Origin of the sequence: Candidatus Methylobacter oryzae (assembly GCF_003994235.2) — a bacterium.
GTDB classification, from domain to species: domain Bacteria; phylum Pseudomonadota; class Gammaproteobacteria; order Methylococcales; family Methylomonadaceae; genus Methylobacter_A; species Methylobacter_A oryzae.
Map to the genome: position 1 here is coordinate 1 of NZ_RYFG02000098.1, position 57,671 is coordinate 57,671.

The 57,671-nt window shown below is 47.7% G+C and carries 56 protein-coding genes and 3 pseudogenes (1 of these 59 running past the window's edge); 14 read left to right on the forward strand and 45 right to left on the reverse strand.

The genetic code is table 11. From position 1 onward, the window contains the following. Nucleotides 1–224: 224 nt before the first annotated feature. Nucleotides 225–407, reverse strand: a pseudogene (locus EKO24_RS23205) (IS3 family transposase); the annotation flags it as partial. Nucleotides 408–512: 105 nt separating this feature from the next. On the opposite strand from EKO24_RS23205, the gene EKO24_RS11640 reads away from it, so the two are divergent. After that, complete coding sequence (locus tag EKO24_RS11640; protein ID WP_421743921.1) at nt 513–692, forward strand: transposase family protein; 180 nt, start codon at nt 513–515, stop codon at nt 690–692. A 4-nt stretch (nt 693–696) separates the two neighbouring features. Here the strand turns inward: EKO24_RS11640 and EKO24_RS23625 are convergent. After that, a pseudogene (locus tag EKO24_RS23625) lies at nt 697–849 on the reverse strand (hypothetical protein); the annotation flags it as partial. A gap of 2 nt (nt 850–851) precedes the next feature. Next, nucleotides 852–1,574 carry a Fic family protein gene (locus EKO24_RS11650; RefSeq protein ID WP_127029092.1) on the reverse strand — a complete coding sequence of 241 codons (723 nt, stop codon included), beginning with the start codon at nt 1,572–1,574 and terminating at the stop codon, nt 852–854. 51 nt (nt 1,575–1,625) lie between these two features. Between EKO24_RS11650 and EKO24_RS11655 the strand changes: the two are divergent. The 3 genes and pseudogenes from EKO24_RS11655 to EKO24_RS11670 all read left to right on the forward strand — a co-directional run. After that, nucleotides 1,626–1,757, forward strand: a pseudogene (locus EKO24_RS11655) (IS3 family transposase); the annotation flags it as partial. Between the two features lie 864 nt (nt 1,758–2,621). Continuing rightward, nucleotides 2,622–2,816, forward strand: coding sequence for a hypothetical protein (locus EKO24_RS11665; RefSeq protein WP_127029093.1), 195 nt, complete (start codon nt 2,622–2,624; stop codon nt 2,814–2,816). Nucleotides 2,817–2,827: 11 nt separating this feature from the next. Further along, on the forward strand, nt 2,828–3,706 hold the full coding sequence (locus tag EKO24_RS11670) for a hypothetical protein (RefSeq protein WP_143733217.1): 879 nt from the start codon (nt 2,828–2,830) through the stop codon (nt 3,704–3,706). A 35-nt stretch (nt 3,707–3,741) separates the two neighbouring features. Here EKO24_RS11670 and EKO24_RS11675 read toward each other — a convergent pair whose 3' ends face one another. The 4 genes from EKO24_RS11675 to EKO24_RS11695 all read right to left on the reverse strand — a co-directional run bounded on the left by EKO24_RS11675 (nt 3,742) and on the right by EKO24_RS11695 (nt 8,638). Then, nucleotides 3,742–4,188 (reverse strand): DUF4326 domain-containing protein, encoded by a 447-nt coding sequence (locus EKO24_RS11675; RefSeq protein ID WP_127029095.1) that lies wholly within the window; start codon nt 4,186–4,188, stop codon nt 3,742–3,744. Between the two features lie 133 nt (nt 4,189–4,321). After that, the gene (locus EKO24_RS11680) at nt 4,322–5,299 is read right to left on the reverse strand and encodes an AAA family ATPase (protein ID WP_206667266.1); all 978 of its coding nucleotides are present in this window, start codon (nt 5,297–5,299) and stop codon (nt 4,322–4,324) included. Further along, entirely contained in the window at nt 5,287–7,140 is a 1,854-nt protein-coding gene (locus EKO24_RS11685) for a DDE-type integrase/transposase/recombinase (protein ID WP_206667264.1), read from the reverse strand. Before EKO24_RS11685 ends, EKO24_RS11680 begins: the two co-directional genes overlap by 13 nt. A gap of 1,072 nt (nt 7,141–8,212) precedes the next feature. Then, on the reverse strand, nt 8,213–8,638 hold the full coding sequence (locus tag EKO24_RS11695; RefSeq protein ID WP_127029097.1) for a DEAD/DEAH box helicase family protein: 426 nt from the start codon (nt 8,636–8,638) through the stop codon (nt 8,213–8,215). Between the two features lie 122 nt (nt 8,639–8,760). On the opposite strand from EKO24_RS11695, the gene EKO24_RS11700 reads away from it, so the two are divergent. Beyond that, nucleotides 8,761–9,192: a hypothetical protein gene (locus EKO24_RS11700; RefSeq protein ID WP_127029098.1), complete on the forward strand. Its 432-nt coding sequence runs from the start codon at nt 8,761–8,763 to the stop codon at nt 9,190–9,192. Between the two features lie 82 nt (nt 9,193–9,274). Here the strand turns inward: EKO24_RS11700 and EKO24_RS11710 are convergent, their stop codons facing one another. From EKO24_RS11710 to mnmG, 18 genes are all read right to left on the reverse strand, one after another. After that, a complete protein-coding gene (locus tag EKO24_RS11710; protein ID WP_127029099.1) occupies nt 9,275–10,801 on the reverse strand; it encodes a DDE-type integrase/transposase/recombinase in 1,527 nt (508 codons plus the stop codon). After that, nucleotides 10,785–11,612, reverse strand: a complete 828-nt coding sequence (locus EKO24_RS11715; RefSeq protein ID WP_127029100.1) for a TnsA endonuclease N-terminal domain-containing protein — start codon at nt 11,610–11,612, stop codon at nt 10,785–10,787. Before EKO24_RS11715 ends, EKO24_RS11710 begins: the two co-directional genes overlap by 17 nt. 143 nt (nt 11,613–11,755) lie before the next feature. Further along, on the reverse strand, nt 11,756–13,585 hold the full coding sequence (gene glmS, locus EKO24_RS11720) for a glutamine--fructose-6-phosphate transaminase (isomerizing) (protein ID WP_127029101.1): 1,830 nt from the start codon (nt 13,583–13,585) through the stop codon (nt 11,756–11,758). A 1-nt stretch (nt 13,586) separates the two neighbouring features. Then, on the reverse strand, nt 13,587–14,957 hold the full coding sequence (gene glmU, locus EKO24_RS11725; protein ID WP_127029102.1) for a bifunctional UDP-N-acetylglucosamine diphosphorylase/glucosamine-1-phosphate N-acetyltransferase GlmU: 1,371 nt from the start codon (nt 14,955–14,957) through the stop codon (nt 13,587–13,589). 147 nt (nt 14,958–15,104) lie between these two features. Then, nucleotides 15,105–15,527: a F0F1 ATP synthase subunit epsilon gene (locus tag EKO24_RS11730; protein WP_127029103.1), complete on the reverse strand. Its 423-nt coding sequence runs from the start codon at nt 15,525–15,527 to the stop codon at nt 15,105–15,107. A gap of 25 nt (nt 15,528–15,552) precedes the next feature. After that, nucleotides 15,553–16,932, reverse strand: coding sequence for a F0F1 ATP synthase subunit beta (atpD, locus tag EKO24_RS11735; RefSeq protein ID WP_127029104.1), 1,380 nt, complete (start codon nt 16,930–16,932; stop codon nt 15,553–15,555). Between the two features lie 62 nt (nt 16,933–16,994). Continuing rightward, the gene (atpG, locus tag EKO24_RS11740) at nt 16,995–17,858 is read right to left on the reverse strand and encodes a F0F1 ATP synthase subunit gamma (RefSeq protein ID WP_127029105.1); all 864 of its coding nucleotides are present in this window, start codon (nt 17,856–17,858) and stop codon (nt 16,995–16,997) included. A gap of 12 nt (nt 17,859–17,870) precedes the next feature. Beyond that, a complete protein-coding gene (gene atpA, locus EKO24_RS11745; protein ID WP_127029106.1) occupies nt 17,871–19,412 on the reverse strand; it encodes a F0F1 ATP synthase subunit alpha in 1,542 nt (513 codons plus the stop codon). A gap of 20 nt (nt 19,413–19,432) precedes the next feature. Then, entirely contained in the window at nt 19,433–19,963 is a 531-nt protein-coding gene (locus EKO24_RS11750) for a F0F1 ATP synthase subunit delta (protein WP_127029107.1), read from the reverse strand. A 5-nt stretch (nt 19,964–19,968) separates the two neighbouring features. Then, nucleotides 19,969–20,442, reverse strand: coding sequence for a F0F1 ATP synthase subunit B (locus EKO24_RS11755; RefSeq protein ID WP_127029108.1), 474 nt, complete (start codon nt 20,440–20,442; stop codon nt 19,969–19,971). 39 nt (nt 20,443–20,481) lie between these two features. Next, nucleotides 20,482–20,769, reverse strand: coding sequence for a F0F1 ATP synthase subunit C (gene atpE, locus EKO24_RS11760; RefSeq protein ID WP_127029109.1), 288 nt, complete (start codon nt 20,767–20,769; stop codon nt 20,482–20,484). A 44-nt stretch (nt 20,770–20,813) separates the two neighbouring features. Continuing rightward, entirely contained in the window at nt 20,814–21,587 is a 774-nt protein-coding gene (gene atpB / locus EKO24_RS11765) for a F0F1 ATP synthase subunit A (protein ID WP_127029110.1), read from the reverse strand. A 26-nt stretch (nt 21,588–21,613) separates the two neighbouring features. Next, complete coding sequence (locus EKO24_RS11770) at nt 21,614–21,985, reverse strand: ATP synthase subunit I (RefSeq protein ID WP_127029111.1); 372 nt, start codon at nt 21,983–21,985, stop codon at nt 21,614–21,616. 109 nt (nt 21,986–22,094) lie between these two features. Further along, nucleotides 22,095–22,958, reverse strand: coding sequence for a ParB/RepB/Spo0J family partition protein (locus EKO24_RS11775; protein ID WP_127029112.1), 864 nt, complete (start codon nt 22,956–22,958; stop codon nt 22,095–22,097). A 64-nt stretch (nt 22,959–23,022) separates the two neighbouring features. Beyond that, complete coding sequence (locus tag EKO24_RS11780) at nt 23,023–23,304, reverse strand: hypothetical protein (protein ID WP_127029113.1); 282 nt, start codon at nt 23,302–23,304, stop codon at nt 23,023–23,025. Beyond that, a complete protein-coding gene (locus EKO24_RS11785) occupies nt 23,301–24,077 on the reverse strand; it encodes a ParA family protein (RefSeq protein ID WP_127029114.1) in 777 nt (258 codons plus the stop codon). The genes EKO24_RS11780 and EKO24_RS11785 overlap by 4 nt, the downstream gene beginning before the upstream one ends. Continuing rightward, nucleotides 24,077–24,712 carry a 16S rRNA (guanine(527)-N(7))-methyltransferase RsmG gene (gene rsmG, locus EKO24_RS11790; RefSeq protein ID WP_127029115.1) on the reverse strand — a complete coding sequence of 212 codons (636 nt, stop codon included), beginning with the start codon at nt 24,710–24,712 and terminating at the stop codon, nt 24,077–24,079. Before rsmG ends, EKO24_RS11785 begins: the two co-directional genes overlap by 1 nt. Further along, entirely contained in the window at nt 24,712–26,583 is a 1,872-nt protein-coding gene (mnmG, locus tag EKO24_RS11795) for a tRNA uridine-5-carboxymethylaminomethyl(34) synthesis enzyme MnmG (protein WP_127029116.1), read from the reverse strand. The genes rsmG and mnmG overlap by 1 nt, the downstream gene beginning before the upstream one ends. Nucleotides 26,584–26,663: 80 nt before the next feature. On the opposite strand from mnmG, the gene EKO24_RS11800 reads away from it, so the two are divergent. From EKO24_RS11800 to EKO24_RS11815, 4 genes are all read left to right on the forward strand, one after another. Continuing rightward, on the forward strand, nt 26,664–26,879 hold the full coding sequence (locus tag EKO24_RS11800; RefSeq protein WP_127029117.1) for a DUF7230 family protein: 216 nt from the start codon (nt 26,664–26,666) through the stop codon (nt 26,877–26,879). Further along, nucleotides 26,876–27,148: an addiction module protein gene (locus EKO24_RS22395; protein ID WP_154671594.1), complete on the forward strand. Its 273-nt coding sequence runs from the start codon at nt 26,876–26,878 to the stop codon at nt 27,146–27,148. The genes EKO24_RS11800 and EKO24_RS22395 overlap by 4 nt, the downstream gene beginning before the upstream one ends. Nucleotides 27,149–27,229: 81 nt before the next feature. Next, the gene (locus EKO24_RS11810) at nt 27,230–27,445 is read left to right on the forward strand and encodes a hypothetical protein (RefSeq protein ID WP_127029118.1); all 216 of its coding nucleotides are present in this window, start codon (nt 27,230–27,232) and stop codon (nt 27,443–27,445) included. Further along, the gene (locus tag EKO24_RS11815; protein WP_127029119.1) at nt 27,435–27,725 is read left to right on the forward strand and encodes a type II toxin-antitoxin system RelE/ParE family toxin; all 291 of its coding nucleotides are present in this window, start codon (nt 27,435–27,437) and stop codon (nt 27,723–27,725) included. The genes EKO24_RS11810 and EKO24_RS11815 overlap by 11 nt, the downstream gene beginning before the upstream one ends. Nucleotides 27,726–27,889: 164 nt before the next feature. Here EKO24_RS11815 and EKO24_RS11820 read toward each other — a convergent pair whose 3' ends face one another. Genes EKO24_RS11820 through EKO24_RS11830 form a run of 3 tightly spaced genes read right to left on the reverse strand, consistent with a single transcriptional unit; the run spans nt 27,890 to nt 32,738 of the window. Beyond that, on the reverse strand, nt 27,890–32,092 hold the full coding sequence (locus tag EKO24_RS11820) for an NACHT domain-containing protein (protein WP_127029120.1): 4,203 nt from the start codon (nt 32,090–32,092) through the stop codon (nt 27,890–27,892). Between the two features lie 17 nt (nt 32,093–32,109). After that, entirely contained in the window at nt 32,110–32,496 is a 387-nt protein-coding gene (locus tag EKO24_RS11825; protein ID WP_127029121.1) for a type II toxin-antitoxin system VapC family toxin, read from the reverse strand. Continuing rightward, nucleotides 32,493–32,738 (reverse strand): type II toxin-antitoxin system Phd/YefM family antitoxin, encoded by a 246-nt coding sequence (locus tag EKO24_RS11830; protein ID WP_127029122.1) that lies wholly within the window; start codon nt 32,736–32,738, stop codon nt 32,493–32,495. The genes EKO24_RS11825 and EKO24_RS11830 overlap by 4 nt, the downstream gene beginning before the upstream one ends. A 270-nt stretch (nt 32,739–33,008) precedes the next feature. Between EKO24_RS11830 and EKO24_RS11835 the strand changes: the two genes are divergently transcribed. Together EKO24_RS11835 and EKO24_RS11840 are read left to right on the forward strand one after the other, a co-directional pair. Beyond that, the gene (locus EKO24_RS11835; protein ID WP_127029123.1) at nt 33,009–35,672 is read left to right on the forward strand and encodes a cation-translocating P-type ATPase; all 2,664 of its coding nucleotides are present in this window, start codon (nt 33,009–33,011) and stop codon (nt 35,670–35,672) included. A 287-nt stretch (nt 35,673–35,959) separates the two neighbouring features. Beyond that, nucleotides 35,960–38,629, forward strand: coding sequence for a UPF0182 family protein (locus EKO24_RS11840; protein ID WP_127029124.1), 2,670 nt, complete (start codon nt 35,960–35,962; stop codon nt 38,627–38,629). Between the two features lie 49 nt (nt 38,630–38,678). On the opposite strand, the gene EKO24_RS11845 is transcribed toward EKO24_RS11840, so the two are convergent. Together EKO24_RS11845 and EKO24_RS11850 are read right to left on the reverse strand one after the other, a co-directional pair. Then, entirely contained in the window at nt 38,679–39,122 is a 444-nt protein-coding gene (locus EKO24_RS11845; RefSeq protein WP_127029125.1) for an Rsd/AlgQ family anti-sigma factor, read from the reverse strand. A gap of 177 nt (nt 39,123–39,299) precedes the next feature. Further along, entirely contained in the window at nt 39,300–39,926 is a 627-nt protein-coding gene (locus tag EKO24_RS11850; protein ID WP_127029126.1) for a helix-turn-helix transcriptional regulator, read from the reverse strand. 177 nt (nt 39,927–40,103) lie between these two features. Here EKO24_RS11850 and EKO24_RS11855 point away from each other — a divergent pair, with 177 nt between their 5' ends. Genes EKO24_RS11855 through EKO24_RS11865 form a run of 3 tightly spaced genes read left to right on the forward strand, consistent with a single transcriptional unit; the run spans nt 40,104 to nt 42,363 of the window. Continuing rightward, on the forward strand, nt 40,104–40,496 hold the full coding sequence (locus tag EKO24_RS11855) for a group I truncated hemoglobin (RefSeq protein WP_127029127.1): 393 nt from the start codon (nt 40,104–40,106) through the stop codon (nt 40,494–40,496). A gap of 21 nt (nt 40,497–40,517) precedes the next feature. Continuing rightward, nucleotides 40,518–41,495 carry a 2Fe-2S iron-sulfur cluster-binding protein gene (locus EKO24_RS11860; protein WP_127029128.1) on the forward strand — a complete coding sequence of 326 codons (978 nt, stop codon included), beginning with the start codon at nt 40,518–40,520 and terminating at the stop codon, nt 41,493–41,495. 40 nt (nt 41,496–41,535) lie between these two features. After that, on the forward strand, nt 41,536–42,363 hold the full coding sequence (locus EKO24_RS11865; protein WP_127029129.1) for a nucleoside phosphorylase-I family protein: 828 nt from the start codon (nt 41,536–41,538) through the stop codon (nt 42,361–42,363). Between the two features lie 4 nt (nt 42,364–42,367). On the opposite strand, the gene EKO24_RS11870 is transcribed toward EKO24_RS11865, so the two are convergent. The 15 genes from EKO24_RS11870 to EKO24_RS11940 all read right to left on the reverse strand — a co-directional run. Beyond that, complete coding sequence (locus tag EKO24_RS11870; RefSeq protein ID WP_127029130.1) at nt 42,368–42,730, reverse strand: SirB2 family protein; 363 nt, start codon at nt 42,728–42,730, stop codon at nt 42,368–42,370. Beyond that, on the reverse strand, nt 42,727–43,695 hold the full coding sequence (locus tag EKO24_RS11875) for a homoserine kinase (protein ID WP_127029131.1): 969 nt from the start codon (nt 43,693–43,695) through the stop codon (nt 42,727–42,729). Before EKO24_RS11875 ends, EKO24_RS11870 begins: the two co-directional genes overlap by 4 nt. Nucleotides 43,696–43,707: 12 nt before the next feature. After that, nucleotides 43,708–44,049 (reverse strand): DUF2782 domain-containing protein, encoded by a 342-nt coding sequence (locus EKO24_RS11880; RefSeq protein ID WP_127029132.1) that lies wholly within the window; start codon nt 44,047–44,049, stop codon nt 43,708–43,710. A gap of 150 nt (nt 44,050–44,199) precedes the next feature. Continuing rightward, nucleotides 44,200–44,952 (reverse strand): response regulator, encoded by a 753-nt coding sequence (locus EKO24_RS11885; protein ID WP_241674495.1) that lies wholly within the window; start codon nt 44,950–44,952, stop codon nt 44,200–44,202. Beyond that, entirely contained in the window at nt 44,945–47,692 is a 2,748-nt protein-coding gene (locus tag EKO24_RS11890) for a sensor histidine kinase (protein ID WP_127029133.1), read from the reverse strand. The genes EKO24_RS11885 and EKO24_RS11890 overlap by 8 nt, the downstream gene beginning before the upstream one ends. A 30-nt stretch (nt 47,693–47,722) precedes the next feature. After that, nucleotides 47,723–48,298, reverse strand: coding sequence for a potassium-transporting ATPase subunit KdpC (kdpC, locus tag EKO24_RS11895; RefSeq protein WP_127029134.1), 576 nt, complete (start codon nt 48,296–48,298; stop codon nt 47,723–47,725). A 162-nt stretch (nt 48,299–48,460) separates the two neighbouring features. Further along, on the reverse strand, nt 48,461–48,862 hold the full coding sequence (vapC, locus tag EKO24_RS11900) for a type II toxin-antitoxin system tRNA(fMet)-specific endonuclease VapC (RefSeq protein WP_127029135.1): 402 nt from the start codon (nt 48,860–48,862) through the stop codon (nt 48,461–48,463). Further along, entirely contained in the window at nt 48,859–49,083 is a 225-nt protein-coding gene (locus EKO24_RS11905) for a hypothetical protein (protein WP_127029136.1), read from the reverse strand. The genes vapC and EKO24_RS11905 overlap by 4 nt, the downstream gene beginning before the upstream one ends. Before the next feature lie 254 nt (nt 49,084–49,337). After that, nucleotides 49,338–51,407, reverse strand: coding sequence for a potassium-transporting ATPase subunit KdpB (gene kdpB, locus EKO24_RS11910; protein ID WP_127029137.1), 2,070 nt, complete (start codon nt 51,405–51,407; stop codon nt 49,338–49,340). A gap of 247 nt (nt 51,408–51,654) precedes the next feature. Next, complete coding sequence (gene kdpA, locus EKO24_RS11915; RefSeq protein WP_127029138.1) at nt 51,655–53,379, reverse strand: potassium-transporting ATPase subunit KdpA; 1,725 nt, start codon at nt 53,377–53,379, stop codon at nt 51,655–51,657. After that, nucleotides 53,379–53,468 (reverse strand): K(+)-transporting ATPase subunit F, encoded by a 90-nt coding sequence (gene kdpF / locus EKO24_RS11920; protein WP_127029139.1) that lies wholly within the window; start codon nt 53,466–53,468, stop codon nt 53,379–53,381. The genes kdpA and kdpF overlap by 1 nt, the downstream gene beginning before the upstream one ends. 458 nt (nt 53,469–53,926) lie before the next feature. Then, nucleotides 53,927–54,826 (reverse strand): NAD(P)-dependent methylenetetrahydromethanopterin dehydrogenase, encoded by a 900-nt coding sequence (locus tag EKO24_RS11925; protein ID WP_127029140.1) that lies wholly within the window; start codon nt 54,824–54,826, stop codon nt 53,927–53,929. Between the two features lie 155 nt (nt 54,827–54,981). Continuing rightward, the gene (locus tag EKO24_RS11930; protein WP_127029149.1) at nt 54,982–55,947 is read right to left on the reverse strand and encodes a magnesium and cobalt transport protein CorA; all 966 of its coding nucleotides are present in this window, start codon (nt 55,945–55,947) and stop codon (nt 54,982–54,984) included. 36 nt (nt 55,948–55,983) lie between these two features. Next, nucleotides 55,984–57,195 carry a hypothetical protein gene (locus EKO24_RS11935; RefSeq protein ID WP_127029141.1) on the reverse strand — a complete coding sequence of 404 codons (1,212 nt, stop codon included), beginning with the start codon at nt 57,193–57,195 and terminating at the stop codon, nt 55,984–55,986. 227 nt (nt 57,196–57,422) lie between these two features. Beyond that, nucleotides 57,423–57,671 carry the 3' portion of a hypothetical protein gene (locus EKO24_RS11940; protein ID WP_127029142.1) on the reverse strand. Its footprint extends 117 nt past the window's final position, so the window shows 249 of its 366 coding nt (coding positions 118–366); the start codon falls outside the window, past its right edge; the stop codon is at nt 57,423–57,425.

The following is a 57,671-nucleotide window of genomic DNA, read 5'->3' on the forward strand; positions in this document are numbered from 1 at the left end:
CGAAGAAGCCGACCATTATAACCGGCTTAACCTGCTTGTCAACCCCAGCGTTCATTATTGCGGAACCCCAAGGCTGTCTTTCGCAACATCGACCCCGAAAGAGCCGCGCATTCTACGCCTTTACTCTCTGCCGTCAAGCTTTTATTTGCACCACGAATTGCCTCAACTTAAAAAATAACCGAACACTCTCGGATTGATGTGCCAACACTTTTCCGAACACATAGTTAAGCGGCTTTGTGCTGCTGTTCAAAATCCACGGGCGACGGATAGTCATTGGCTGAATGGAGCCGCTCGCGGCTGTAAAACACTTCAATACATTCAAACACCGCCTGCCTAGCAGCGGCGCGGAATTGCTAAGTTTGATGATGTATCAGCTCAGTTTTCAAAGCATGAAAGAAGCTGTCCAATACTGGTCGAGTCAACCGAAAAGCCCCATAAGCAGGGCAATCGCGCTATCTCGGCTATTGACAGAGCATGGCGTATAAAATAGAAAATTTGCAGAGATAACAAGGATGCTACTCAATCCGCCGCCATATTTCCAAGCTATTAAAGACCCGCGCCGTGAAACGAAAAACAAGTTGCACAAGCTGAGCGATATTTTACTGATTGTCTTGTGTGCGGTGTTAAGCGGCATCGAAGACTGGGTGAGCATGGAAGCCAATCCAGGTCCAACAGACTTTTCAATCGCTTGAAAACCAGTTCGACTTGCCAACGGGTCCGATATAATTCGATCAGAGTCGAAGCCTGCAGAACGCCTTCGGAGAAGCTCTTGGTGTAACCATCGATAGTTTGCTCCAGGCTTTTACCCAGCAACGAGGACAAATCTTCCAGATACTCATGCGCGGCCATGCTTACCCCAGTAAAGACAATACGGTGTCAAAGGCTTTGATTTCCGCTGCTAGTGTCAGCTGTAGGAAATCTTGATAATCGTTTTGGGTATGGGCTTTATCTAGGGCTTCGTAATACGCCAGTCGGTCGGCAGCCAGGAAGATTACCGGTAAAAAGCCTGATTTCATCAAATCAAAATTCATCAGCAAGCGAGCAGTACGACCATTGCCATCGACAAACGGATGGATTTTGACAAAGTCCACATGCAACCGAGCGGCGCGTTCGATGGGGTGACCGGTAAAGGTATGGTAGTCCTGCACTAATTCGGCCATCTGCTCGGGTACATGCAGGAAATCCGGTGGCCTGTGTTCAGCACCGGCAATCAACACGTTCTCGTGGCGATAGACGCCCGCGTTGGGGCTGTCGATGTTTTTCAACACCAATTGATGGATGGCTTTAATCAACCGTTCGGAAAACACCTCGTCACCCGCAATCACCGCCTCGACATAGTCGATGGCTTCCTTGTGATTGACGACCTCGAAATGCTCGCGCATCGACTTGCCGCCAATGGTAATGCCTTCCAGCACCACCTTGGTTTCTTTCAGCGTTAGGGTGTTACCTTCGATGGCGTTGGAGTTATAAGTCCATTCCAATACCCAATGGTCATGCAGGGTTTTTAAGGTCTGCGACGGCAATGGGCGGCGGCTATCAAGTTCGGCTTTAAGGGTGTCGCAGTGGTCAAACATATTTAGTTAACTCCATTTGAAAAACTCTAAATACTTTTTTAAGCATTCGGGTACCAAACCAGAGCCGAGGCTAAGCAGGATATATTTGAATATATCGAAGTGTTTTATAACCGTGAACGGCTTCATTCCGCCAATCACTATGTGTCGCCAGTGGACTACGAAAGGCAGCTAAAGTCTGCTTAACTTTGTGTCCGGAAAAATGTTGACACATCAGTTTGCATCAATTGCTTGGGTAAAAAACACTGTAGCAGGATCATCACTAGCGCAGATTGTGTAATGACCATCATATGGTGGTAATTCAAAAGAAGTTCTTAGCATTTCAGAACTTCCGATCTGAATATCCCTAGGGCTTAAGATGTCGTCAAAATCATATTGTTCATCTACTGCTATCTCTATGAAATTAGAGGAGGTGACCATGTTGCGATTGGCATCCTAATTTACCCGCTGGGTAATTTGAAAAGAGATAGACATAAAAAAACCAGTCGCAAATTCATGCTAACTGGCTGATTTGTAGTAACTTTGATGGTGGGTCGTGCGCGATTCGAACGCGCGACCATCGCATTAAAAGTGCATCACCAACGAATTGAAGCAACCTGAAACTACACTTTACTCCTTATATACACTCAGTTTCAAGTTGTTTCGATATGGCTTGATTTTGCATCGCTATAGTTTGACTATTGCGCCTAAGTTTACGCCTAGATTTTTACTGATCCAGACACAAAAGTTGATGTTGCCCCCTATTAAATCATGTTGATATTTGAGAAGTGAGGATGTGAATTTTCGATTTCAACCCTTTGCTTGCCGGTCGTCATATCTGATTGAAGGGCGGAAATTTGATTTTAACCAGTCATAGCTAGCCGACGCAGTAACGTTATTGTGGTAAAACAGCTTTCATGGTAGATTTGCAAAACTATTTAATTCCTTGTTAGTCTCAACACGGACATTGTTCCGTGGTACTTACGAACGGCGGAGGTTGTTGCTAGACACATAACACCCTTTGCAAGATAATTAGCAAATACGGCAGCCATTGCTGCAAGAGGCCAATGTATGACAACTTTACTGAGGTTTTTCGGTCTTGTACCAACAGAGGAAGAGCGCGAACTTCTAAAACATCTTCGTAAGAAAGAGACCTCTTCTATGCGTGTCTTAGGTAGAGGTACGCTCACTATGAGTGCTAAAGAAGCTCGATCAACCAAAAAGTCCAAAGAATTTATTGCAAAAATGGATAAGCTTATTGGCTGACATGAACATAGATGTTTCTCTTACTTATCCTCCCTATTTTAGTTTCTGGTTATAGCACTTTTACACAAAACCCATACCACTACTACAGACTCCACAGGTACGAAGGACAACTTCTTTATTTAGAAAGTGTTAAAATTGGTTTAAATTGTACTTTAGTGAGTGCAGTAGTTACTGTCTTATTAAACTCGTTCGCCCCGCCTTCAATCAAGTTACTCACTTTCGAAATACCGCTTGATATATACAGTTTTGTAAATTCCTTATTAAAAAAAACTTATAATGACTCTGATTATTTGGCATGGGTATTCATTATTACAGTTGGTTCTCTAGCAGTTAGCTATCTATACGTTTGTATTGCAAAAATTGGATTGTTGATCAGGGCATTTGATGTAATTGATGCCTTATCTTGGAGGCGGATTAAAGTCTCCTTTAAGCGTCGTAAATGGCTGTCAAGACAGGACGAGTCACACCTAACCTATAAGGAAAGGACTAGAATAATACTAATGGCATCGGTTTTGAAAGACAGCCCCATAGATGCCTTGTTTTTAAAGTCCTATGTGGAAGACGGTTTCTTTGTCATGCTCACAATGGAAGATCGTAAAGTATATATCGGGCGTGTTATCAGCTTAGGTGAGCCAAACGAAACAGAAGGGATGGATCAAGAAATAGCAATAACACCATATGCAAGTGGCTACAGAGACAAAGACTCTTTGAATTTAGTGCTTACAACAAAATACAAAGACATATCAGAAGATGTGTCTCTTATCTTAAAACAAGATAAGATAATTAGCGCAACTCATTTTTCTGAATCTGTCTACGATGAGTTTCAACATAATCAAATACATAATCAAAGACTGATCTTGCCAAAATTTCACAGACACATAGCTAAGTGAATCACAAGCAAGATCAGACAAAAGCTTACAAAAGACTATCGATCTAAGGTAAATGCTGCCCCTTGTAGCAGAGCATCGAACCTAAATTCTGGATCGTTTGCCAAGCGGATTAAAATTTCTGCATCACATGGGGCCGGTGCGCACCAACACACTAACGACTTGTTTTTAAGATTAAGCTTTATATCTTCAACTAAAGACGGATTTTTGAGCAAATAATCGATATACAACTCTTTGACCTGTTCGATGTCGCCATTGATCCCCAGCCGATACGGATTCCCATAGATTGAGCTACGATCAACGAAGATTGCATCGGGCGGAATATCATCAATATTGGCGTTTAAGATTCTGGGGCTACCTGACCATCGTAAGCAGCTAACGATGTGGAACGGCTGGGCGGATACAAAACACCTTGCATTAAGGTCACAAAAAATTTTGGAGAGAGGCTGAAGCCCAACGCCATCAAAATGAATGTGTGGAGTCATGCTTATCACAACACTTGGGATTCATATTTTCGATACGCGACATCAACGGCTGCAAAGATGTCTCGGTATGCATCGCTTTCTGGATTAAACAATTCGCGGAAATAGAAGTGGAAATACAAACGTTGGGAATTACCTATCTTCTTTGAAGATACCATTCAAGGATGATGGGCATAAGTTCTCGAACTGACAAATTTGGGTAGGAATTGAAAGCTCGTTCGATTAGTGGCCCAATCAGGTCAGAGCTACAATCCATTCCAACCAACAGGTTATGCAGACGAACAGCTTGCTCATTACTTCCATATCTCCCCAACCCCGATTTAGAAACAGACTGTGCTGCATCAATTTTGGCACTGAGCTCCAGTATTCTTTTGTCGATATCCGGAACAATCAAATCCGAGTACTTGGCAATCAACTCAGGGTCACCAGACCTCAGTGCCGCTAACATCGGATGCACGGGCCTTAGCTCATCATCATAAACCTGCTTCAGCAGCTGTGGTGTTATTCGTTCTGTACGGGTAGCAATCGCCCGTAATTGGGCCAATACGAACAACTTTACGACAATGTCGAGCACCCCGTCATACCAACATTGCCGAACAGTCTCTGACAGTACCTCGTCGCGTTTCTGCAGCCACTGGTATTGCCAAAGTTTATCGGTAAACGCCATCCATTCGTTCGCCCTCGCTTGACCGCTCGCGGGGTCCGCCGTTGGTTCGGGAGCTTGCATGGGCTCCCACAATAAGGCTCCAAAACCAGCCCCACGTCGAGCGGATCTCAAATCCATCTCAAAGATGGGGCTAGCCTTTGGCGTACCAACCATAACCACCGGCAAACCGATCACGTTCACCAAGGTCACAAAAAAGTTCAACATCTTTTCCACCCCACCAGATCGGCTCATGCTCAGATGCTGAATTTCGTCGATGACCAGAACACCAATGGCATGAACATTCGCAATCTGGCTCATGAGAGCTATCAAGGCCTCTACACTATGGCGTTTTAATGCATATTTCCGTTCATAATCGGTCTGTAAAACCGCATCAATGGCCTTGAAGAAATGATTACACAAACTCTTGAGCGAACCGTCGTGCGGACAGTCTAATTTCAGGTAAGTGATCTGGGTAAAGTTGTACTTTTCGTGGTATAGCTGTAATCATCCGGCTGTTTGGTCAAGGGGATCACTTCGGCAGGCTCCATCTTGGTATTGGGTTTTGAAATATGGGTAGTCCGCTGCCGCTCTTGCTTCTTGGCTTCTTGACGGTTATTTCGTATTGCAGAAATACGCTCAGCATTCGATAATCCATCGGTTTCTGCAGACTGCGACTGCGCAAGCTTAATCTTCGATTCAATAAAGTTTTCGAGCTCTCTCCGTTTTTGATCAGAAACCAATCGGCTTTCTGCCATAGCCGTTTTTTGTTTGGCTGTTGTCTGCCAAACATCCCAGAAAGAACATCCCCTGAACTCCCGGGATCTTTCGGTTAATCCACACAGCCAATACTCAGCACTGTTCTTACGAGGAAAAAGGTAGATGACATCTGCAACCGCAGGATCATAAGCCACCTCAAAAGACTCGGGCCTTGAAACCTCCTTGCCGCGGTGCAACCATCCTTGCTTAACCATTTCTTGTGATGTGTAATAGATGCCAAAAGTACAAAGGCCCAGCTCAGAAAGCGTCCCTTTCGTACGGGGAAACAAACTCACTCTCAAGGCATCTTCCGACACCACCCGTAGCCGGCCAGTTCGGTGCTGCAATCCCCAGTTCCATAGCGATAGTGGAGTCATAGGCAAGTCAGCAGGCATATCGATACTGCGATCATATTTCTCCAGTGTACAAAAACGGTTGTGGTATAACACTGACGCCAAAATGATTTCAGTAAACTCATGAATTGTCAGTGCGGCATCCAACCGATAGTCTTTGCCGCCTCTTCTTTTTACCGTGTTTACCGTCACCACTCCTGGAGCAAAGGGTTTGAAATCAGCTTGGATAGTCCTGAAGCAGCGCTCCACAATCCCCTTTGCATCACCACGATAGGGAGGCGTATTCTCGATCCTGACGGAAAAGTTACGTTCCAATGATTCAATCTGGTGACCAAGTAACTCTCCTCTATCCGCGAGAATAACATCAGCTAAGCCAATCACCGGCCAATCCGACTCTTCAATGTCGATGCCGTATTGCTTGCAATACTTAACCTTATCGGTCATCGCCATAGCCAAGGCTTGCATGGCGGCTGCGTAAGAGGGATTCTCGAACCCAACATACAACCCGGCGATCATTCGACTGAAAACGTCAATGACGATATAAACGATGGGTCTACCGACAATATTTTTCCTATCGCTGTCTGAAACCAAGTAAATATCGGCAATCGTAGCGTCAATCTCAAACCTGGATCCCGGACCAAGTACATGCGAGTTAGCTGTTCCATTCAGAGGCTGGATATCTTTGTTGTATTCGATCTTGCTGCTGCGTTTCTGAATTTTCTCTATTTGGCTATACTCTCGTTTGAAGAAATGCAGCATTTGCCAATTCGTGGGAATCTCCGATTCAGGGGTTTCGGGGTAATAGGTTTCATATAGAGACTTAAACTTCCGATGCGCATAAGGAAAAGAGTTCTTTTCATCGGTCAGCAGATAACGGTCTATCGCGATCCGGAACAATTTCTCTATATGCGCATCTATTGCGACGCCAATCCCCGGCATATATTTTCTTGGCCTCCCCAACTTTTTGTCTTTTGCCGCGCGTTTTTTCCCCTTGCCACCTGAGTTCATATAGTCAGGAAGCAGCGCATTAGGCGTTTGTCCACGTTGCCAGTATCGACGAAGCAACCGGTAAAATGTCTGCTTCGTCGATCCTTGCTCAGCGATGAGGCGGTTCATGATGGAAGCTCTGATTTCCGGAACATAAAAATGCGGATCCAAGATAATTGGCTTAATCAGATCGTAATTTTTATCCCGTTTCACTTTGATTGAAGAGTCTTCCTCTAACAGAAGAAAATGCAGTTTCTCGTAGGGATCGTCCGCTCTAGTTATTCTCAAGTAACAGGAAAACAGCTAATTCGAGGTCGGAAAGAAAGTGATGGGTTCGCAGGGATTTATGACCGAAAATACGGTGTGATCGTCCTTCCGATGGAACATCCCTAACGGTCAGCCAAGGCTTATATGAACTACCGGATCCAGCTCCACGGCCTTCACGTATCCATTTTTGATTTTTTGTTTCTGAGTTCCCGTATTTCTTCAGTGCCATAAAAAAGCCGCCAAACCGTTGCTCATAAATTGAGTTTAGTCAGGGCGGCTTCAGTATGCAACTTTATTACTCAGTATGATACTTTAATACTTAGTATGATACTTTATTACTCTCCCACACTTGCTGTAGGTGAGTAATAAAGTTCTATACTTAAATTCTCTATAAGCCGTATTCTATCGTAATAGAAATCAACCTTTCAAAAATAAAGTTCTATACTAACTAGACTTATCTTTCATTCATCACAAAAAACTGAGTAATAAAGTTCTATACTAAGATTCACAAATAGACGGAAAACAAAGATTGCTACAAGTGATTCCTAATCTTGAATGCTAGAGTTCGGCCAATTTGCAACATACAAGATTTTTAGTGCATGGTAGCAGTCAAACCAAAAGCTGCCACTTAAAGCAAAGCTCAGTTGCCGCAGTGATAGCATTGATCATTCTGGAACAGAAACGAGCGCTGACCGGCCAATTGCCGACCATCAGGCTTTTTAAGTCAACGTCGAGGATAGTCACAGAGCTGCCGTTCAACGCAAATAACCGGATGCAAATGAAGCGAAGCAGAATTTGCGGCCCGAGTTAATTTGCCTTGTTATGCGAGGCTTGAATCATGAATTACCATAAAATTCGATGTTATCTAAATAGGTTCTTGCTAAAAAGCACCCAAGACCATCAAGATCAGCGTTAACAACCTTCCGAGTCCGCCATGGTGGCTTTAATCAAAACAAATGGCCTCTGAGAAAACCGGGGTGATTCAAAAACTCAGTATTCCATCCTTAAGACACTAAATCTATGCGGTTAGACAGTTGAGTATCTTACCAAGAACATAACTTGACCTTTCTGCGCTAGGTTCTAAAGCTACATGCTCAAACTGAGCACCCAAATTTTTACACAATCGTAGGCACTCATCACTAACGTTTGTCGAGCTGGTGTTTTCTCCTGATCTAAAATTTCCATAGGCCTTGAATTCAGGAGTCGACGAAAGAATAAATATTTTTTCATAAACGCTAGAGTATGAACTAACCGTTGCCGAAATCGTCTCGTAAAGAGCGCTGTCTTTTTGTTTATCAAATCGGAGATTTGCGTATGCAAGATAGTCAATCGCAGAACGGTCACATATAAGCACGTCAAAAACTGAACTTGCAGTCACTTCTTCGATGATATGCAGCATCAATGTCTCAATGTGCATTTGAAGGCTTCTATCTCCTTTAAACATAAACTGGCTTCGTCGTACTGCTTCTTGGATATACCCGGTATTATGTAGCAGCCGCACAAAGCATTCCGCCGCGTAATGCCCTTAATATAACACCTGTTTCTTAACTTCCAAACAGGTGCCACATGGCAGAATCCCACGTTATTTCCGGTCTTGTTGCCAAACGCTCCGAACTGGCCGGACTGGTTCAGCATTATCAAGCAGAAATTAGCCGGATTACTGGCGATCTTCACCACATCGACGCCACCATCAAGTTGTTTGCCCCGGAATTCGATCTGCGTACTGTACGCACCAAGGAACACCGGGAGCGCAATCAGTATTTCAAGCCGGGTGAATGCCCACGAATGACCTTGGATATTTTACGGGAGAGCGACGACACACTAACCAGCCGACAAATCGCGGCGGATATGCTTCGACGCAAAGGGTTGGAACCGAGTGCAGAAAGGTTAGATCAGCTCCAGAAAAGCGCTTTGAACGTCTTGAAGAGGCTGGAAGACAAGGGGCTGGTTACGCAAGGCAACCCCAAAGGTATATCACATACCTGGAAAATCGTTTAAGCAACCAATCGTTCGGCTGGGCGCTTGTTGCCTTGCCAGTATCCGCACCAGTCCCGATTAGTTCGGGTCTGGGCGCATTTCTTCACAACATCCATAAAGATTTCACCGTTGGGCAAGCGCCGGGTATCCTCTTCGCGTAGAAGACTTGAGATTTCATAGTTAAGTTCTCAACAACCTTTTTTTCCATCTTATATTCTGTTATAAGCTCAGATTGCCAGCCTTTATCAATGCTTCGGTCATATTTCTTGAGCACATGAAAACGATTGTGGAAAAGCACAGACTCGAGAATTATTTCCCTGAACTCATGGACGGTCAGTACCGCGTCCAACCGATAATCGCTGCCGCCTCGTCTTCTCACTGTATTTTCGGTTACAACGCCGGGAGCAAACGGCTTAAAATCAGCTTGAACCGTTCTGAAATAACGCTCTACGACTCCTTTGGCATCTCCCCGGTAAGGAGGAGTATTTTCAATTCGAACAGAAAAGCTGGACTCCAACGATTCGATTTGATGCCCCAACAGCTCGCCACGATCTGCCAGAATGGCGTCGGGCAAGCCTGTAGCCGGCCAATCGGCTTCTTCTATATCGAAACCGTATTGTTGACAATAGGCAACCTTATCTGTCATCGCCATTGCCAAGGCTTGCATGGCCGCAACATAGGAAGGATTTTCGAAGCCGATATACAAGCCCGCGATCATACGGCTAAATACATCGATCACAATATAAACAATTGGCCTGCCGACAATATTTCCCCGGTCGCCATCCGAAACTAGATAAATGTCGGCAATCGTGGCGTCGATCTCGAACCTGGTCCCAGGGCCAAGCGCTTGCATATTTGCCGTTCCATTCAACGGCCGAATATCTTTTTTATATTCATTTCTGTTGGACTTTTTTTGAATTTTTTCTACTTGGCTGTATTCGCGTTTAAAAAAATGGAGCATCTGCCAATTCGTTGGAATTTCTGATTCCTCGACATCCGGATAACAGTTTACATACAACGATTGAAACCGCCGATGGGCATATAAAAATGAATGTTTATCCTCGGTAAGCAGGTACCGGTCAATTGCAATGCGAAACAATTTTTCAACCGCCTCATTAACCACAGTTCCTGTGCCGGGTGCGCGTAGTCGCGGACGTCCTAATTTCGTATTTTTTGCGGCCCGGACCTTACCTTTGCCGCCCGAGTTTTTATAATCTCGGATTAAAGCATTAGGCGTTTGGCCTCTTTGCCAATACCTGCGCAATAAAAAATAAAGCGTCTTTTTTGTCGATCTTCGCTCCAGAACAATTTGATTGATAATTGCTGATCTTACCTTCGATGCATAAAACCTCGGCTCAAATACAATTGGTTTAATCAACTCGTAGTTGTTGTCTCTTGTAGCCTTGGCAGGCGAATCATCGTCCAATAGCTGAAAGGACAGCGCTTGAAAGGGATCTGCCGCTCGCTTTAAGACTTCCCTTTCAATTGCGCTCTTCAATTCGTTTTTTGAAACGAGTGACGGAAGAGCAGATTTATCCTCTATGGCTATCCACACGAGCTCTTCCGGCAGTTCAGCCAAGATACGATAAAGCTGATCGTCTAACGACAGCACCTCATTGATTCGAAACACGAAGGGCCTCCGTATAAGTAACCATATTTTCTGCGCGCAAATCGTGGGCTTTTAATACAGTATAAGGAATAAAAATGTCGAACAGGAAACAGCGCTTGGCCAACAGTTGTCTTATTTCCAGTAAAGATTGGCCTGCTGGCAGCGCATAAGCAACATCCAATTGCTTTGTAATATCGATCAGCGATTTAGAAGGAGCTCGGTTGAAATGGTGCGCATACATTGCAACACGGTCCTGCATGGCCTCCGTATCGAGTTCCTCGCGCTGGGCAGGATATAACCAACTGATATTTTGGAAGACAATGTTGGGAATATCTTTTTCGGTGATCAACATCCAGGGAACGGATTTTTGCAGCCAATATCTGCGCTCAAGCTCCAGTTTTTCAATGGTTCGAGCATCTTGCAAGGCCTCGGAATATTTGGCCTGCAATACGAATTTAGGCTGTTGTTCACTTTTGGTATTGACTAAAAAGTCGGAAGTCATAATTTGGGGAACCCCTCGATAAGCCGGATGCGAAATTCCTAAATCATTGGCCAGAGCCAGGGTATCCTCGGCTCGTAACGGAAACTGTTCCCGTATATCCTCGGTATCTTGATGCCATTCCAGCACAAAGAATGCGGCTAACTCGAGGTCGGAAAGGAAGTGATGGATACGCTGAGATTTATGGCCAAAAACCCGATGCGAGCGGCCATCGGAAGGCACATCCCTGACCGTCAGCCATGGTTTGTAGTCTCGGCCCTGCCCGGAACCTCGCCCTTCTTTTAACCATTTTTGGACCTTTATTTCCGAACTCGAATAATTTCTTTTCGCCATAAAAAAGCCGTCCAGTCATTGCTCTCAATGAGAGTCTAGACCAGACGGCTTTGGTATACAACTTTATTACTCAGTATAGGACTTTATTACTTAGTATAGAACTTTATTACTTACCCACACTTGCAACGTTAATTTTACCATTGCTATTCCACCGTAACTGACTTGGCAAGATTCCTGGGCTGGTCAACATCGGTTCCTTTTAGCACGGCAACATGATAGGCCAGCAACTGCAACGGGATGGTGTACACAATAGGCGAAATCTCATTACCAACTTGCGGTACTTTTACAATCTGTACATTCTCGTCATTTGCCGCCGCTAGTGTTTCATCCATGAATACAATCAGTTGCCCGCCTCGGGCGCTGACTTCCTGCATGTTGGATTTGAGTTTTTCCAACAAACTGTTGTTGGGCGCTACGGTCACGACCGGCATGTCCGAATCGATTAATGCCAAGGGACCGTGTTTAAGCTCCCCTGCCGGATAAGCCTCGGCGTGAATATAGGAAATTTCCTTCAATTTTAACGCGCCTTCCATTGCTATCGGATAATGCGTGCCCCTGCCTAAAAACAAGGCATGCTGTTTTTCTGCAAATTGTTCGGCCAAGGCTTTTATTTCCGCGTCCAACTGCAATACTTTTTCGATTTTACCCGGCAAGCTAAATAACTCAGAGGCAATCCTTTGCTCTGCTATTTCAGTCAGTTGAAACCGCCTGCCTATCGCAATCACTAATAACATGAAAGCTGTCAGTTGCGTTGTAAATGCTTTGGTCGATGCGACGCCGATTTCCGGACCTGCCCGAGTCATTAATACGAGATCGGATTCTCTAACCAGCGAGCTTTCCGGCACGTTACAAATAGCCAACGAATATTTTGCGCCCAGCTTCTTGGCCTCAAGCAATGCCGCCAGCGTATCCGCGGTTTCCCCTGATTGCGAGATGGTGACGATCAGTGTGTCAGGGTCCAATACCGGGCTTCTATAACGAAACTCGCTGGCGACTTCGATATTGCAAGGAATATGGGCCAGTTCTTCAAACCAATAGCGCGCCACCAGCCCGGCATGATAACTGGTGCCGCAAGCTAAAATCTGGATGGTCTTGATATTATCGAATACTTCGGCGGCGTTATGGCCGAATACGCTGTCCTGGAGGCGGTTGTTGATGAATCGGCCTTCAAGCGCCTGCGAGATCGCAAAAGGCTGCTCATAAATTTCTTTTAGCATGTAATGGCGATATTCGCCCTTATCGACCGAATCGGCCGTCAATTGGCTTTCTACAATCGGACGCGCGACGGACTTATCATGCACGTCGTAAATTACCAGTTGGTTAATGGTAATCGCCGCGATGTCGCCCTCTTCGAGAAAAATAAAGCGTTGCGTGACCGGAAGCAATGCCGCGACGTCCGAGGCGATAAAATACTCGCCGATGCCGACGCCGATAACCAGAGGACTACCTTTTCTACAGGCTATCAGCATATCGGGATGATCGGCGCTGACGATTCCTAAGGCATAGGCGCCATCGAGCTTTTTGACTGTCTGTTTAACGGCGTTAACGAATCCATCGCTGGATGTCATGGCGTGGTATATCTCATGCACAATGACTTCGGTATCGGTTTCGGAAGTGAACTCGTAACCTAGCTGCTGCTGAGCTTCTCTTAGATGCTCATGGTTTTCAATAATGCCGTTATGCACGACCGCCACTTTATGGCGGCAAATATGCGGATGCGCATTAGCCGTGCTGGGTTTGCCGTGGGTGGCCCATCGTGTGTGCGCTATGCCGACTGGGCCGGAAATGGGATCGGACTCCAGCAGCGCTTCCAGGCCTTTTACTTTGCCCAGCTCGCGTTTACGGTAGATTTGCTGATTGTTAATGACGGCCAAGCCGGCCGAATCGTACCCTCGATATTCGAGCCGTTTTAATCCTTCCAGCAAAATGGGCACTACATTTCGTTGCGCGATGCCGCCTACGATTCCACACATGCTATTTCTCCATCTTAACGGGACGCTGCCATCCTGCAAGAGACGTCTGCTTCGCCCTGCTTAAAGTCAGCTGATCTGCTGGGCTGTCTTTGGTGATTGTCGATCCTGCGCCTATCGTTGCGTTTTTGCCTATCGTAACCGGAGCAACCAACTGGGAATCGGAACCTATAAAAGCGCCGTCTTCAATAACGGTTCTAAACTTGTTAACACCATCATAATTGCAGGTAATAGTGCCGGCGCCTATGTTGACGTTGCTGCCCATTGTTGTATCGCCGATATAACTCAAGTGGTTTATTTTGCTGCCTGATGCTATCGATGATTTCTTTATTTCCACAAAGTTACCGATATGAACATTATTAGCCAGAACACTCTCCGGTCTTAATCTGGCAAAAGGACCAATTCTGCTACCTTGTCCTATGACTGCATTTTCTATCACGCAGTTTGCTAGAATTTCAACATTATCGCCAATCGCAGAATTTTTTATACTCGTATTAGCACCTATTTTGACGTTATTACCGATACTGTTTTTTCCTTCTAAAATCACATTAATATCGATCTCTATGTCTTGCCCCAGGTTTTCTATTGTTCCCCTTTGGTCAAAGCGCATTGGATCTTTTAGCGTGACACCTTGTTCCATCAAGCTGTAGGCTTGTTCCCGCTGATAAACGCGCTCCAAATGGCTGAGCTGTATGCGGTTATTAACACCCAACACTTCGTCTTCGGTTTCAGGCTGGCTGGTAATGATTTGAACCTGATCACCAACCGCCATTTCAATAATATCGGTTAAATAATATTCGCCTTGGACGTTACTGTTATTTAGCGAACCCAGCCATTTTTTTAATTGCTTGCCTTGTACTGCCATGATACCGGTGTTGACTTCATTAATCTGCTTTTCAATGGCGGTCGCATCTTTTTCTTCGACAATTTTTATAACCTGCCCGCTTGCATCGCGAACAATCCTGCCGTAACCCGCCGGATTGGCAAGATCCACTGTCAGTAAAGCCAGAGACCGGTCATTGACATTGTTTATCAGCAGTTTCACTGTTGCTAATTTCAATAAAGGCACATCGCCGTACAGTATTAAGACTGTATCGGAATCGGCGATTTGATCGCTGACCTGTTGTACCGCATGTCCTGTTCCTAACTGTTGCTTTTGTTCGACCCAGTCCGCTTTAAAATGCTTTAAAGCGTCTGTAACTTGATCTGCTGCATGGCCGACTACGATTTTGATGCTATTGTTTTCCAATTGATTGCTCATGTCGTAAACATGATGCAGTAATGGCCTGTTGGAGATTTTGTGCAGTACTTTGGGTATGTCTGAACACATACGCGTTCCTTTACCCGCAGCTAGAATGATGGTTGTTATTTTCATTGGATACTCCATTACAAGTCTATCTAGAACAGATTTGCGTTTACCCGAAGGGCGTCAGACAGGACAGCCTGACGTTAAACCAAAAAAGCCCGATAACGCATCAACACGTTACCGAGCTTTTCAAGAAGGACAGCGGCGTAAAGTGAACTATCCGCCGCGTTTTCTAAGTCTATCCAAAGTCCTTAATTGCATGACGGCATCCGTTAATTGAGCCTGCGCGACTGCAAAATCGATTTTTCCAGACTTATCCGCCAGCGCTTCTTCAGCTCTGGCTTTGGCTTCTATTGCTGCCGCCTCATCAATATCTTTCGCTCTTATAGCCGTATCGGCAAGAATGGTAACCACATGCGGTTGGATCTCCAGCATGCCGCCTGACACATAGAACGGATAAACCTCTTTATCACTGACTTTAACCCGGACTTCACCGGGTTTAAGTCTGGATATTAATGGCGCATGCCGTGGCGAAATGCCTACTTCGCCGAGTTCAGCAGGAGCAAACACCATTTCTGCCAACCCGGAAAATATTTCCTTTTCTGCACTAACGATGTCTACATGTACGGTCATGGTCATGATTGATACCTACTTGTTGTGTAACTTATTTCATGCCTTTTGCTTTCTCAAGCACTTCGTCTATGGTACCTACCATATAAAAAGCTTGCTCAGGAATAGCGTCATATTCACCGTCGATAATGCCTTTAAAACCGGCGATGGTATCTTTCAGCGACACATATTTACCAGGCGAACCGGTAAATACTTCGGCCACGAAGAAAGGTTGCGACAAGAAACGCTGCATTTTACGCGCTCTGGCAACGATGAGTTTGTCTTCTTCTGACAATTCATCCATGCCCAGAATCGCAATAATATCGCGCAATTCCTTATAGCGTTGCAAAGTACCTTGTACGCCACGAGCCACTTCATAATGTTCTTGGCCAATGACCAGCGGATCTAACTGACGGCTGGTTGAATCGAGCGGGTCAATCGCAGGATAGATACCCAACTCGGCAATTTGACGCGACAATACCACGGTCGCATCCAAATGCGCGAAAGTCGTTGCTGGGGACGGGTCAGTCAAGTCATCCGCCGGTACGTATACCGCTTGGATAGAAGTAATCGAACCTGTTTTGGTTGAGGTAATACGTTCCTGCAACACGCCCATTTCTTCCGCCAATGTTGGCTGATAACCTACCGCTGAAGGCATACGGCCTAGCAATGCCGATACTTCGGTACCTGCCAATGTATAACGATAGATGTTATCCACGAAGAACAGAACGTCACGGCCTTCGTCACGGAAATATTCCGCCATCGTCAGACCGGTCAACGCCACGCGCAATCTGTTTCCTGGCGGCTCATTCATCTGGCCGTAAACCAGCGATACTTTATCGATTACGTTTGAATCAGTCATTTCGTGGTAGAAGTCGTTCCCTTCACGAGTACGCTCACCCACACCGGCAAATACCGAATAACCGCTGTGTTCGATCGCGATGTTACGGATCAATTCCATCATGTTAACAGTCTTGCCTACACCGGCACCGCCGAACAGACCGACTTTACCGCCTTTTGCGAATGGACATACCAAGTCAATAACTTTAATACCGGTTTCTAACAGTTCGTTGCTAGCGGCTTGTTCGGCATAACTAGGCGCTTCGCGATGTATGCCCCAACTAACTTTTTCACCAATAGGACCTTTTTCATCGATCGGCTGACCCAGCACGTTCATAATACGTCCTAAAGTTTCCTGTCCGACCGGTATTGCAATAGGTGCGTTAGTATTGCTAACGTCCAACCCCCGGCTTAAACCGTCGGTTGTACCCATAGCAATCGTTCTGACAACACCATCACCTAATTGCTGCTGAACTTCCAGCACCAAGCCTTTGCCTTCTACATTTAAGGCGTCATATACTTTGGGCAGGTCTTCGCGTGAAAATTCCACGTCTACGACCGCGCCGATAATCTGAACGATTTTACCCGAACTCATTGAGTTGTCCTCTTGTATTGTGTCATTTTAACTTGGGCTCTTAGACTAAGCTCAGGAGCGCCTTAAACGGCTGCGGCGCCGGCAACAATTTCCGAAATTTCCTGAGTAATAGCGGCTTGTCTGGCTTTGTTATAGACCAGCTGCAATTCATTGATAATATTTCCGGCATTATCCGAAGCGCTCTTCATTGCCACCATTCGCGCCGCTTGCTCACAGGCATTATTTTCAACTAAGCCTTGATAAACGATAGACTCGGTATACCGGGTTAGCAAATGGTCCAAAACTTCCTTCGCATCGGGCTCATAGATATAATCCCAATGGCCCTGTAGACCTGCATCAAGATCACCGGCTACAACCGGCAGTAATTTTTCGATGGTAGGCTTCTGAGTCATGGTATTGACGAATTCGTTGTATACAACATGTAACTCGTCGATTCTACCTTCGGTGTAAGCATCCAGCATAACTTTAATGATCCCGATAATGTCATGCTGATGCGGCGTATCGCCGAGCTTAGAAACTTGCCCAACCAGATTTATTTTCAGATTGCCGAAAAAACCAAACGCCTTAGTACCTACTGTACAAATATCCACTTCAATATTTGCTTTTTCCCATTGCGCCATTTGAATCAGAGTCTTTCTGAATAAATTTGAATTCAAGCCACCGCACAACCCCCTGTCAGAGCTTATTACGATAATGCCGACTCGTTTAACCGGGCGCTCAATCAGGAAAGAATGTTTATACTCCGGATTAGCATGGGCCAGATGTTTGATAATCTGGCCAATCTTTATAGAGTATGGGCGTGTTGCCATCATTCTGTCTTTCGTTTTACGCATTTTACTCGCTGCAACCATTTCCATTGCACGGGTAATTTTTTGAGTGTTTTTAATACTCCCGATCTTGCTGCGTATTTCTTTACCAACAGCCATCTTAAGACCCTTTTACCAGCTATGAGTTTTGACGAAAGTCTGGATTGCAGTCAGCATGCCGTTTCTTATGTCGTCATTAAAATCGCCGGCCTCATTGATCTTGTTCATCAATTCAGAATGCTCCGACGCCATGTACGACTGTAAAGCAGCTTCAAACGCAAGCACTTTGTTCACTTCCACGCTATCTAGGAACCCTTCATTGGCAGCAAACAACGAAACCGCCATTTGAGCAACCGACATTGGTGAATATTGGTTCTGTTTCATCAGTTCGGTTACACGTTGACCGCGTTCGATCTGTTTACGAGTATTCTCATCCAAGTCAGACGCAAACTGGGCGAAAGCCGCCAATTCACGATATTGCGCCAAGTCAAGACGCGTACCGCCGCCTAGTTTCTTGATGATCTTGGTTTGAGCCGCGCCACCTACTCGAGATACCGACAAACCGGCGTTTACCGCAGGACGTATACCGGAGTTGAACAAGTTGGTTTCCAAGAAAATCTGGCCGTCCGTAATTGAAATTACGTTGGTTGGAACGAAAGCCGATACGTCGCCGCCTTGGGTCTCGATAATAGGCAATGCTGTCAATGAGCCAGTTTTGCCTTTTACCTTGCCGCCTGTCAATTTCTCGACTTCTTCGGCGTTGATACGGGCTGCTCTTTCCAATAAACGCGAATGCAAATAGAACACGTCCCCTGGATACGCTTCACGTCCTGGCGGACGGCGCAACAGCAAGGAAATTTGACGATAAGCCCAAGCTTGCTTGGTCAAGTCATCATAAATGATCAATGCATCTTCACCGCGGTCTCTGAAATATTCGCCCATTGAACAACCGGTATACGGCGCAATGAATTGCAACGCAGCCGATTCCGATGCCGACGCTGAAACGATAATGGTATGTTCCATTGCGCCGTGCTCTTCAAGCTTACGCACAACGTTGGCAATCGATGAACGTTTTTGACCAATGGCGACATAGATACACTTAATGCCGGTGCCTTTTTGATTGATAATCGCATCAACCGCGATAGCTGTTTTACCGGTTTGTCTGTCGCCGATAATCAACTCCCGTTGGCCACGTCCTACCGGAATCATCGCATCAATGGATTTCAAACCTAATTGCACAGGTTGATCAACCGATTGACGTGCAATTACGCCCGGTGCAATTTTTTCAATCGCTGAAGTTTCAGTGCTGTCAATAGCACCTTTGCCGTCAATAGGGTTACCCAGCGCGTCAACAACACGGCCCAGCAATGCTTCCCCGACAGGTACTTCCAGAATTTTGCCGGTACATTTTACGGTGTCGCCTTCAGAAATGTGCTGGTATGAACCTAATACCACCACACCGACTGAATCTCTTTCCAGGTTAAGCGCCATGCCATAGGTGTTGCCGGGGAACTCCAGCATTTCGCCTTGCATTGCTTCTGAAAGTCCATGTACGCGTACAATACCGTCAGTCACACTGACTACTGTACCTTCCGTATGAGATTCGGCATTCAGGTCGAAGTTTTCGATCTTCTTTTTGATCAGATCGCTTATTTCAGATGGGTTTAATTGCATATTCTGTTTCTCGCTCTGGTTTAGAGTCGTTTTGCTAATTGTTGAAGCTGGCCTTTTATGGAACCGTCAATCACTCTGTCGCCTGCACGTACTACCACGCCACCGATTAATGACTTATCTACGGTGACATTCATATGGACTTTTTTGCTCAGCGTTTTTTCCAGCGTTAAAGTAAAACTCTGCTTTTCTTCTTTAGAGAAAGCATAAGCGGTAGCAACTTCAACATCGACATAACCCTCATCTTCCGCCTTTAAGGCTTCGAACAGCTCAGCAATAGTCGGAGCCAGAGTCAATCGGTTGTTTTGAACGAGTAACTTCAGAAAATTTGCACCTTCCGCATCTACCTGCTCCTGGCAAATATCGAGCATCAGTGCTGATAACCGTTCCTTGCTGATCTTGGGATTAACGACGACTGCCGAAATTTCTTCATCATTCAGGACAGCCGATATAAACGCCAAACCTTTTGACCATTGCTTAGTCGTGCCGGTTTCTTTAGATCGCTTGAATACTGCCGCTGCATAAGGCCTTGCCAATGTTGCCAGTTCGCTCATTATGCTTAACCCAATTGATTAGAGATTTTGCTTAGGAGGTCCTGATGCTTGGTCTTATCGATTTCCGCACTCAGGATCTGCTCTGCAGCCTGCAAAGCCAAAGCTGAAACCTCTTTACGTAAAGTTTCTTTAGCTTGTTGTCTTTCTTGCTCGATTTGCGCCTTTGCCACTTGAATCAAACGCTCACCTTCTTTTTTAGCGGTGTCTTTTGACGCTTCAACAAGTTCATTGGCTCGTTTTTGGGCCAGATTAACAATCTCCGAGGACTGTTCTTTGGCTTCTTTCAAAACGCCCTTAGCCTTTTTCTCGGCCAACTGCATTGATTCCTGACCTTTTTCAGCCGCAGCCAAACCGTCAGCAATTTTCTTTTTACGTTCTTCTAAAGAGTCAAATAAAGGCGGCCAAATGTACTTCATGGTAAACCATACCAGAAGTGCAAAGGTAATCATTTGCCCAATCAGAGTAGCATTGATACTCACGATGCGTTCCTCTTGTTGCTAGTAAAGTTAAACAGCTGATTAACCCGCTGCCGCAGTTTGTACAGCAGACAGGAATGGGTTTGCAAAAGTAAAGAACAACGCTAAACCAACACCGATCATAGTTACCGCGTCCAACAGACCCGCAACAACGAACATTTTTACTTGCAGCATAGGAACCATCTCAGGTTGACGAGCAGCACCTTCCAGGAACTTTCCACCCAACAGACCGAAGCCTATCGCTGTTCCTAAAGCGCCCATACCCAGAACCAAACCTACTGCGATAGCAGTCATGCCTTGTACATCAGCAATCAATTTTGCAATTTCCATGAAACCTCCAAACGGTTAGTTAATTATAAAAAGTTAAAAAAGTATTAATGATCTTCGTGCGCCATACTCAGGTAAACAATGGTCAAAACCATGAATATGAATGCCTGGAGCGTGATAATTAAAATGTGAAAGATCGCCCAGGGAAAACTCAGCACCGGCTGGAGATAACAAGGCAATAAAGCAATCAGGATGAAGATCAACTCGCCCGCATATAGGTTTCCGAATAAACGAAGTGCCAGTGAGATTGGCTTGGCAATTTCTTCTACCAACTTCAACAGCAGGTTGAACGGCAAAAGCCATGGACCGAAAGGTTGAAACATCAACTCTTTCGCAAAACCCCAAGGTCCTTTTACCTTGATACTATAGAAAATAATCAAACAGAAGACGGAAATAGACATTGCAAAAGTTGCGTTCAAATCCGTACTTGGAACGACACGCAGGTATTCAATACCCATCAACGAACCGATTAGCGGCAAAATATCAACCGGGAACAAGTCCATGAAATTCCACAAAAATACCCAGCAAAAAATAGTTAATGCCAAGGGTGAGATTAATTTATTTTTACCGTGAAAGCTGTCTTTTACCTGAGTATCGACAAACTCAATCAGCATTTCCACAAAATTCTGCACCAATCCTGGAACACCGGCAGTCGCTCTGTCTGCCGCCATTTTGAAAAACCAGATAAACAAGGCTCCCAGTACGACTGAGAAAAACAAAGTATCCAGATTCAACGACCAGAAACCCTCGCCGACGGTCAGCGAAGTTAAATGGTGAATAATATAACCGGTTGCACCTTCGGCATGAGCTTCGGTAGCCATCGTTCCTCTCTAATATTTAAACAGTGTTAACGCATCAGCAGCGCAAACCAAAAAACCGATAAAGCTGCTACATATACTGCTAGCAGCGGTAATATTTCTATGTTCGGAAGTTGAAAAATCATAAAAAACAGCGCGGCTGTTAATAATAATTTGCCAGACTCCCCCGCATAAAAAGACCGTACAATCTTTCTCGCTTCCTGCCCAGCCGATCTATATACTCGCAAAGCGAAATACAGGTTCGGAATAAACGCCGCCGCTCCGCCTAAAACCGCCGACAGCGCGCCAACCTCTCCTTTTGCCAAAGCAAACCCAGCTGTCATTATTATTATTACCAGAATTTGGTAACTAATAATCTTACTGATTGCAGAGCTATTCCTGGCTGCCACACACAACTCCATACTCAACAAGTAGGGAATTATATATACCGACCCTCATTAAATCAAGGAAGATTGAAATTTAACTTACATTTTTTATTGTTTTTTATATATCGATACATTGTCTATCTCGCTATTTAATTTGCTCAAGAATTCCATCCAGTTCTTCCAGGCTGGAATACGCGATAACCAACCTTCCCGCACCATTTTCCTTATGCTCAATCGATACTTTTGCCCCCAGTTTTGCAGTCAGGTCTTCCTGTAAACGCAGAGTGTCTTTGTCTACGACCTTTATTTTGGGCATCTTAGGCTCGGCTTGACTGTCTTTCACCAAACGCTCCGCAGCCCTAACCGTTAAGCCATCTTTAACAATTTTGTTGGCCGCAACCACTTGCTGCGGACCATCCAGCGACAGCAAGGCTCGAGCGTGCCCCATTTCCAACTGCCGATTGACCAGCATCTTTTTCACGTCCGGGTGCAAATCCATCAATCTTAACAGATTAGTCACTGTGGCACGCGACTTACCGACCGCGTCGGCGACTTGCTGATGCGTCATTGCAAACTCGTCCAACAAGCGTCTCAATGCTTCGGCCTCTTCCAAAGGATTCAGGTCTTCCCGCTGGATATTCTCAATCAGCGCTATCGCCATTGCAGCGCGATCGTCTATCTCCTTGATGACGACCGGCACTTGCTGCAACCCGGCTAATTGCGCGGCTCGCCAGCGACGTTCACCGGCAATAATTTCGTACTTTTCCGAAGCAATCATACGCACAACAACCGGCTGGATAATACCTTGCGCTTTGATCGAATCGGCCAATTCCTGTAGCTTTTCGGGATCAATATCTTTTCTGGGTTGGTACCTGCCCCGTTGCATGTACTCAATCGGCAGGGTTTGTAACTGATGGCCTTCCCCAGCTTCCGCTTGCTCGTCTTTATCCGAAAAACTACCTAATAAAGCATCCAGCCCTCGATTTAACCCGCGTTTCTTCACCGCCATAATCTCTTAACTTTTTCTCTTCTCAATTGTTCTACCGGCCTATGCCATGCCTGTTCCACTGAATTTAAGACAAATCAGCGCGGATTATCGACTCAAAGTCTTCAATCAATTTTCTTAAATTCTCTGCCTCTTCCAACAAAGTATGATGCTCTTTTTGAATCTCCTTAAAAAACGCAACCACCATTGCCGCTTGCTTATTCACTTCCACGGATTCCTCGACGGCAACAGGTTGCGCCTCGACACAACCCACCTCCCTCTTTATCGGCAGTTGTATCTCCTCATTAGCAAAATCCTCCGCTAATAAAGCCTCGAGTCCTCGACCTAAACCACGCTTTTTTAAAGTCATAAGCTGCTTTGCTTCTCTTTTCTGATCATTTCACCGGCCAAGGCGATATAAGCGACAGAACCTCGTGATGATTTATCATAGCTTAATACCGGCAAACCATGACTTGGCGCTTCTGCCAAGCGAATATTTCTTGGTATGCAAGTTCTGAATACTTTATCGCCAAAATAGCGGATCAACTGCTCCGATACATCTTTAGTTAGGCGATTTCTATCGTCGAACATAGTCCGAAGAATGCCTTCCAGATGCAATTCGGGATTAACGCTGTCCTGGATATTCTTCAACGTGCTCATCAATGCGGATAGCCCTTCCAATGCATAATATTCGCATTGCATAGGTATCAGCAGACTGTTAGCAGCAACCATCGCATTTAAGGTCAGCATGTTCAGCGAAGGCGGACAATCGATCAAAATAAAATCGTACTCCGCTTTTATCGGGATTAACGCATCTGCAAGCCTTCGTTCTTTATGATCGGCATGCATCAACTCCACTTCGGCCGCCGTCAGGTCGCCGTTGCCCGGAATCACCGAAAAACCGATCTCTGGAATTTTAATGACCGTTTCCGACGCTGGCGCTTCTTCCATTAACAAGTCGTAACTGGAATATTTAACCTCTTGCTTATCGACGCCGCAGCCCATTGCCGCGTTGCCCTGCGGATCAAGATCGACCAATAACACGCGCCGGTTAGCCGCAGCCAGCGAAGCTGCCAGATTGACACTGGTTGTCGTTTTTCCTACACCGCCTTTTTGGTTGGTGATGGCAATTACTTTTCCCACTAGTTTACCTCGGCCTGTTCAGGCAATTGTATTCGTACCAAACATCTTTCTACATCCGCTCCGGGAACACTAAGCGGTATGACAGCGCTTTCCGCGTTAATTTCCGCAATCTCCGCCTCCATATTCTGTCCTTTCATCGCCAGCAACACGCCATTTGCGGCCAGCAAGTGCGCAGTCAGCTTCACTATATCGGGCAAACTGGCGAATGCCCTGGTAAGAACCGCGTCATATCCCTGCTCCGGATGATGGCTTTCCACGCGACTGTGAAGAACCTCGACATTTTTAAGCTTCAATTCCAATACGACCTGCTGTACAAACCGGGTTTTCTTGGCATTGCTATCCAGCAACGTAAAGCCAATCTCCGGCAAGCAGATCGCCAATGGAATGCCCGGCAAGCCCGCACCGGTGCCAATATCGATAATCCGCTTACCTTCAATATGAGGGACAATTGCCAGACTATCCAAAATATGCAGACGCGTCATTTCTTCCCTGTTCCTTATCGCGGTCAAATTATAGGCTTTATTCCATTTTTCGATCAGCTTGATAAAACCAATCAACTGATCGACTTGGCCGTCAGTTACATTTAAATTTAACGATGCTATCCCGTTTACCAGGATTTTTCGACACTCTTCCATCAGGCGCTTTTCTTTTTTAAATAAACCAGTAACAACGAGATCGCGGCAGGCGTAATACCCGGAATACGCGAAGCCTGACCCAGGGTTTCCGGCCGCTGTTTTTTCAGCTTTTCGCTGACTTCATTGGACAGACCGGGAACGCCGCTGTAATCGATCGTTTCAGGCAAACGCAGGTGATCGTAACGCAACGCTTTGTCTATCTCGGTTTGCTGCCTGTCGATATAACCGGCGTACTTGGCCTGGATTTCAACCTGTTCGGCGACTTGCGGATCCATGCCCTCGGCATCATCCATAAACGACAACAAACGCTGAATATCGACTTCCGGCCGGCGCAACAAGTCTATCAAGTTGGCTTCCCGCAATAACGGCTTGCCCCAATATTGCTCAACCTGGGCAGCTTGTTCGGTTTCGGCCCTGACCCATTTCTTTTTCAGGCCTTCTTGCAATCCGGCAATCGCCTCTCGTTTAGTTTCGAAGGCCTGCCAGCGCTCGTCATCGACCAAGCCCAGTTCACGGCCTTTTTCGGTCAGACGCAAATCGGCATTGTCTTCCCTTAACAGCAAACGGTATTCGGCCCGGCTGGTGAACATACGGTACGGCTCCTGGGTGCCGCGCGTAATCAGGTCGTCTATCATCACGCCGATATAGGCTTCATCGCGTCCCGGACACCAGCTTTCCAAACCTTTAACCAAGCGAGCTGCATTAAGGCCCGCGATTAAACCTTGCGCCGCCGCTTCCTCGTAACCGGTCGTACCGTTCACTTGTCCGGCAAAAAACAGCCCGTCCATATGTTTGGTTTCCAGCGACGATTTCAAATCCCGAGGATCGAAAAAGTCGTATTCAATCGCATAACCGGGGCGCAAGATTTCGGCATTTTCAAAACCCAGCATCGAACGTACAAGTTCATACTGCACATCGAATGGCAGGCTGGTTGAGATGCCGTTCGGATAAATCTCATGGGTATTCAAGCCTTCCGGCTCGACAAAAATCTGGTGCGAATCGCGGTCGGCAAAACGCACGACCTTGTCTTCGATGGACGGACAATAACGCGGCCCGACGCCTTCAATAATGCCCGAATACAACGGTGAGCGATCGAGGCCGGAACGGATAATATCGTGGGTTTTATTGTTGGTACGGGTGATGTAGCAAGGAATTTGCCGAGGGTGCTGCTCGGGCTTGCCGAGAAACGAAAACACCGGCACCGGATCGTCGCCATGCTGCACTTCCAGCTTGCTGAAATCGATAGTCCGGCCGTCGATACGCGGCGGCGTGCCGGTTTTCAAACGGTCGATCCTGAACGGCAATTCCCGCAAACGCTCGGCCAACGCAACCGAAGCCGCATCGCCGGCGCGGCCGCCGCTGTAGTTTTCCAAACCGATATGGATTTTGCCGGCTAAAAAAGTACCCGTCGTTAAAACCACCGCTCTTGCGGTAAAGCTCAAACCCATTTGCGTTTTGACGCCGGCAACCCGGCCGCCCTCAACGATCAAATCGGACACGGTTTGTTGGAATAATGCCAAATTAGGCTGATTTTCCAGCGCCGTTCTTACCGCTTGCTTGTAAAGCTGGCGATCCGCCTGAGCGCGAGTCGCCCGAACTGCCGGGCCTTTGCTCGCATTCAACGTGCGAAATTGGATACCGCCAAGATCGATAGCCCGAGCCATGATCCCGCCCAACGCATCGACTTCCTTGACCAGATGCCCCTTGCCGATCCCGCCAATCGCAGGGTTACAGCTCATTTGCCCCAACGTGTCGATATTCTGTGTCAGCAACAGCGTATTCGCGCCGCACCGGGCCGATGCCAACGCAGCTTCCGTACCCGCATGACCGCCGCCAACCACAATGACATCAAAGTCTTTTCTAAATTTCACTAGCGCTATGTACTCTTAAAAAATGATATATTACCGTCGTGTGAGTTCACACAACCTTTACATATTATAAGAGGTAAACGATGAAAAAACGTAAAAATCAAAAAGGAGCGCAAACCGTTCCTAACCAAAACCCGGTCGCGAAGTACGCGCACTTGTTTAACAAGGCGCAAACTTTTTGCGATAAAAGCAAATACAGCCGCAAAGTAAAGCATCCAAGGCAGGATGCTAATCCAATGGTTCCAGGCGGAATTATTGGATTAGCTTCTTGTTTTATCCTACAGGTAATTCCCACATGAGCATCGCCGAACTTCACAAGTTATCCGCAGTAGAAAAGCTCCGGATTATTGAGGCACTTTGGGGGGATTTGGTCGGCGACGAAGATAACCTTCCCAGTCTGGTCTGGCACGAAACCGAACTCGTAGAGACCGAAAAAAATTTCTCTCCGGCGACGTTGAGATACTGGATTGGCAACAAGCCAAGAAAGAATTGCGTTCGCAATTTGAATGAAAATCCAAGTTCTCCGGCCAGCTATAGAAGACCTTGCAGCAGGCCGAAAATTTTATGATCGTCAAGAAGCCGGAGTAGGCGACTATTTTTTCGACAGCCTCTTTGCTGAAATAGCAAAACAACCATTAGGAGTTGAACCATGATTAATATCACTATAGACAACCCCGACATAGAACACATCTTGCAACAAACCTATGGCAATAATCACAGCCGCCTGATCAAGGAATTCAGCCAATTCATACAAACCACAAGAATTAAAGACGATATAGGCATTTCCATACACCAACTTGAACAGGGCGAAAGCATAAAACTGACGGATGGGTTTACCCAAGTCAAACGAAAATATGAAGAGTGAACCGGAAATCGTCTTATCGCCTAAAGCCCTGCGACGACTGGAAGAGCTTGCCGAATATCTATATGAACAAACCCAATCAAAGCGCTTTGTTAGAGAATATATCGGCAAAATAGAAGCTTATTTGGAAAACACCCTCAAATTATTCCCAGAATCAGGAACACCGATGCCGGAATATGGTGAAGACATACGCCGTCTAAACTATCAGCGGTTTTCTATTCTTTATAGGATTGAGAAAACGCAAATTCAAATTTTAACTTTTTATCGGCAAAATCAGCCTTAATCCGGGTGTCTTTCAGCATGAAAGGATGGGGTGTTCCGCTTGAATGCAGTAGGCCGGAATAAGGCCATCCAAGCGCGTAGCGCGAGGTAGCGTTTCCGGCGAGTTTGGGATGTGTTTGCCGGAAATACCGACTCTCGCTGCCGCTCGAGTCGGCTTATTCCGGCCTACCGGGCTACCGATTTAACCAATGGATTTATGGTTCCATCTACATTGTTTTCATTTAAAGTAAAAATGCCTGAAAGTTCCAGCCATTGTGTGTATTCAACCTGGTCATAAATGTTTCCATAGATTTGTTTCTCACCCAAACAAGTCCAGAATATTTTTAAATTGTTTTCGTTCAAAAATCGCAATAAAGCATCTTTTCTAATTAATAAACAAGAACCTTCTTCCTGGTTGACTGACGGATCGAAACAAACAACTTCACCCTCAGTATTTAACCATTCGCCAATATTTTTTGAATATTGAAGCTGCATTTTTTCATACATGTACTCTCTGGGAGCAAAATATGAGGGTTGTTCTCGATAGTCGGCTCCTGATTCCCAATTATGTCTTTCCGTTGTGACCATTACTTCGCCTATGACTTGCTCATAGTCATTTTGTTCATACACATCTTCCCATTGGTTTCTGCCATAGTAAGGATTATCGAAAAAACGATAAGCAGGTGACCAATAATATTCACGAGAAAATACATGGTATTGGTCGCTATTTTCAGGAAACCATCTTCCCATTAAATGTTGCTGCTTTGCCCAAGCAGTCAAGCCTTCAGCTTGTTCTGAAGAGACAAAATAACTTCTAATTTGATACCAAAGATGTTTGTGTGGATATTCATGTTGCTCATACCCAACAGGCACAGATTCGTCCCAGCTAGGATAGGTTTCTAACACAAGCCATTCATTGCCTTGGCTATCTTTGATCTCAATAATTTCTTTTGGATTTGGCAAGTTTTCAGTACTAATTAACCAATTTTGATGGCTATCATGCCAATCGTTATACTCGACTCTATCCCACCAAGATTCGTTGCGATTAAACGAAGAACTACTGCTAGGACGGTAAACCGATGTTGGGTCTATATTCCTAACAAAAGGTTCCCAAGTACCTTGATACCAAATATATTTTTTTTCATCATGCCAGCCAGCTGATCCATCTTGCATTTGATCATTGTCAGCCAGCCTAGCAAGCACTTCATAAAAAGCAAGCCATTGATATTTCTTGCCGATTCTTTCTTTTTTATTAGTGTGCCTATCGCCAGAGCTGGCATGATTATCAAATTCGCCATGCTTTTTGACATCGTACCCATATGTTTCAAAAATTAACTTGCAAGCGTAATTACTTAAATCGTTGGGGTCGAATTTGTATTTCCAACTAGATAAAGCGCTTTGAAAGGTGTAACGTCCAAAATCGCCATAGCTGCCTCTTCCTCTGCCATACTCCGTAACCATAGAACGCAGTATTGCATTTTGTCCCCAATAATCTTTTGCATCGTTCAGTTTATAGTCGTATTTGTAAGCATCAATTTCTTTATTACTAGGAAAACTACTTGGAAACTGGCTTTTATAAGGTGGGCGTATTATCTGGGAATCTGTTAGGGTAAAAGCCTGTTTATACAAAGCATATTCAATAATATTTCTGGCATAATCTCTAACCAATACATTAGGATAAACTTCTTCTTTTTCGAAAACGGTTGTTAAGATAAATGTAGATAACTCTGTTAATCCATTTAAATCAACTGAACGTAATACTGCGCCATAAGTTGCGGCAAGAATACGCTCATAAACATATGGATCGTTAACAGTATGAAAGTCAGCTAAAAGCCCAGTGATTATTGGAAGATTATTTTCCAATACGCAAACTAATGCCTTTGTTGCCATATCTCTAAAACTAATATTAGTACTGGTAAATAGCCATGCTAAAGATTTGCAAGCTAATAATCTGGATTCAGCGGATAAGTAATTTTTATTGCAATCATGCAACGCCCAATCGATAAGCCTTTGCATTGCTGAAACTTCATCATTTTTATGATGTAAATAAGTTGTCCACATAGCATCACGATCAGCTAATGAGAATTTCATCAAGAAACGATGCAAGCTATGTGCATTAAAGAAATGGTCAGGATCTGACGATACGGAATAGACCATTTGAAAAAACAAGTCGAAAGTATAATCGTCAACTAAGACTTGCTGATTAACATAATCTTTTACTTTTTCTGTGATAGTTTCCGGTTTTCTCCAGATTAGACTTTTAACAAATGCTTCAACTATTGCCCTGTTTGATTTTTTTTCATCAGAAACCAATTCATATAATTCTTTGTCTATTTTTTCGGGAAGTTGAATTGATAAGGCTTCGACTATGCCTTGATACCTATAAATATGATTGACATATTGGGCTAATGCACCTTCATTTTGGAAAGCAATTTCAGGGTTACTTTTATCAAGATAGCTTTCGAGTAAATAGGCCGTAGTTAAATGATCTTCAAAACGTTCATAAGCAAAATAAATAATATCTTCATTATTATTTCTCCAATAGATATTTTTAGATAAAACGCCTTCTGAAATTAAATTATCAATAAAACCTTTTCTGTCACTATATTTTGAAATTATGCTATTTGCTATATCAACTGCTGAGTCGTAAGGGATGATACTTAAATCATTTTGTAGTTTATGTTGGATGAGCGCGTTGATTACTTTTTTTACCAGCTGTTTACCGGATGCAGGCTGATAGTCAAAAAATGAAGGGTGTGATAATTTTTCATCAACACTTGCTAAAAAGAAATCTATGATGCTGGTTATGCCGCCATAACCTTTTGGAATTTGCTTTTGACCGGAACGCTTCAAACCTTCACAAAATAATTTTAAAAATAGCGGATTGCTAAATTCTGGATGTAATAAAGGTATGCTGGGCTGCTCAATGTCATATTGAGAAAAGAAGAAACTGGAAGCTTGATATTCAACATTTTCAAATCCATGATGCGCCACCCTGATGATGGTATCGTCAGGAATTAAGTCTTTTGGAGTTAATAATGTTTCATAAGAGGTTCTTATGCTTAATACAAGACTTAACCAAGGATAATTTGAGAAATCATTGATAAATCCTTTTATATAATTACTCCAGAAATAGCGCCCTCTGCCTTCGTTAATTGCATCGACGATAAAAAGCAGACGCTCACCTTGCGCTTCGGCTCTAGCATTCAAAGCTCCTAATAACTCCTTCTCGTTGCATTTTAGTCGTAGTAAATTATTAAGAATTTGTGTCCAAGGTGCCTCATCAGAACTAAGGTGTTGCCCTAATAAGAGAATACATGATTTATTTTCATTAACTCTTTTTGAAGCAATATCCGCTAATAAATGGGATTTTCCAATTCCCGCTTCACCTGAAAGCAACATTATTGGTAAGTTGGCTAAACATAATGTCGGTTCATTAATAAATTCTTGGAATTCGTATATAGCATTGTAAGCATTTCTTATATTGAAGTTTTTATAGTCAAACGTGTCTTTAGATAATTCGCTTTCTTTATTTTTTAAGGCATATTGGTATTCATGTAGCGACTTTATAATAAATTTACAACCTTTCTGAATAGCTTCGATGTCAAAGTAAAGTAATTCTGACTTTTGGGAATTTTCAAATTCTCTATCTAATAGACTAATCAAATTTGTAGCCGCATCTTGACCTAAAAACTCTGCATCTAATTCTTTTAAATTTTTAAGAAGGGCGTGAAGTCTGTTTTTGAAATAGCCACGAAATCTATCGTTTCTACTAAGTGCGTCGAAGTGCTTAGCAATATCTAACTCAAAATTTAATTCTGGCGTATAGCGGTGTCCTAAATTGTGAATGCTATTTTCAATATGTGATTGAAACCATTTATCCGAGAATTCTTCTTTTGAAAACCAAAATAATCTTCTGCCAGCGTGTTCTTCCTTAGACAGCCGATGAATCAGCTCCGAACTTCCCCAATATTCAAAAGTAATACTTCTTCCTAAATCATTTGCATATTTACTCCATTCCTGCGTTTTTTCATTCCATTTATCCATAAACCACGATTGGTTATCGCGTCTTGGATCCTGCCTATCCAAAGGAATGCAAATGTAGTATTTAGTTAATTTAGGGTGAGTTCTAAGTGCTGTTTCAAAAGATTCTTTAAGCTGTGACCATTGCGAACTTCCCATAGATGAGAAATATTTAGCTTGCCAGCCGTATTCTTCACCACTTTCTAAAACACAGTAGGCTTCAACGCCTCCATCTGGAGCGGCTATACGATAGAACTCCTTTTTATTAGCAATTAGTTCTTCTCTTGCCAGTTGACAAATCAATTCTTCAAAAGCATTGTTTTGAGAGTTGTTAAATGATTTTATATTTTGCCATTCGATAGACATTTTTAGGTTCCTTATAATTAAACCTGCCGAACCGGCCCCGGATACTTCGCCACCAAAGCATCCGCTGTCAACAAGGTGATTCCCTCGACAGTGGCCTGCGCTACAAGGATGCGATCGAATGGGTCTTTATGAATGGGCGGCAAGCTATCGATAAAAACGGCATGTTCACTGCTGATAGCCAATTCCTGATAGCCGTTGTCCAGCAGTCCACGACGTAGCACTCTTGCATTGACTTGAAAATCGGAACGTCCAAGCCCGCGCTTGATAGCGATTTCCCAAAGGCTGGCCGCACTGAAAAGCAGCTCGTTCGACGGGTCTTCCAGTAATGGACGAGCAACTGCTGACAGCTGGTCAGGCGAGCCAGCCGCCCATAATAATAAGTGGGTATCCAACAGCAGCTTCATTCTTCATCGCCAAAAAGCAGCTCAATTTCCTTGCTACCCATGCTGTCGAAATCATCAGGAACGGCAATCTGTCCTTCCATGAAACCTAGTCTTCGAATTTGTCCTGCCGATGGAGCATCCAGCCGAGTTACTTTAACCAGCGGTTTTCCTGCTTTTGCAATGATGAAAGATTCACCCTTTACCGCCTGATCTACCAACCGGGACAGTTGGGTTTTCGCTTCGTGTATATTGACTGTCTGCATGATAAACCTCATTAGATTAAGTTCAGTTGGTTTAGTCTATACATATGCGAAGCCAAAAACCAGAGCATCCTTTGAAAGCGCTGAACAAGTTGATTCCATTTATGGTTCGACAAGGCTCTCCTGAGTTTATCGAAGCCTGTCATGAGCTTGTCGAATGGTGCTCACCACGAACGGAATCAACAACGCTATCTTGTTTTCACTTTTAAAGGATATTGCAATCACTATACAAACTGAGATACTGACAACACCCGCCTCACCGGAGATCAACCCTTGACCAAGCAACAAAAAAACAAAAGTAGACAGCCCCCTTCACCTCCCTGGCATCTTCTTGAAGCTTGGCAAACCACCGCATGGCTCAAGGTCGATCCAGAAAAAGGCCTCGATCATCAGGAAGCAAAAGAACGCCTCGAAACCTACGGCCCGAACGCGATCAAGGAACAACGCCGCCGGGGACCGGTGCGGATGTTTTTCGGACAATTCGCGGATTTCATGATTATCGTGCTGATTTTAGCCTGCATCGTTTCGGGCGTGGTCGGCGACTTGACGGATACGGTCGTCATCCTTGTCATCATCGTGTTGAACGCGATCATTGGCTTCATCCAGGAATACCGCGCCGAAAAAGCCGTGGCCGCACTGAAACGCTTGTCCAGCCCCACCGCGCAAGTGCTGCGCGAGGGAAAAATCCAGACTATCGCAGCCAAGGAATTGGTTCCCGGCGACTTGGTCATACTTGAGGCCGGCAATATCGTCCCGGCAGACTTGAAGTTATTGGATGTGGCGCGGCTCAAGGTCGAAGAAGCCGCCTTGACCGGCGAATCGCTGCCGGTCGAAAAATCGGGAGCATTGATCCGGGAACTGGATTCGCCGCTCGGCGACCGTCTGAATATGGCTTACAAGGGCACGGTAGCGACTTACGGCCGCGGCGTCGGCATCGTCATCGCGACCGGAATGGACACCGAGCTTGGCAAAATAGCGGAACTGCTGCGCCAAGGCAAAGAAACGAAAACCCCGCTGCAACAACGCCTTGCCACTTTCGGCATGCGCCTTGCGCTGTTGGTTTTAGCCGTCTGCGCGATTATTTTCGTGGTCGGTTTGTTGCGCGGAGAACAGCCTTTGTTGATGTTTCTGACCGCCGTCAGCTTAGCCGTTGCCGCTATCCCGGAGGCCCTGCCCGCCGTAGCGACGGTGACCTTAGCCATCGGCGCGCGCAAGATGGTCACGAAAAACGCGCTGATCCGCCGCCTGCCCGCAGTGGAAACTTTGGGTTCGGTGACTTTCATTTGCTCGGACAAGACCGGCACGCTGACGCAAAACCGCATGCATGCCGAAGCGTTTTACGTCGAAGAGCGCTTGCGGGAAGGCATCGCCGGCGATTTTCCGGCTCCGCTGTTACGGGCGCTGGCGCTGAATAACGACGCCCGCCGCAACCACGAAGGACAGCTGCTCGGCGACCCCACCGAAATCGCGCTGTACGAAGCCGCCGAGAGCGTGGGCTACGTCGGCGCCGATCTGGTCAAAGCAACCCCGCGACTGGATGAAATTCCTTTCGATTCCGAGCGCAAGCTGATGACCACATTGCATCAAGAAAATGGCGAACTTTTCTCTTACACCAAAGGCGCGCCGGAAAATGTGCTGCCTCGCTGCATCAGTTTATGGACTGTTGACGGCCCGCAGCCGTTACCGGAAGAGAAGATATTGGCCGCCGCCGAGCAAATGGCCGCGAACGGCCTGCGAGTATTGGCCCTGGCCTGCCGGCAATTCCCCGAGCGCCCGCCAACGCTGGACGCCGACTCTGTCGAAACCGGGCTGTGTTTTCTGGGATTGGCCGGGCTGATGGACCCTCCGCGCCCGGAAGCCAAGGAAGCGGTGGCGCTTTGTAAGACCGCCGGAATTACGCCGGTCATGATTACCGGCGACCATCCGGCGACGGCCCGCGCCATTGCGCTCAGGCTCGGCATCGTAGACGACGGCGGCAAGGTACTGACCGGATCGCAACTGGCGCAGATGAGTCTTCAGGAATTTGAGGAGCAAGTCGAAGACGTTCGTGTTTATGCCCGCGTCGCGCCGGAGCAGAAAATCAAAATCGTCAAGGCGCTCCAAGACCGGGGAGAATTCGTCGCGATGACCGGGGACGGCGTCAACGATGCGCCGGCTTTGCGCTCCGCGAATATCGGCATCGCAATGGGCAAGATCGGCACGGATGTTGCCCGCGAAGCGTCGCACATGGTGCTGCTGGATGATAATTTCGCTACGATCGTCAGCGCTGTGCGCGAGGGACGGCGGATTTTCGACAACATCCGCAAATTCATCAAATACGCGATGACCTGTAACTCGGCCGAAATATGGACGTTGTTTTTGGCGCCTTTTTTGGGCTTGCCGATTCCGTTGCTGCCTATCCATATTCTCTGGATTAATCTGGTCACCGACGGCTTGCCGGGCTTAGCGCTAGCCGTCGAACCGGAAGAGCGAGGACTTATGCAACGTCCGCCCCGCGCGCCTCAGGAAAGCATTTTTGCGCAAGGCATGTGGCAGCATATTCTGTGGATCGGCCTGTTGATGGGCGGCGTTTCGTTATTCGCCCAAGGCTGGGCTTATTTTACCGGCACCGCGCATTGGCAGAGCATGGTGTTCACGGTGCTCGCCTTGTCGCAGATGGGACATGTACTGGCGATCCGGTCGGAACGGGAATCGCTGTTCAGTCAGGGATTGTTTTCCAACAAACTGGTTTTGGCCTCAGTGCTGTTGACCTTCGGCCTGCAAATGGCTGTACTGTATGTGCCGGTTTTGCAGCCGATTTTTAAAACCGAGGCTTTGAGCCTGAACGAGCTGTTGTTCTGCCTGGCGCTTTCGTCGGTCGTGTTCTTTGTCGTGGAAATTGAAAAATGGCTACGCCGCAAAGGCTGGATTTACCGGAACGGCCGGCAAAGCCATTAGCCTGTTCTGAGAGCTGCCCCAGATTAGACCTTCCAGGTTTCTAAAACCTGGAAGGTCTGCTTATCGGCCTATTTCTCTACTAACGCCAAGATAAAAGCGACGCCATTCCGCAGAAACTTGTCTATAACGATATTACGCAGGAAACGATAAACAATGTAGCTGATGTTTTTTCGCGCCTTTCGTGTTTTTCGTGGGTCATGCTTTTATCAAGACCTGCGTAACATCAGTTACGAACCTATTATTGGATGCTAGAATACGTTAAAAACATTTTCTACTAAGAGGACGCTATGCGGAACTTGAAGCTTTTACCCGCGCTGATTGGAGTGACACTTGGCATTGCCGTTGTTTTATATGTCGCCTTCTATTTCATATTTCTCGATCTGTTTGTCGACTTATGGTGGTACGAATCATTAAAACTTGAAGCTTATTTCTGGCTGAGACTGCTCTACAAATTCTTCCTTGCAGGTGGCGTGACGCTGGCGTTTTTTGCGATTTTCTTTTTTCATTTCTGGATCGCTTCGCGCTATTTGGGCTTAAACCCGCCGGACGAGATTCTCAGCAATTTGGATAAGCGCCGGCGCTTCCAGCGCTTTGCCGATACCTTTTTGAGCGGTTCGGCAACCGTCTATACACCGGTCTCGCTGATATTGGCGGTGTTTATCGCTATCCCTTTCTACAGCCAATGGGAAACGACACTGCTGTATTTTTTCGGCAGCGACTCGGGTATAACGGAACCGGTTTACGGCAAGGACGTCAGCTTTTATATGCTGTCCTATCCAACCTATATGCTGATTCAGCAGGAAATGCTGACAACTTCCGCGCTAATCTTCTGCATGGTCGGCGCTTTATATTGGCTGGAACATGTTTTTATACCTAACCAAAGCTCCGAATTTCCTTTAGGCGCCAAGGTTCACCTGACCGTTCTAATCGGCCTTGTGGTTGCCTTTGTGATTTGGGGATTCATGCTGGATCGTTTTACGCTGCTTTATACCGACACGCATGAGCCGATATTTTACGGTCCGGGCTTTGTTGAGTTGCGCTATCACTTGCCGCTGATCTGGCTGGAAATTATTACCTTCGCGGCGACTGCAATCACGGCAGGCCTGTTCATTTTTTCAGAAAAACACCGGGTAAAAGAGCCGTTTTTAATATCGCTTACCTTGTTCCTCTGCGTAGCAGGTTTGCCGAAAATTCAATTTATTCCGGATTTAATCCAAAAATATATAGTCAACCCGAATCCGGTCAAATCCAATAAATCGTTCATGAAATACAACATCGATGCGACATTGGATGCATACGATTTAAAAAATATTAAAACGGTCGATACGACGATTCAGCTGGATGCAACCAAAGACATTGAAACATGGAGCACGCAAAAACATTTTGAGAATATTCCGGTTTGGGACAGGGAATTCATCATCGACAACTATAAGCAGTTGCAGGAAATAAGGCCTTATTACAGAATTCTGTCTGTCGATGAAGACCGCTATTTTATTCTCGACCATACCCGGCAGGTTAACCTTGCAGCGAGGGAAATTAACGTTTCGAAGTTGCCGCCTGAAGCGCAAAACTGGGAAAACATGCATTTGCGCTATACCCACGGCTATGGCGCCGTCGTCACGCCCGCAGCGCAGGATGCCGACAGCCCCCTTGTCTGGTATTTACGCGATTTAAACATGTACTCGGATGTCGGTTTTAAGGTCGAGCATCCGGATATCTACTATGGCCTGGAGCATTTCGACTATGCGATCGTTCCGAATAAGCTCGACATTGTAGGAATAGCCGGTTCCAATGCACCCAACACGGAAACCGCTTATCATGGCGAAGGCGGCATCCCCATTCCGTCGCTATTCAGGAAAGCATTGTTTGCCGCTTATTTCAACGACGAAAAAATATTCTTTTCAACCAATATCTCTTCGGAGAGTAAAGTCAAAATCCGCAGAAATATAACTGAGCGTATTAGCAGATTAACGCCCTTTTTACATCTGGATAAAGACCCTTATCTGGTTATAACCAAGGATAGGTTCTACTGGATACAGGACGCCTACACCTTGTCCAACAAGTATCCGGTATCCAAACCCGCGGACGATGATTTTCTGGAAGGTCACCAGGATTTTAACTACATCCGTAACTCGGTTAAGGTTGTTGTCGATGCTTTTGACGGCGATGTCGATTTTTATATTTCCAACCCATCGGACTCGATTATTCAGGCTTACAGCAGCGCATATCCCGGCTTGTTTAAAAACCTGGAGGAAATGCCGGCTGAATTAAGGCAGCACTTGCGTTATCCCCGCGATCTCCAATACCTGCAAATGAAGGTATACGCCAAGTATCATCAGCAAAGCCCTGAACTATTCTACGAACAGGCCGAAACATGGCAGTTCGCCAATGTCCGCGGAGAAACGGTACGGCCTTATTATCAGACGATGGACTTTGGCAACTGTAACGATAAAGAGGAATTCGTATTGATAAACCCGATGACTCCCGTTAACAGAGGCAATCTGAGTATGATAGGCGTAGCGGGAACGCTGGATAAAACCAACTGCGGCCCGGACTACAAGCCCGGCATTACCGTTTATAAGTTCGGCAAGGATGTCCAGGTTAACGGCCCTGCGCAAGTTGAAGCGCTGATTAATCAAGACCCTGAAATTTCGGCGCAGTTTACGTTATGGGGACAATCGGGCTCGGTTGTTGAAATGGGCCGGATGATTATTCTGCCGATGGGCAATACCGTTCTCTATGTTCAACCGATTTATTTAGCTTCAACCAAGAATAAAATCCCCGAACTAACCAGGGTCATTGTTTCCATCGGCAATCAGGTCGTCATGGACAAGACGTTATGGTCGGCTTTTAACCGTCTAAAACAAATCTACGTCAAGAATGCCGCGCAAAGCGACGGCAAGGAAACGCCGAAAGCGATTATAAACAGGCAGGAAAAAACTAAAGAAACAAAGTAGCCATATAAGACCAGCGGCGTGACAGCCGCTGGTCGTTATCAAAAAACAGCTATTGCAGCATCAACTCACAAAGACGGTCTTCCAGATCGATTCTTTTCGCCAGATTTTCACCTAAGGCCGATAAATCCTGTTTCAGATCGTCAAGAACGATTGCAGCCCCGCCTTCATATTTATCGTTAAACGATACTGCCGCGTCCGTCGTGGATGACAATGCCGGATAAATTTGTTCGGCGGCTGACAATGCCGGATCTTGGCTGTCGGCATCCCTGAACAGGCATTCGCAAATGCCAAAATGGCCAAGAGAAACGTAATCGATCAATATTTCAGAAAACCGGGCCAGCTTTTTTCTCACTGTCGGGTTAGCCGAAAAAGGCATCAGTGCGGCGACATGACAATATAAAAACCAAACCTGTTGTCTTTCATGTTGTAATTCGGCTATCAACTGATGAGCCTGTTGCTTTCTTTCCGGATTAAGTTGAACTGCGATCGACATGAGCGGCCTCCTGATTTCAGTTAGTGACTTTAATTTATGTCGATTCTCATGAAAGCGCAACAATTAATTAAAATATAAGACAATTATATAAACAACCCGGTTGTTATTCCGGGCTATCATCGACATGATTTACTGAAACGGGCGCTATTACCGGCAACCAACCAAGCACTGCTTAAACTATTTAATTCTAAAACTACAGTTGCAATCGCCCTTGGCCATACAACTTAATTGCTCGACTTGTTTATCCAACAACGCCGACATCAGCGCCACATCGAACTCGCAGACATCATGGTGTTCCTGCGCCAAGTCGTGATAAATACAATTGTAAGCCTGCATATTCAGGCCCTCCGCCTCAGGCTCCCTGTCAACTTTAACGTGAAAACCAAGACCGGCCATCACTGTAGCCAACTCATCAACCCGTTCATGCAAATCTTTCCCTTCAAACCTGCCCTGCAACTTATCCGCCAGCTTGCCGCCCAGTTTTTGCATATAGGCTTTGAATCGTTCCGGACCGATTTCCTGCTGCAGATCGCTAAGAATTAATGCCGAAAACCAGGCATATTGCTTCGGAAAATAATTATTGCCTTTGTCGGTCAAGACGTAGATAGCCACCGGACGTCCGGCTGTCTTATTGTGAGCGCTTTTTTTAATATAACCATCGCGCTCAAGAACAACAAAATGCTGCTGCACACCCGTTCTGGAAATATCCAGCGCCTTCGCCAGATCGTCAACGCTCAAGCCGCTCGGGCTCTCAAGCAAATATTCAAGTATTTGATGTTGGCGGGAACTTACGTTTTGAGACATCGGCGAATTCATCCTTTTCGTTATAACGTTATTGGACATAGAGTCATAATAGTTTATTATGACACATATAACTTATAAAAGTTTTATATAGCAAAAAAACGTCTATTGTTATACACTTCTCTATGAGCAAGCTTGCTTAAATAATAATAATTACACTACATAATACTGGAGACCATAATGAGCGATACACAAGAAACAACTTCAAGCCCATCCCTTTACGAAAAGCTCGGCGGCGAAGCGGCTGTTAATGCTGCCGTTGATATTTTTTATCGCAAAGTGTTGGGTGATTACCGCATTAACCGTTTTTTCGACAATTCCGACATGGAAAAACAAGCGGCTAAACAAAAAGCTTTTTTAACCATGGCTTTCGGCGGTCCGAATAACTATAACGGCCAAGACATGCGCAACGCTCATGCCCATCTGGTCAAGATGGGCTTAAATGCCAGCCATTTCGACATCGTCATGGAGCATCTCGGCGCTACTTTAACCGAATTAAACGTACCGCAAGAATTGATTGCTCAAGCTGCTGCTATTGCAGAAAGCACACGCAACGACGTTTTGGGCAAATAATTGAAATACCAGGTGGAGACCATGCGAAGCATAACTATTGGCGAATCAACATTTTCCTGCCAACCGGATGAAACTGTATTGGACACCCTGTTAAGGGAAAACGTAAAAGTATCTTATGGTTGCCGCCAAGGACTTTGCCAAGCCTGCATGATGCGCAGCCTTGACACCCCTCCACCTGTCTCAGCCCAATCCGGCCTTAAGGATACGTTGCAAAAACAGAAATATTTTCTGGCTTGCGTTTGCCATCCGGAACAGGATATGACCATTGCGTTACCTAACCAGCAAGGCTCTTCGGTTGAAGCGGTCGTTGTCAAAAAGCAGCGATTAACGCCCGACATCGTACATTTGGTTTTGGAATACCAAGCCCCGTTTGAGTTTTTCGCCGGCCAGTTTGTTAACTTAAAACGGACCGACGGCTTAATCCGCAGCTATTCGATCGCGAATATCCCGCATCATAAAAATACCCTGGAATTTCATATCCGCCGCTTACCGAACGGCCAATTCAGCAGTTGGGTATATGATGAATTGGAGTTAGGCGCTCAGTTGTCGGTCTCAGAAGCCCAAGGCTCTTGCCACTATTTGCCCGGACGCGCAGAACAGCCTTTATTGCTGATAGGAACAGGCAGCGGCCTGGCGCCGCTTTACGGCATTATTGCCGATGCGTTGGCGCAGGAGCATTCAGGTCCTATCCATTTATTCCATGGTAGCCGCGATGTTAACGGCTTATATATGATTGATGAAATGCGCGAACTTGCCGGAAAATTCGCCAACGTCCATTACACCTCCTGCCTTTCCGGCGAAGAGAGTGATTCGGGCCATGTCCGGGGCCGCGCTCACGATGTCGCCTTATCGTCCATTGAAACTCTGAACGGATGGCGAGTGTTCCTGTGCGGACATCCGGAAATGGTCAACCAAACCAAAAAAATGGCCTTTATGAAAGGCGCTTCAATGGCCGACATTTATACCGACGCTTTTCATGTAATGCAGGAAAACAAATAAGTAAAGGCAATGTCGCTTACTGCAAGCGACATGAGACCTTATGAATCAATTAACCTCACCGCAAATTTTCATCTACGCGGCCTTGCCTTGTGAGGCCAAGCCGCTGGTTGAGCATTTCAATTTAAAAAAAGACACGACTGTCCAGCCGTTTGCAGTTTATCTCAATCAAAACATCTGCCTGACAGTAAGCGGACTCGGCAAAAGCGCGATGGCTGCCGGAGTGGCTTACACCCAGGCCTTGTTTGCTTCGGTTGAAAACCCGGTTCTGGTTAATATCGGTATCGCCGGACATAAAGACCATGCCATCGGCAACCTGTTTTTAATCGATAAAATCACCGACGCCGATAGCGCTAAGAGTTATTATCCGCCGCTGGTCTTCACCCCTTCCTGCGCCAAAGCCGGCATCCAAACCGTATCAAGAACGCTGCTTAATTATGACCCGCACACTCTTTGCGACATGGAAGCATCGGCATTTTATGAAACCGCTGTACGGTTTTCGTCCGCTGAATTAATCCATTGCCTGAAAGTAATCTCCGATAATGAATCATCTCCTGCCGGGAACATCCAAGCCAAGCAGGTTGCTGAATTAATCGCGGCGCATGTGGCAACGATTGAAACCCTACTAAAAGAATTAAGCCGCCTAGCGAAACTGATATCCGGGCCGGAAGAATCGGTACTGTTTGAACAACTGCTGGAACGCTATCATTTTACCGTCAGCGAACAGGGACAGCTAAAAAACCGGCTGTCCCGCTGGACGACGTTAACCAACGCCCCAGTTCCCGAATTCGATAAAGACCGGTTGCCCAAAGCCAAAGACGTATTGTTTTGGCTGGATCAACAAATCGGTAAACTTGAATTTTCTTTATGACAATTTAGAAAAATATGAAGGCACTCTTCGTGACCGCGACTGCCGCAATATAAACGAAGCAAGCCAGCGCACCGGCAAAAGCTTTCCAACGCAAATCGCCCTGGCTCTTGATAGCGACAATACCCAAGCCGACGTAGGCCACTAAAGCTATCAGCTTGGCGACAATCCAACCGTATTCGCCCGACAGCCATGAGCCTTGAAACACCAGCGTAAAACCGCTAAGCAGCAACAAGCTATTGATAATATGCGGCCCGATTTTTATCCATTTTTGTTCCAGCATCGCCGGCTGTTTTTCCGCCAGATAAACCCTGCCGATAAAGCTCGAGATAGATAAGAGAATAAAGATCATATGAAGAAACTTAATCATGCTGTGCTCCTAAGGTTAAAAATATTTTTGTCATTCGCTAAATAAGACTGTTGCCGATGCTGCAATAAAATACGCCGAAAAACCAACGGATCCTTTTGCTGGGTTATTTCGCCGGACCGGGGATAAAACCGATAGGCAAGCCGCGATAACCAGAAACGTAACGCCGCAGCCCTCAGCAATGCCGGCCAGTATTGTTTTTCCAACGGCTGCAACGGTCTCAGGCTTTCATAAGCCGTTAACAACGCCGCTAGTTTTTCTTTATTTATCAATCCCTCGTCACAGCACCAGTCATTCGCTGTTATCGCAACATCCAGCAGCAACGTATCGGTGCAGGCGCTGTAAAAATCCAATAAGCCGCTGAGCCGGTCATCGTCAAACAACACATTGTCCCTGAACAGGTCGGCGTGAATCACGCCTCGAGGCAAATTCGCCGGGGTGTTTTGCGCTTGAAAAGCCAGCTCATCGTTAATCAGTTCGCGATCTGCCGCCGATAAATGCGCGTCGATTTTATTCAGCACCGCCTCGCACCAGCTTAAATCATTGCCGCTTTTTATCGGAAAAACATAGCCTTCCGTACAACGGTGCAAACTTGCCAACTGTAAACCTATTTCCTGGCAATGCAGGATTGACGGCGACACCACCGCCGTGCCGGACAAACGCTTGAATACCGCTGCCGGTTTACCGTTAAGCCGGCGCAACGAATTTCCCTGTCTATCGCATTGAGGACTTGGGCAAGGCAGATCGCTTTTACCCAAATGCGCCAATAATTTTAAAATATGCGCCAACTCATCGACAGCCAGCGATTCAAACAGCGTTAAGACGAACCGGCCCTGCGTAGTGGTTACCGAATAATTGGTATTGTCGATGCCGTCCGTTATGCCTTCAAAACCGACGACTTCACCGAGGACATAAGAATTAAAGAATTGATCGAGTTGCGGACGCGTAATGCAAGTAAATACAGACACGAATCTAAGCGGCTACCATTCCAACAACTTCCACATATTGATGTCCGAATCTCTATCCAGATCGCTACGCCGCACATCCATCTTGCCGTCGCCGTTGAGGTCGAGAAAATAATACGGAGGACCGACGGCCGGAACGACTTTTATCATATAAAGCCTGCCGCCACGGCGATATTCCTGGATAGTATCCTTGCCTTTACGGATAATCGTAATGTCCGGCTCCATATTCTCACCGCTTTGCACCGGCAAAGGCGGCTCCGGCGCTTCAGGCACAGCCTCAAGCCTTGGGGGCTTTTCGTCGTCATCGGCTGCATAAACCGAAAAAGCGAGCAAACTCAGTAACATAAAACGCCGCATAACGTGACTCTTTAAAAATAAAAATGGCGGTTATCTTATTACAGTTTTTACCGGCTTGCTTAACTAAAATAAACCGATAATCGATGCCAAGTGTTGGATTTCATTTAAATCCTATCGAACAACGTTATATGCACTGCGAACCGAATTAACTTACTCCCCGCCCGCCAACCGATACCCAACTCCCGCTTCAGTTAGCAAATATCTGGGCTGGGCCGGGTCGGCTTCAAGTTTGCGGCGCAATTGCCCCATATAAATCCTGACATAGTGGGCATGCTCGACGTAGGCAGGCCCCCAAACGTCCAGCAGCAACTGCCGGTGCGTCAGCACTTTACCGGCATTGTGGATCAATACGTTCAACAGGCGGTACTCGATTGGCGTCAGGTGAATTTCCCGGTCGCCGATATGCACGTTGCGCCGGGCTAAATCGACCCGCAAGTCGCCGACGCAAAACAACGTTTCAACGCTGTCGCCGGCAAGCTGGGCGGCATGGCGCAGCGATACGCGGATGCGCGCCAGCAATTCGCCGATGCTGAACGGCTTGGTCAGGTAATCGTCCGCTCCGGCGTCCAACGCGCCGATCTTGCTGTTCTCCTGGCTTCTTGCCGACAGCACGATGATCGGCACCGCCGACCATTCCCGGACTTTCCGGATCACCGCTATGCCGTCCATACCCGGCAAGCCCAAATCGAGGATGACCAACTCCGGCTTGCGCGTGCCGACTTCTATTACACCTCGTTCACCGGTTCCGGCCTCAATGACCTGAAAACCATGAACGCTCAAACTGGTCCGTAAAAACCGGCAGATTTGCGGATCGTCTTCGATAACCACGATGACCGGTTTGGCGTTCGCCGCGCCTGTTCCCGACAGTCTTGCGGCATACACACCATCCTTAGCGCTATTCATCTTGCATCGGCTCCGCAGCCAGTTGCGGCGGCGCTTCATCGACCGGCAACAGGAAAAAGAACTGCGCCCCGCCGCTTTGCCGGTTAGTTGCACCAATAACGCCGCCATGCGCCATAATGATGGCCTTGCAAATAGCTAAGCCCAGGCCGACTCCGCTTTGCGTACCTTCTCGGTGTACCCGGTAGAATTTATCGAACAGTTTTTCCTCTTCGCCGGGCGGTATGCCGGGGCCGCGATCCGCGACCGTGACCTTTAGCATATGGGCGGAAAGTTCGGCGACGATGTCGATCGGGCTGCCCGGCTGCGTGTATTTACAGGCATTTTCCAGCAGGTTGACCAACACTTGTTCGATCAGCACCGCATCGACACGCACCAGGCAGAGTTCGTCCGGCAGCTTGGTATTGACGGCCCGTCCTTTAAGCCGCTTTTTCATTCGCGTCAACGTGCCGCCGATAATTTCGTCCAACAGATACCATTGCCGGTTCAACGATGCCTGTCCCGCATCCAGCCGCGCCATATCCAGAATATTATTGGTCAGGTTCGACATGCGTAACGCTTCGTCATAGATAGTCAGGCTTAATTCTTTCCGGTCCGAGGCGTCAAGCTGGGCATCTTCTTCGACCAAGGTACTGGCCGCACCGACAATCGACGCCAACGGCGTGCGTAAATCATGCGAAATCGCGCTGAGCAACGAATTGCGCAAGCTCTCGGATTCCATCCGCAATTGCGTTTGCTGCGCCTCATCGGCAAAGCGCACCCGCTCAATAGTTTGCGCAATCTGGCTGATAAAAGTGTCCAACAGCCGCCGCTGCTCAGGTAAAAACACCCGGCGCAAATTAGCCGCCCGCAACACCAACACACCGATCACGCCGCGAAAACCGGACATCGGAAAATACACTGCATCGGCACCGGGTAGCGTATCGGTACCCTGCCCGGCTATCTGGCCGTGATCGAAAACCCACTGCGCAACGCTAAGATCGCAATTGAGCAAAGATTCCGGGACCGGCGGATCGACAGGATAAACAATCCTTCCATCGTCGTCAGGAAACAGCAACACGCTGTTACCGCCGAATTCATCCTGAATATGCCGCACTGCCACCGTGGCCGCTTCCGTGACGGAGCGGCTGGTTGCCAGCTCTTCACTCAATGCATAAAGCACATTGGCCCGGCGCTCGCGGTGCGAAGCAACTTTGGCCTGCGAGCGCATATTGCTGGTCAAATGGCTGATGATCAAACCGACCAGCAGCATAATTAAAAAGGTCACTAAATACTGGACGTCCGCAACGACAAAAGTATGAACCGGATTCACAAACAGAAAATCGAACGCGGCCACGCTCAATACCGAGGTTAATACGGAAGCCTCGCGACCGAAGCGGGCTGCCATGAACACCACGCCCAGCAAATAGACCATGACCAGGTTAGCCAGTTCGAATTTACCGGACATTAGCCAGGCCGCTAAACTCGTGCAAGCGGTCATGCCAACCGCCCACCCCCAATTCAACCAGCGCCGCTTGCCTCGGCCCCAGGGATAATTGGGCCGCAACGCTTTTGTCAGCGGCATTTCTTTAGAAATTTTTTGCTCGGCACGGCCTTTGCCGCGCGGGCTACCGAGCAAATAAACGTTGATGTTATGCGCTTCAACAATCAGCGTATCGACAACCGAACCCAGCAGCCAGCGCTTCCAGCCGCGGCGGCTGGGTTTGCCTAATACGATTTTGGTGATATTGCGGCTTTTGGCGAACCCCAGGATTTCCCTGCTCATATCCGGGCCTGACAACGTCGCCGTTTCGGCCCCCAACTGCTCGGCAAAACGCAAAACCCGCAGCACCTCGTCGCGGCGATCGGCAGGCAGGCGTTGCAGTTCCGGCGTTTCCACGTAGGCCACGATCCAGTGAGCATGGAGACTGGTAGCGAGCCGTTTGGCCGCGCGCACCAAGCGCTCGGCAATCGGATTGGGGCCTATGCAGACCAGTATGCGGTCGCCGACCGGCCAGACATCGCTGATCGCATGATTCTCCCGATAATCCTGCATTTGCGCATCGACCCTGTCGGCGGTCAGGCGTAAGGATAATTCCCGCAATGCGATCAAGTTGCCTTTGCGGAAGAAATTGCGCATCGCCCGCTCCGCCTGTTGCGGCAGATAAACTTTGCCTTCCTTGAGCCGCAGCAATAATTCATCCGGCGGCAGGTCAATCAATTCAACGTCATCGGCCATCTCGAAAACCGTATCCGGCACGGTTTCCTTAACCTGGATACCGGTGACTTGACTGACATCGTCGTTGAGGCTTTCCAAATGCTGGACGTTCAGCGTGCTGTACACGTCGATGCCGGCATGCAGTAATTCTTCGACATCCTGCCAACGTTTCGGGTGGCGGCAACCGGCAACGTTGCTGTGCGCCAACTCGTCCACCAAGACCAGGCTGGGACGGCGCTTCAACACGCCGTCCAAATCGAATTCGCGCAGCACCGTGCCGTGATGTTTCACTAATTTGGGCGGCAGTACATCCAGACCTTTTAATACGGCTACGGTTTCCGGCCGGTCATGCGTTTCGACCAGCCCGACCACCACATCGACGCCTTCATCCCGCTTGGCTTTGGCTGCCAGCAGCATTGCGTAAGTTTTGCCAACGCCTGCTGCCGCGCCGAAAAAAACCTTAAGCCGCCCTCGGCGGCGCTGGTTTTCCTCGCGTTCCACGCGGGCTAACAGGGTGTCAGGATCGGGACGGCTGGAATCGTTCATAATGCGGTTTATGTTTATTTAAGCCGGACTTCACTTAAGACGCTGATCCAAAGCCAAATTCAACTTCAATACATTGACCCGAGCCTCGCCCAACACGCCCCATTGCCGCGCTTCGGTATAACGCTCAACCAATGCGCGCACGCTGTCCGGCGACATCTGTCTGGCTCTGGCAACGCGGCTGATTTGATAAGCCGCAGCGCCAGGGCTGATATCGGGATCAAGACCGCTGGCCGAGGCGGTTACCAAATCCACAGGCACCGCTTCCGAATGTCCGGGATCGGCATCGTACAAGGTTTTGACGCGCGCTTGCACAGCGTCCAGTAATGCCGGATTAGTCGGTCCTTGGTTGGAGCCGCTGGATGCAGCGCCGTTATAAGCAGCTGGCGACGTCGCCGAAGGCCGTCCCCAAAAATACTGGGGTTGGGTAAATGGCTGACCGATTAACTCGGAACCGAGCGGCTGCTCATTACTGCCCAGCAAGCTGCCGTTGGCTTGGTTCGAAAATACGCTTTGCGCGATCAGCGTGACCGCCAATGGATAAGCGATACCGGTCAATGCGGTGAAACATAAGAGTAAGATTAGTGCGGGTTTGATAGTGGTTTGCATAAGTAATTCCCATGACTTGAGTTTAATAAGACGCCCCAATACCTTGTTTTCGCCATCCGACGGTTGAGAACGCTGTCGGTTACGGCTTTCAGGTTAAGGAAAACTGGAAGGTTACAAGGGAACAACATGGTCCGGCCGGCTTCAAGTTATCTAAAGTATTCTTCATGCATCTATCCAATCCTCAATCAGCAAATCCTGAACGCGAATAAACTCCTTGGTGTTATGGGTCACTAACGTAACTCGATTGGCCCTGGCCGTTGCGGCAATCAATAGGTCATTGGCGCCAATCGGTTTGCCTGTTTTCGTTAGCAAAGCCCGGATTTCACCATAATGCGCTACCGCATTATCATCAAAAGGCGCGCTTGGAAGCTCGGCGAAAAATTCTTTTAACAAGGCCTGGTTAGCCGTTATCCGTTCGCTTTTGCACGCGCCAAACCAGAGTTCCGCTTTTACTACCGAGCAAAGCATGAGCTTTTCCATGCCTACCGTTCTTATTTTGGCGATAACCGCCGGATTGTTTTTCAAGAAAGCAATGCAAGTGTTGGTGTCTAATAAATACATCATTCCCACTCTTCCCGAGTTTCCGGCAACAGTATGTCTAACTCCGGAAAATCGGGAATCGCTCCGGCAAAACGTTGGATAAACGCTTCGGTATCTGGTTTCTTGAGGCTGTCTTCCACAGGCAGAACGATGATTTCCGCCTGTTGGTAATATTTAAACTCGGACGGTAACTTGACGGTCATTACATCGCCTTCTATGGATTGGATTTGTCTTAATACGATCATTTTTATCTCCTTCAAATTTGAAGTTATGCATCGTTCCCATGCTCCAGCCTTACGTTCGACAGCGTTTGAGCATTGCTGAACGCATTTTCACCGAAGCCCTTATTTTACGCTGACTATCAAACTCCAGCTTTTACTGTCTCGGGAAGCTAGAGCTTCCCGGAGGGCATTCCCAAGCAAGAGCTTGGGAACGAGCGGAAAAGCAATAGCATGACGATGGCGGGTTTGATCTGCTTGGTCATTGTTGGCTCCCTTAATTAAAACGGTAACGCAGTTAAGCCGAGGTCAATCAGCTTAATTCCTATAAACGGCACGATAACCCCGCCGCCACCGTAAACCAATAAATTATTGCGCAGCAATGTCTCTGCGTTTTGCGGACGGTACCTAACGCCTTTCAATGCCAACGGAATCAACGCGACGATAATCAACGCATTGAATATCACCGCGGCGAGTATCGCGTTGTCCGGGCTGCTGAGTCCCATGATATTCAGCACGCCCAGCTCGGGGTACGTGCTCGCGAACGTGGCCGGGATGATCGCGAAATATTTGGCTAAATCGTTCGCCAAACTGAACGTGGTCAACGCACCGCGCGTCATCAGCATTTGCTTGCCGGTTTCGACGATTTCGATCAGCTTGGTCGGGTTCGAATCCAGGTCAACCATGTTGCCGGCTTCTTTCGCCGCCTGCGTGCCCGAGTTCATCGCCACCGCGACGTCGGCCTGGGCCAGCGCCGGCGCGTCGTTGGTGCCGTCGCCGGTCATCGCAACCAGCCGGCCTTCGGCTTGTTGCTCGCGAATCAGCTTCAATTTGGCTTCCGGCGTCGCTTCGGCCAGAAAGTCGTCGACACCCGCTTCGGCCGCAATCGCGGCGGCCGTCAAACGGTTATCGCCGGTAATCATGATGGTTTTGATGCCCATGTTGCGCAGTTCGACGAAGCGTTCCTTGATGCCGCCCTTGACCGTATCTTTCAGCTCGATGACGCCCAATACCCGGCTGCCGTCGGCGACCAGCAGCGGCGTGCTGCCCCGGCGCGCGACGATGTCGGCCACGCGCGTCGCTTCGTCGGGAAATTTTGTGCCCCGGCTTTCGACATAGCCGCGGATAGCGTCGGCAGCGCCTTTACGAATCTGGCGCTCGCCGATATTGATGCCGCTCATCCGGGTTTGCGCGCTGAACGGTACGAAGGTCGCGTCCAGGTCGTGAAGTTTGCGTTCGCGAATCGCAAATTTCTGCTTGGCCAGCACAATGATGCTGCGGCCTTCCGGCGTTTCGTCGGCCAACGTCGCCAGTTGCGCGGCATCGGCCAGCTCTTTTTCGCTGGTGCCGCCAATCGGCAGGAACGCAGAAGCCTGGCGGTTGCCGAGCGTGATCGTGCCGGTCTTGTCCAGCAACAGCACGTCGACGTCGCCGGCCGCTTCGATGGCCCGGCCCGAGGTCGCGATCACGTTTTTCTGCATCATCCGGCCTATGCCGGCGACGCCGATAGCGGACAGCAAGCCGCCTATCGTCGTCGGAATCAGGCAGACCAGCAGTGCGACCAGCACGGTGATCGAAACCGGCGTGCCGGATTGGGCGATTTCAACGCTGTACAGCGAATACGGCAGCAACGTTGCGGTCACTAATAGAAAAATCAGCGTCAACGCGACCAGCAGGATCGTCAACGCGATTTCGTTCGGCGTTTTTTGCCGCGACGCGCTTTCGACCATCGCGATCATCCGGTCCAGGAACGCTTCGCCGGGATTGACGACAACCCTTGCAACCAGCCAATCGGACAACACCCGCGTGCCGCCGGTGATTGAACTGAAATCGCCGCCCGACTCGCGGATGACCGGCGCGCTTTCGCCGGTGATTGCGCTTTCGTCGACGCTGGCGGCGCCTTCGATGACTTCGGCGTCGGCCGGCACGAAATCGCCGGCTTCGATCAGCACGATGTCGCCGCGCCGTAGCGACGTGCTGGTGACTTTGCTGTAATCCTGGCTATAACCAGGCTCGTCCAGTTTTTTCGCCATGATGTCGCGCTTGGCGCTGCGTAAGGATGCCGCCTGCGCCTTGCTGCGGCCTTCGGCGACGCTTTCGGCGAAATTGGCGAACAATACGGTAAACCAAAGCCAGAAGGTAATGGCCAGGATGAAGCCGGTTTGTGCGCCGTTCCCGGACAATAATTCCGATAAGCCTATGCCGGAGGTCAGTATACTGCCGATATAAACGACGAACATGACCGGGTTTTTCCATTGCTGTTGCGGCGCCAGTTTGCGAAAGGTATCGCCTAGCGCAGACAACAGAATCTGTTTGTTAAATAGTTGTTGCGTATGACTTTTTGTGCTCATAGAGTGTTTCTCTTATTGCTTAAATCTATGTGGCTACCCCGTCCCGTTTGACGTTTAGGCAAGTGCCGCATCAAAGACCTTCCAGGTTTTACGGCTGCCAGGGATGGCGGCCGAGACTGCTCCCGGCAATCCTCGGCATTTCCTCCGTCCATGGCGGTCAGAAGTGCTGGAGCCGCCGGGAGCGGCTCCAGTAAAAACCAGGAAAGTCTTAACCAGGACTTCTTGTCGGGGAATGGCATAAACCCGCCTATTTCCCGTTAACCATCGCCAAATGCTCGACCACGGGCCCCAGCGCCAGCGCCGGCACAAACGTCAGCGCGCCGACCAGGACGATGGTGCCTATCAGCAGCACGACAAACAGCGGTGTATGCGTAGGCAAGGTGCCGGCTGTGACTGGAACGGTCTTTTTGGCCGCCAATGAGCCGGCGATAGCAAGTACCGGGATAATAATTCCGTAACGTCCGATCAGCATTGAGATAGCCAAGGCGATGTTATAAAACGGCGAGTTGGCGCTTAATCCGGCAAACGCACTGCCGTTGTTGCCCGCCGCCGAGGAAAAGGCATAAAGAATTTCACTGAATCCGTGCGCGCCGGGGTTAGCAACCGCTGTTTTCCCTGCGTCCATCATGATCGCCACGGCCGTGCCGCCGAGGATCAGCAAAGCCGGAATTAAAATAACGATTGCCGACATTTTCATCTCGAACGCTTCGATTTTTTTGCCGAGATATTCCGGCGTGCGACCTATCATTAAACCGGCGACAAACACCGCAATCAACGCAAAAATCAGCATGCCGTACAGGCCGGAACCGACGCCGCCGAAAATGATTTCACCCAATTGGATCAGCCACATCGGCATCATGCCGCCCAACGGCGTGTAAGAGTCAAGCATCGAGTTGACCGAACCGTTCGACGCCGCCGTGGTTGCGGTCGCCCACAGCACGGAATTGACGATGCCGAAACGGGTCTCCTTGCCTTCCATGTTGCCGCCGGATTGCTCGACGCCAAGCGCAGCCAGCGCCGGATTGCCGCCTTGTTCAAAACCGACCGTGACAAACAGCAAGCTGACCAACACCAGCGTCATCGCAGACAAAATAGCCCAGCCCTGGCGCTGGTCGCCGACCATCGAGCCGAAGGTATGGCACAACGCGGCCGGAATCAGCAAGATAGCCAGCATTTCGAGGAAGTTGGACAGCGGCGTGGGATTTTCGTAAGGATGCGCCGAATTGACGTTAAAAAAACCGCCGCCGTTGGTGCCGAGTTGTTTGATCGCAATTTGCGAAGCGGCAGGCCCCAAGGCCAGGGTTTGCTTGGCGGTTTCCGTGGCGTTGGCAACCTGCTCAAGCTGCGGAATGCTGTAATAAGGTTTGAATGTTTGCACGACGCCTTGGCCGGCAAGTATCAACGCAAACAAAAACGATAGCGGCAAAAGAATATATAGCGTGCCTCGGGTCAAATCCGCCCAAAAGTTGCCGATGCCGTCGGCATGAGCGCGCTGAAAACCACGTATCAGAGCGGCCAAAACCGCCATCCCGGTGGCGGCCGAAACGAAGTTTTGCACGCTAAGCCCCAGCATCTGGGTCAAATAGCTCATCGTCGTTTCGCCGCCGTAGCCCTGCCAGTTGGTATTGGTGGTAAAACTGACCGCAGTATTGAATGCCGAATCTACCGAGACATTAGCCAACTGCTGCGGATTCAACGGTAGATGGCTTTGCAGCGTTTGCAACGCGAATACGGTCAGGACTCCGAACAGGTTAAACCATAGCAAAGCCGTCGCGTATTCTTTCCAGTTCATGTCCTGTTCCGGCTTAACGCCGCTCAGGCGGTAAAAACCGGATTCCACAGGCGCCAACAGGCGTTTCAGCCATAGCGGGCGGTTTTCATAAACCGCCGCCATATAGTTGCCCAAAGGCTTAGCCAACGCCAGCAGGACGATAAAATATAACGAGATTTGCAACAGACCGTTTGTAGTCATCAGAATTTCTCCGGATAAAATAACGCCACCAGCAAATAAATGAATAAGGCGCATGCGAGCACGCCGCTCAAACCGTAGATAAAAGTCATAATTGCCTTTTCCTATGAATGTTTCAAGTTGTCAATGTACTGCTATCGTTATAAAGAAACTGTAAAAAATAACGGTCTATTCAAACCTTCCGGATTTTTAAAAACGGGAAGGTCTAACGCGCGCATAATCTTAAGCCAATGGCGGAGACGAATGATGCGAATGGGTAGGGCACGCATCGCGTACCTTTTGGAAACTTGATTTAACGGAAAACGTTGAATGCGGTCGGATAGCGTCTGTTTTTGGGGAACTTCTAAGATTAGTTGCGCTTACGCCATGCCAAAATGCTATATCGAAAATGCAACGGGAGTGCAAGCTTCGGCTGTCAGCGGCACCCTGAAACGGCTTCGGTGCGGATTTCCTATTGCGACTTAAGCCGTTCATATCGAAGCATGAACGGCTTAAGTCAACAGGAGCAAGCCTGGCTGAGCCTGAAATAGGCTTATCGCTTCAGTTATTTTTACGCCTGTTTTTCGAGCAAAGACAACGCGAATTCGTAAGCTTCAGGAAAATCGATCAATGCCGCTTTGCTGGATTTTTGGATTTGTTCGAACAAACCGAACTGAACTTTGTATTTCAGGTTGCCGATAGCCAACGGTCCGACACTGCGGAAACTGCCGTTAGCATATTCAACTTCCGCGCCTAAATCATGCAAGCCTATGCCTAATATCCCGCTGGGAGGTACAGCGTTGGTGTCGGCGGCCGCCAACAGGTTGTGGGCATTTTTCAATGAGCCCTCGAGAATACGCACGCCGGCTCTTGCAGCGCAGATAATCACCTCGCTGTCGGCCACTTCGTTAGTTTTTTCTTCGTTGGTTTGGGCGGAAACCCATTCGACATTGGCTTCATAGCGCTGGCAAAAGTTCAACGCCTCTCTTTTGTCATCATCGGCAAGCAACTGGCACAACTTGACGTTCGCGCCTTGCTTGGCCGCCAGTATGGCCGTACAGATTCCGACCGGACCGGTGCCGAATACGGCGACGTTGCGGCCGTTCAAGTCCATGTTGTGATGCTCTTTCAGCACCTTTGCAACCAGCGCGACGACGCTCGCGGAAGTCGTATAAGCGCCGTTCGGATCGGCAAAAACGCCGACTTCAAAAGGTTCTACCATCGCTTTTTTCGCGCTTTGGAACATATCGGTCGCCATATGGACGTCGCGTCCGCCGATAAAAATACCGGTATCGTTAAAACGTTTCGGCGGACGGCAAAAAATAGCATCCTGAACCACGGCCGCTGTATTCTTGGCTTCAATTTTAGTCAGCGGCACCACTATATCAAAGCCGGCATCGGCGGCGAGGGTGACATCAAATGGGCTGATGTTTTCGCCGGGCGTCAAAAAGTACAGGATTCGTTTTGTCATGAATATTCCGTTAATTATTTTTTTAGGATTAGATACAGAACAAGGACTTTTGCCTTGCAGGAAATGACCGGTTTCCGCTCGGATCGGCAATTGCTTGGGATCGGAACGATGCTGCTCATCACGATAGTCTAGCGCATCGCGTGCCTATTTTAAAATTACAGCCAGCCGGCTTTTTTCAAACGTAAATAAAGCAACAAACTGCACAGCGCCACGCCGCCGATGACGGCCGGATAACTGTACTCCCAATCCAGCTCCGGCATGTGCCTGAAATTCATGCCGTACCAACTGAACACCATCGTCGGTATCGCCAAGATAGCCCCCCAACCGGCTAGCCGTTTGACGACTTCGTTCTGGCGCACCGTTTCAAAAGTCAGGTGCACCTGCATCGCCGCCAATAGCATTTCGCGCATGCCGTGAATCGCCTGGTCGATGCGTTTAATGTGATCGGCAATATCGCGAAAATACACCAGCACGTCCTTCGGAATAACGCCGCCGTGAAAACGCATCAGCTCATTGCAAATATCGATGACCGGATTTATCGCACTTTCCAACTGCAACAACTCTCGTTTTAATTCGTAAAGGCCTTCTATCGTTTGCCGGCTGGGCCGGTATGCAAATATTGCCGATTCCAATACATCGAACCGTTCCTGCAAACCGTCGATAACCGGTATATAGTTATCGACGATAAAATCCATGATCGAATACAGCACAAATCCCGGCCCTTTCGCCAATTGCTGCGGCATGGCTTCGCAGCGCTCCCTGACTTTGCTGTGACTGCGCGACGCGCCATGCCTGACTGTCACCAAAAAACGCGGACCGAGGAAAATATGGGTTTCGCCAAACTCGACCTGCTCTTTGGCAAGATGGGCGGTATGCAACACCATGAACAGCGATTCGCCGTATTCTTCGATTTTAGGACGCTGGTGCGCGGCGCAGGCATCTTCGATAGCCAAATCATGCAACCCGAATTCCTTCTGGATTTCGGCTAATAATGCGGCGTTTGCTTCGCGTAACCCCAGCCAGACAAAAGTGTGCTCCCGTTTCAGCACTTCGCTGATGTCTTCGATGGTCACGTCGCCGATGCTGACGCCGTTTTGATAGGCCACGCACTTCATGACCATGTTGTCGTTTGTTGGTTCAGTCAAAAGTTTTCCCCGTTATTTGGCAATAGTAATCGCCGGCGCGCCCTGCTGCGCCAGATCGGTAATAGTCATTTGAAAAATCTGGCATAACAGCCGAAAGCCTTCGCGATTCCATTGATAGCCGGTTTCAGCTTTAAGCGCGTAGTACCAATCGCCGAACTTCACGCTCATATCGGCTGCCGGCGGTTCGTCATCGCTAACCAGCATAGCCATCGTATACACCGGGTTCTCGCTGACAATTGGCGTTTGCGGATGTTGGGCAACCGTATATTCGGGATCGTCAGTGATGGACTGTCCGATAAAATTCAACACATTGTGAAAACTGCGTAAGCGAAAAACCCCGTGTATCGGCCATTCGCCTCCCGGATAACCAGGCCGGATATCGACACTGACATCGTTATCCGCGCCCTGGTCGGCTTCTTCATGCAAACGTATGCGCTCCTCGTTGCTGAGCGTTGACGGATCGTAATTGGTCAACAGGATATGGCCGGTCACCCGCTTACTTAATATGATTTCCTTACGCTCGGGCCGATATTCCACCTTGAATTCTTTTTGCAGTCCGGCCATTTGTTCCGCCGTCAACGATTGGGCGGGCAAAGTCCACTGCTGGTCGAACATCAACGGTTCGACAAATAACTTGTGTCTATCCTGGATCGACGACAAGTGCAGTACAGCTTGCCGAAACAACCGGTAGCCTCCGGCATCGGCAGGCTTGTTCAGGTAAATACCGCTCTGTTCGCCGCTATAAACGCGCAACTCTCCGGACAGCAGGCGCAGCACCAAGTCCACGTCAACGCCCTGCCGCAATAACATGGTCAGTTTGTTTTCCTGAAATGGCGTCAGCAATCGGCGGGTAAATTCCTCGCCTTCGATCGGCACGATACTGATGGTCGGATTCTCGGAAACCGTGCCGCCAAACACCGGCGTCAATAACGAACCGGTCTCGCCGGTAAACGCCGGCGTCGCCCCGGCATTAAATTGAAAATTAAACGTCGCGGCAATATTGGAAATGCCGGTGAAATGCAGCGGTTGATGCTGATGGGAGCGGGCAATATTTAACAGCAGCTGTTTCGATAACGTATCTGTCGTTGCCTTGTCGTATTCGATGACCGCATAATCCAGCGCGATCGGTGAAAAGCAACCTGACAGGCCGCATAAGGCCAGTATCGTCAACCGCTTTGCCAGGGTCCTGGCTAACGCTACCGGCCGGTAGAAATTAAAAATCATGTCGTCCTTTGAATTTGACAAAAAATGAAGCTTGCATGCTATCCGCTACTGACATTAAGTTAAGCCGTTCGTGGTGAGTTTGTCGAATGAGGCGAACGGAACGAGTTTTAACTTAACGGCAGTGATGCTATACGCACTAAAACCCGGTTAAATTTTATTTGTTAGCGATGTCTTTTACCACCTTCAAAATACCGATAACGCTTCCGTGACTCAACAATGCCGATTTGTCAGGGCGAAACATCCGGCACTTTCTGCTCAAGGATGATTTTACCGGTTTCTAAGCTACACAGTGTAAACCACTCCGCATCTTGCTCCGCCTGTATCTCTATCCGCACCCAAAAATCTCCGTGCCGATGTACGATCCGCTGTTTTTCAATAACGCCGGGATGCTGAGCCAGGCTTGCTCGTCGGCAGGATTCGATGTGGACCTTATTCGAGGGCAGCGCATAACGATCGGCAGTGCCTGAATCCGTACC

Excerpts from the sequence above, each read along its gene's own strand:
- EKO24_RS11730 (WP_127029103.1), bottom strand. The coding sequence starts at position 15,527 with ATGACCATGACCGTACATGTAGACATCGTTAGTGCAGAAAAGGAAATA.
- EKO24_RS11815 (WP_127029119.1), top strand. The coding sequence starts at position 27,435 with ATGAAGAGTGAACCGGAAATCGTCTTATCGCCTAAAGCCCTGCGACGA.
- EKO24_RS11905 (WP_127029136.1), bottom strand. The coding sequence starts at position 49,083 with ATGATCGTATTAAGACAAATCCAATCCATAGAAGGCGATGTAATGACC.
- EKO24_RS11845 (WP_127029125.1), bottom strand. The coding sequence starts at position 39,122 with ATGTCGATCGCAGTTCAACTTAATCCGGAAAGAAAGCAACAGGCTCAT.
- EKO24_RS11780 (WP_127029113.1), bottom strand. The coding sequence starts at position 23,304 with ATGACTTTAAAAAAGCGTGGTTTAGGTCGAGGACTCGAGGCTTTATTA.
- EKO24_RS11880 (WP_127029132.1), bottom strand. The coding sequence starts at position 44,049 with ATGCGGCGTTTTATGTTACTGAGTTTGCTCGCTTTTTCGGTTTATGCA.
- EKO24_RS11865 (WP_127029129.1), top strand. The coding sequence starts at position 41,536 with ATGAATCAATTAACCTCACCGCAAATTTTCATCTACGCGGCCTTGCCT.
- EKO24_RS11890 (WP_127029133.1), bottom strand. The coding sequence starts at position 47,692 with ATGAACGATTCCAGCCGTCCCGATCCTGACACCCTGTTAGCCCGCGTG.
- EKO24_RS11925 (WP_127029140.1), bottom strand. The coding sequence starts at position 54,826 with ATGACAAAACGAATCCTGTACTTTTTGACGCCCGGCGAAAACATCAGC.
- atpG (WP_127029105.1), bottom strand. The coding sequence starts at position 17,858 with ATGGCTGTTGGTAAAGAAATACGCAGCAAGATCGGGAGTATTAAAAAC.
- glmU (WP_127029102.1), bottom strand. The coding sequence starts at position 14,957 with ATGAAAATAACAACCATCATTCTAGCTGCGGGTAAAGGAACGCGTATG.
- atpB (WP_127029110.1), bottom strand. The coding sequence starts at position 21,587 with ATGGCTACCGAAGCTCATGCCGAAGGTGCAACCGGTTATATTATTCAC.
- EKO24_RS11750 (WP_127029107.1), bottom strand. The coding sequence starts at position 19,963 with ATGAGCGAACTGGCAACATTGGCAAGGCCTTATGCAGCGGCAGTATTC.
- EKO24_RS11695 (WP_127029097.1), bottom strand. The coding sequence starts at position 8,638 with ATGTTTAAAGGAGATAGAAGCCTTCAAATGCACATTGAGACATTGATG.
- EKO24_RS11885 (WP_241674495.1), bottom strand. The coding sequence starts at position 44,952 with ATGAATAGCGCTAAGGATGGTGTGTATGCCGCAAGACTGTCGGGAACA.
- atpD (WP_127029104.1), bottom strand. The coding sequence starts at position 16,932 with ATGAGTTCGGGTAAAATCGTTCAGATTATCGGCGCGGTCGTAGACGTG.
- kdpB (WP_127029137.1), bottom strand. The coding sequence starts at position 51,407 with ATGAGCACAAAAAGTCATACGCAACAACTATTTAACAAACAGATTCTG.
- EKO24_RS11820 (WP_127029120.1), bottom strand. The coding sequence starts at position 32,092 with ATGTCTATCGAATGGCAAAATATAAAATCATTTAACAACTCTCAAAAC.
- glmS (WP_127029101.1), bottom strand. The coding sequence starts at position 13,585 with ATGTGTGGAATCGTAGGCGGCATCGCGCAACGAAATGTAGTGCCCATT.
- EKO24_RS11860 (WP_127029128.1), top strand. The coding sequence starts at position 40,518 with ATGCGAAGCATAACTATTGGCGAATCAACATTTTCCTGCCAACCGGAT.
- EKO24_RS11640 (WP_421743921.1), top strand. The coding sequence starts at position 513 with ATGCTACTCAATCCGCCGCCATATTTCCAAGCTATTAAAGACCCGCGC.
- kdpC (WP_127029134.1), bottom strand. The coding sequence starts at position 48,298 with ATGCAAACCACTATCAAACCCGCACTAATCTTACTCTTATGTTTCACC.
- EKO24_RS11775 (WP_127029112.1), bottom strand. The coding sequence starts at position 22,958 with ATGGCGGTGAAGAAACGCGGGTTAAATCGAGGGCTGGATGCTTTATTA.
- EKO24_RS11810 (WP_127029118.1), top strand. The coding sequence starts at position 27,230 with ATGATTAATATCACTATAGACAACCCCGACATAGAACACATCTTGCAA.
- rsmG (WP_127029115.1), bottom strand. The coding sequence starts at position 24,712 with ATGGAAGAGTGTCGAAAAATCCTGGTAAACGGGATAGCATCGTTAAAT.
- kdpF (WP_127029139.1), bottom strand. The coding sequence starts at position 53,468 with ATGACTTTTATCTACGGTTTGAGCGGCGTGCTCGCATGCGCCTTATTC.
- EKO24_RS11870 (WP_127029130.1), bottom strand. The coding sequence starts at position 42,730 with ATGATTAAGTTTCTTCATATGATCTTTATTCTCTTATCTATCTCGAGC.
- EKO24_RS11650 (WP_127029092.1), bottom strand. The coding sequence starts at position 1,574 with ATGTTTGACCACTGCGACACCCTTAAAGCCGAACTTGATAGCCGCCGC.
- EKO24_RS11665 (WP_127029093.1), top strand. The coding sequence starts at position 2,622 with ATGACAACTTTACTGAGGTTTTTCGGTCTTGTACCAACAGAGGAAGAG.
- EKO24_RS11715 (WP_127029100.1), bottom strand. The coding sequence starts at position 11,612 with ATGGCGAAAAGAAATTATTCGAGTTCGGAAATAAAGGTCCAAAAATGG.
- atpE (WP_127029109.1), bottom strand. The coding sequence starts at position 20,769 with ATGGAAATTGCAAAATTGATTGCTGATGTACAAGGCATGACTGCTATC.
- kdpA (WP_127029138.1), bottom strand. The coding sequence starts at position 53,379 with ATGACTACAAACGGTCTGTTGCAAATCTCGTTATATTTTATCGTCCTG.
- atpA (WP_127029106.1), bottom strand. The coding sequence starts at position 19,412 with ATGCAATTAAACCCATCTGAAATAAGCGATCTGATCAAAAAGAAGATC.
- EKO24_RS11675 (WP_127029095.1), bottom strand. The coding sequence starts at position 4,188 with ATGACTCCACACATTCATTTTGATGGCGTTGGGCTTCAGCCTCTCTCC.
- EKO24_RS11700 (WP_127029098.1), top strand. The coding sequence starts at position 8,761 with ATGGCAGAATCCCACGTTATTTCCGGTCTTGTTGCCAAACGCTCCGAA.
- EKO24_RS11830 (WP_127029122.1), bottom strand. The coding sequence starts at position 32,738 with ATGCAGACAGTCAATATACACGAAGCGAAAACCCAACTGTCCCGGTTG.
- EKO24_RS22395 (WP_154671594.1), top strand. The coding sequence starts at position 26,876 with ATGAGCATCGCCGAACTTCACAAGTTATCCGCAGTAGAAAAGCTCCGG.
- EKO24_RS11935 (WP_127029141.1), bottom strand. The coding sequence starts at position 57,195 with ATGATTTTTAATTTCTACCGGCCGGTAGCGTTAGCCAGGACCCTGGCA.
- EKO24_RS11770 (WP_127029111.1), bottom strand. The coding sequence starts at position 21,985 with ATGGAGTTGTGTGTGGCAGCCAGGAATAGCTCTGCAATCAGTAAGATT.
- EKO24_RS11855 (WP_127029127.1), top strand. The coding sequence starts at position 40,104 with ATGAGCGATACACAAGAAACAACTTCAAGCCCATCCCTTTACGAAAAG.
- EKO24_RS11670 (WP_143733217.1), top strand. The coding sequence starts at position 2,828 with ATGTTTCTCTTACTTATCCTCCCTATTTTAGTTTCTGGTTATAGCACT.
- EKO24_RS11800 (WP_127029117.1), top strand. The coding sequence starts at position 26,664 with ATGAAAAAACGTAAAAATCAAAAAGGAGCGCAAACCGTTCCTAACCAA.
- EKO24_RS11825 (WP_127029121.1), bottom strand. The coding sequence starts at position 32,496 with ATGAAGCTGCTGTTGGATACCCACTTATTATTATGGGCGGCTGGCTCG.
- EKO24_RS11840 (WP_127029124.1), top strand. The coding sequence starts at position 35,960 with ATGCGGAACTTGAAGCTTTTACCCGCGCTGATTGGAGTGACACTTGGC.
- vapC (WP_127029135.1), bottom strand. The coding sequence starts at position 48,862 with ATGATGTATTTATTAGACACCAACACTTGCATTGCTTTCTTGAAAAAC.
- EKO24_RS11850 (WP_127029126.1), bottom strand. The coding sequence starts at position 39,926 with ATGTCTCAAAACGTAAGTTCCCGCCAACATCAAATACTTGAATATTTG.
- EKO24_RS11930 (WP_127029149.1), bottom strand. The coding sequence starts at position 55,947 with ATGGTCATGAAGTGCGTGGCCTATCAAAACGGCGTCAGCATCGGCGAC.